63 protein-coding genes, 3 pseudogenes and 1 riboswitch (1 of these 67 cut by a window edge) are annotated in these 54,370 nt (G+C 54.0%); of the genes and pseudogenes, 48 read left to right on the top strand and 18 right to left on the bottom strand.

What is annotated here, in order from left to right:
- The 6 genes from E0L35_RS15600 to hemB all read left to right on the top strand — a co-directional run.
- A protein-coding gene (locus E0L35_RS15600; protein WP_138800801.1) for a TonB-dependent receptor crosses the window boundary here: on the top strand, positions 1-56 show its 3' portion. 1,765 nt of this gene lie to the left of the window's left edge; only the last 56 of its 1,821 coding nucleotides appear in the window; its start codon lies off the left edge, out of view; the stop codon is at positions 54-56.
- The gene (locus tag E0L35_RS15595) at positions 37-960 is read left to right on the top strand and encodes a cobalamin-binding protein (RefSeq protein ID WP_138800800.1); all 924 of its coding nucleotides are present in this window, start codon (positions 37-39) and stop codon (positions 958-960) included. The genes E0L35_RS15600 and E0L35_RS15595 overlap by 20 nt, the downstream gene beginning before the upstream one ends.
- Positions 960-1,946: an iron ABC transporter permease gene (locus E0L35_RS15590; RefSeq protein ID WP_138800799.1), complete on the top strand. Its 987-nt coding sequence runs from the start codon at positions 960-962 to the stop codon at positions 1,944-1,946. The genes E0L35_RS15595 and E0L35_RS15590 overlap by 1 nt, the downstream gene beginning before the upstream one ends.
- A complete protein-coding gene (locus E0L35_RS15585) occupies positions 1,946-2,716 on the top strand; it encodes an ABC transporter ATP-binding protein (protein ID WP_022523058.1) in 771 nt (256 codons plus the stop codon). The genes E0L35_RS15590 and E0L35_RS15585 overlap by 1 nt, the downstream gene beginning before the upstream one ends.
- A gap of 319 nt (positions 2,717-3,035) precedes the next feature.
- Complete coding sequence (locus tag E0L35_RS26475) at positions 3,036-3,197, top strand: hypothetical protein (RefSeq protein ID WP_174788148.1); 162 nt, start codon at positions 3,036-3,038, stop codon at positions 3,195-3,197.
- Positions 3,194-4,189: a porphobilinogen synthase gene (hemB, locus tag E0L35_RS15575; RefSeq protein WP_041158601.1), complete on the top strand. Its 996-nt coding sequence runs from the start codon at positions 3,194-3,196 to the stop codon at positions 4,187-4,189. The genes E0L35_RS26475 and hemB overlap by 4 nt, the downstream gene beginning before the upstream one ends.
- Before the next feature lie 93 nt (positions 4,190-4,282).
- Here the strand turns inward: hemB and E0L35_RS15570 are convergent, their stop codons facing one another.
- The 3 genes from E0L35_RS15570 to E0L35_RS15560 form a co-directional block, all read right to left on the bottom strand.
- On the bottom strand, positions 4,283-5,107 hold the full coding sequence (locus E0L35_RS15570) for a helix-turn-helix transcriptional regulator (protein WP_138800798.1): 825 nt from the start codon (positions 5,105-5,107) through the stop codon (positions 4,283-4,285).
- 154 nt (positions 5,108-5,261) lie between these two features.
- Positions 5,262-6,152 (bottom strand): NAD(P)-dependent oxidoreductase, encoded by an 891-nt coding sequence (locus E0L35_RS15565; RefSeq protein ID WP_138800797.1) that lies wholly within the window; start codon positions 6,150-6,152, stop codon positions 5,262-5,264.
- 153 nt (positions 6,153-6,305) lie between these two features.
- Complete coding sequence (locus E0L35_RS15560; RefSeq protein ID WP_171051169.1) at positions 6,306-6,956, bottom strand: TetR/AcrR family transcriptional regulator; 651 nt, start codon at positions 6,954-6,956, stop codon at positions 6,306-6,308.
- Positions 6,957-7,080: 124 nt separating this feature from the next.
- Between E0L35_RS15560 and E0L35_RS15555 the strand changes: the two genes are divergently transcribed.
- Positions 7,081-7,986: a DMT family transporter gene (locus tag E0L35_RS15555; RefSeq protein ID WP_171051168.1), complete on the top strand. Its 906-nt coding sequence runs from the start codon at positions 7,081-7,083 to the stop codon at positions 7,984-7,986.
- A gap of 99 nt (positions 7,987-8,085) precedes the next feature.
- Positions 8,086-8,697 (top strand): Yip1 family protein, encoded by a 612-nt coding sequence (locus E0L35_RS15550; protein WP_022523063.1) that lies wholly within the window; start codon positions 8,086-8,088, stop codon positions 8,695-8,697.
- Positions 8,698-8,781: 84 nt separating this feature from the next.
- Here the strand turns inward: E0L35_RS15550 and E0L35_RS15545 are convergent, their stop codons facing one another.
- Genes E0L35_RS15545 through E0L35_RS15535 form a run of 3 tightly spaced genes read right to left on the bottom strand, consistent with a single transcriptional unit; the run spans position 8,782 to position 11,623 of the window.
- A complete protein-coding gene (locus tag E0L35_RS15545) occupies positions 8,782-9,546 on the bottom strand; it encodes an ABC transporter ATP-binding protein (RefSeq protein ID WP_138800794.1) in 765 nt (254 codons plus the stop codon).
- Positions 9,546-10,610, bottom strand: coding sequence for an iron chelate uptake ABC transporter family permease subunit (locus E0L35_RS15540; RefSeq protein ID WP_138800793.1), 1,065 nt, complete (start codon positions 10,608-10,610; stop codon positions 9,546-9,548). Before E0L35_RS15540 ends, E0L35_RS15545 begins: the two co-directional genes overlap by 1 nt.
- Positions 10,607-11,623: an ABC transporter substrate-binding protein gene (locus tag E0L35_RS15535; RefSeq protein WP_138800792.1), complete on the bottom strand. Its 1,017-nt coding sequence runs from the start codon at positions 11,621-11,623 to the stop codon at positions 10,607-10,609. Before E0L35_RS15535 ends, E0L35_RS15540 begins: the two co-directional genes overlap by 4 nt.
- A gap of 63 nt (positions 11,624-11,686) precedes the next feature.
- Positions 11,687-11,879, bottom strand: a riboswitch (cobalamin riboswitch).
- Between the two features lie 334 nt (positions 11,880-12,213).
- Between E0L35_RS15535 and E0L35_RS15530 the strand changes: the two genes are divergently transcribed.
- The 9 genes from E0L35_RS15530 to cobJ all read left to right on the top strand — a co-directional run bounded on the left by E0L35_RS15530 (position 12,214) and on the right by cobJ (position 24,333).
- On the top strand, positions 12,214-13,971 hold the full coding sequence (locus E0L35_RS15530; protein ID WP_138800791.1) for an AAA family ATPase: 1,758 nt from the start codon (positions 12,214-12,216) through the stop codon (positions 13,969-13,971).
- Entirely contained in the window at positions 13,968-14,561 is a 594-nt protein-coding gene (cobO, locus tag E0L35_RS15525) for a cob(I)yrinic acid a,c-diamide adenosyltransferase (RefSeq protein ID WP_138800790.1), read from the top strand. The genes E0L35_RS15530 and cobO overlap by 4 nt, the downstream gene beginning before the upstream one ends.
- Positions 14,561-15,931, top strand: coding sequence for a cobyrinate a,c-diamide synthase (locus E0L35_RS15520; RefSeq protein ID WP_138800789.1), 1,371 nt, complete (start codon positions 14,561-14,563; stop codon positions 15,929-15,931). The genes cobO and E0L35_RS15520 overlap by 1 nt, the downstream gene beginning before the upstream one ends.
- Positions 15,918-17,054 carry a cobalamin biosynthesis protein CobW gene (gene cobW, locus E0L35_RS15515; protein WP_138800788.1) on the top strand — a complete coding sequence of 379 codons (1,137 nt, stop codon included), beginning with the start codon at positions 15,918-15,920 and terminating at the stop codon, positions 17,052-17,054. The genes E0L35_RS15520 and cobW overlap by 14 nt, the downstream gene beginning before the upstream one ends.
- Positions 17,054-20,911, top strand: coding sequence for a cobaltochelatase subunit CobN (cobN, locus tag E0L35_RS15510; RefSeq protein ID WP_138800787.1), 3,858 nt, complete (start codon positions 17,054-17,056; stop codon positions 20,909-20,911). The genes cobW and cobN overlap by 1 nt, the downstream gene beginning before the upstream one ends.
- Complete coding sequence (locus E0L35_RS15505; protein ID WP_138800786.1) at positions 20,889-22,040, top strand: cobalamin biosynthesis protein CobG; 1,152 nt, start codon at positions 20,889-20,891, stop codon at positions 22,038-22,040. Before cobN ends, E0L35_RS15505 begins: the two co-directional genes overlap by 23 nt.
- A 195-nt stretch (positions 22,041-22,235) precedes the next feature.
- Positions 22,236-22,865 (top strand): precorrin-8X methylmutase, encoded by a 630-nt coding sequence (locus E0L35_RS15500; RefSeq protein WP_138800785.1) that lies wholly within the window; start codon positions 22,236-22,238, stop codon positions 22,863-22,865.
- Positions 22,862-23,587 carry a precorrin-2 C(20)-methyltransferase gene (gene cobI, locus E0L35_RS15495; protein WP_138800784.1) on the top strand — a complete coding sequence of 242 codons (726 nt, stop codon included), beginning with the start codon at positions 22,862-22,864 and terminating at the stop codon, positions 23,585-23,587. The genes E0L35_RS15500 and cobI overlap by 4 nt, the downstream gene beginning before the upstream one ends.
- Positions 23,584-24,333, top strand: a complete 750-nt coding sequence (gene cobJ, locus E0L35_RS15490) for a precorrin-3B C(17)-methyltransferase (RefSeq protein ID WP_138800783.1) — start codon at positions 23,584-23,586, stop codon at positions 24,331-24,333. Before cobI ends, cobJ begins: the two co-directional genes overlap by 4 nt.
- Here the strand turns inward: cobJ and E0L35_RS15485 are convergent.
- Positions 24,330-25,067 (bottom strand): cobalt-precorrin-6A reductase, encoded by a 738-nt coding sequence (locus tag E0L35_RS15485; protein WP_138800782.1) that lies wholly within the window; start codon positions 25,065-25,067, stop codon positions 24,330-24,332. The two genes, cobJ and E0L35_RS15485, sit on opposite strands and share 4 nt — an antisense overlap.
- Between E0L35_RS15485 and cbiE the strand changes: the two genes are divergently transcribed.
- The 11 genes from cbiE to rho all read left to right on the top strand — a co-directional run bounded on the left by cbiE (position 25,066) and on the right by rho (position 33,376).
- On the top strand, positions 25,066-26,289 hold the full coding sequence (gene cbiE, locus E0L35_RS15480; RefSeq protein WP_138800781.1) for a precorrin-6y C5,15-methyltransferase (decarboxylating) subunit CbiE: 1,224 nt from the start codon (positions 25,066-25,068) through the stop codon (positions 26,287-26,289). The genes E0L35_RS15485 and cbiE overlap by 2 nt on opposite strands.
- Positions 26,286-26,681, top strand: a complete 396-nt coding sequence (locus E0L35_RS15475; RefSeq protein WP_138800780.1) for a cobalamin biosynthesis protein — start codon at positions 26,286-26,288, stop codon at positions 26,679-26,681. Before cbiE ends, E0L35_RS15475 begins: the two co-directional genes overlap by 4 nt.
- Positions 26,678-27,481, top strand: a complete 804-nt coding sequence (gene cobM, locus E0L35_RS15470) for a precorrin-4 C(11)-methyltransferase (protein ID WP_138800779.1) — start codon at positions 26,678-26,680, stop codon at positions 27,479-27,481. Before E0L35_RS15475 ends, cobM begins: the two co-directional genes overlap by 4 nt.
- Positions 27,478-28,242, top strand: coding sequence for a precorrin-6A synthase (deacetylating) (cobF, locus tag E0L35_RS15465; RefSeq protein ID WP_138800778.1), 765 nt, complete (start codon positions 27,478-27,480; stop codon positions 28,240-28,242). Before cobM ends, cobF begins: the two co-directional genes overlap by 4 nt.
- A gap of 88 nt (positions 28,243-28,330) precedes the next feature.
- Positions 28,331-28,837 (top strand): hypothetical protein, encoded by a 507-nt coding sequence (locus E0L35_RS15460; protein WP_249362152.1) that lies wholly within the window; start codon positions 28,331-28,333, stop codon positions 28,835-28,837.
- A 99-nt stretch (positions 28,838-28,936) separates the two neighbouring features.
- Positions 28,937-29,377, top strand: a complete 441-nt coding sequence (locus E0L35_RS15455; RefSeq protein WP_138800776.1) for a YtoQ family protein — start codon at positions 28,937-28,939, stop codon at positions 29,375-29,377.
- 557 nt (positions 29,378-29,934) lie between these two features.
- Positions 29,935-30,198, top strand: coding sequence for a hypothetical protein (locus E0L35_RS15450; protein WP_138800775.1), 264 nt, complete (start codon positions 29,935-29,937; stop codon positions 30,196-30,198).
- A complete protein-coding gene (locus E0L35_RS15445; protein ID WP_138800774.1) occupies positions 30,198-30,434 on the top strand; it encodes a hypothetical protein in 237 nt (78 codons plus the stop codon). Before E0L35_RS15450 ends, E0L35_RS15445 begins: the two co-directional genes overlap by 1 nt.
- Positions 30,431-30,835: a hypothetical protein gene (locus E0L35_RS15440; protein WP_138800773.1), complete on the top strand. Its 405-nt coding sequence runs from the start codon at positions 30,431-30,433 to the stop codon at positions 30,833-30,835. Before E0L35_RS15445 ends, E0L35_RS15440 begins: the two co-directional genes overlap by 4 nt.
- Positions 30,836-30,933: 98 nt before the next feature.
- Complete coding sequence (locus E0L35_RS15435) at positions 30,934-31,776, top strand: DUF5677 domain-containing protein (protein WP_138800772.1); 843 nt, start codon at positions 30,934-30,936, stop codon at positions 31,774-31,776.
- Between the two features lie 643 nt (positions 31,777-32,419).
- Positions 32,420-33,376 (top strand): transcription termination factor Rho, encoded by a 957-nt coding sequence (gene rho, locus E0L35_RS15425; protein WP_138800851.1) that lies wholly within the window; start codon positions 32,420-32,422, stop codon positions 33,374-33,376.
- A 67-nt stretch (positions 33,377-33,443) separates the two neighbouring features.
- Here the strand turns inward: rho and E0L35_RS15420 are convergent, their stop codons facing one another.
- Entirely contained in the window at positions 33,444-34,628 is a 1,185-nt protein-coding gene (locus tag E0L35_RS15420; protein ID WP_138800771.1) for a DEAD/DEAH box helicase, read from the bottom strand.
- Between the two features lie 315 nt (positions 34,629-34,943).
- Here E0L35_RS15420 and E0L35_RS15415 point away from each other — a divergent pair, with 315 nt between their 5' ends.
- Positions 34,944-35,351: a hypothetical protein gene (locus tag E0L35_RS15415; RefSeq protein WP_041158578.1), complete on the top strand. Its 408-nt coding sequence runs from the start codon at positions 34,944-34,946 to the stop codon at positions 35,349-35,351.
- Between the two features lie 23 nt (positions 35,352-35,374).
- Here E0L35_RS15415 and soxR read toward each other — a convergent pair whose 3' ends face one another.
- A complete protein-coding gene (gene soxR, locus E0L35_RS15410; RefSeq protein WP_138800770.1) occupies positions 35,375-35,857 on the bottom strand; it encodes a redox-sensitive transcriptional activator SoxR in 483 nt (160 codons plus the stop codon).
- Positions 35,858-35,961: 104 nt separating this feature from the next.
- Between soxR and E0L35_RS15405 the strand changes: the two are divergent.
- Together E0L35_RS15405 and E0L35_RS15400 are read left to right on the top strand one after the other, a co-directional pair.
- A pseudogene (locus E0L35_RS15405) lies at positions 35,962-36,328 on the top strand (VOC family protein).
- A 116-nt stretch (positions 36,329-36,444) separates the two neighbouring features.
- The gene (locus E0L35_RS15400) at positions 36,445-36,867 is read left to right on the top strand and encodes a VOC family protein (protein WP_138800769.1); all 423 of its coding nucleotides are present in this window, start codon (positions 36,445-36,447) and stop codon (positions 36,865-36,867) included.
- 159 nt (positions 36,868-37,026) lie between these two features.
- On the opposite strand, the pseudogene E0L35_RS15395 reads toward E0L35_RS15400, so the two are convergent.
- Positions 37,027-37,188 (bottom strand): annotated as a pseudogene (locus E0L35_RS15395) (transposase); the annotation flags it as partial.
- Positions 37,189-37,633: 445 nt separating this feature from the next.
- Between E0L35_RS15395 and E0L35_RS15390 the strand changes: the two are divergent.
- The 16 genes from E0L35_RS15390 to E0L35_RS15310 all read left to right on the top strand — a co-directional run bounded on the left by E0L35_RS15390 (position 37,634) and on the right by E0L35_RS15310 (position 49,216).
- Positions 37,634-39,466 carry a LodA/GoxA family CTQ-dependent oxidase gene (locus tag E0L35_RS15390; protein ID WP_138800768.1) on the top strand — a complete coding sequence of 611 codons (1,833 nt, stop codon included), beginning with the start codon at positions 37,634-37,636 and terminating at the stop codon, positions 39,464-39,466.
- Positions 39,466-40,548: an NAD(P)/FAD-dependent oxidoreductase gene (locus tag E0L35_RS15385; protein WP_138800767.1), complete on the top strand. Its 1,083-nt coding sequence runs from the start codon at positions 39,466-39,468 to the stop codon at positions 40,546-40,548. The genes E0L35_RS15390 and E0L35_RS15385 overlap by 1 nt, the downstream gene beginning before the upstream one ends.
- A gap of 437 nt (positions 40,549-40,985) precedes the next feature.
- The gene (locus E0L35_RS15375) at positions 40,986-41,411 is read left to right on the top strand and encodes an N-acetyltransferase (protein ID WP_138800766.1); all 426 of its coding nucleotides are present in this window, start codon (positions 40,986-40,988) and stop codon (positions 41,409-41,411) included.
- Positions 41,412-41,471: 60 nt separating this feature from the next.
- On the top strand, positions 41,472-41,906 hold the full coding sequence (locus E0L35_RS15370; protein WP_084625343.1) for a GFA family protein: 435 nt from the start codon (positions 41,472-41,474) through the stop codon (positions 41,904-41,906).
- A gap of 264 nt (positions 41,907-42,170) precedes the next feature.
- Positions 42,171-42,593 carry a tetratricopeptide repeat protein gene (locus E0L35_RS15365; protein WP_138800765.1) on the top strand — a complete coding sequence of 141 codons (423 nt, stop codon included), beginning with the start codon at positions 42,171-42,173 and terminating at the stop codon, positions 42,591-42,593.
- Positions 42,594-42,676: 83 nt separating this feature from the next.
- Positions 42,677-43,162: a DUF1456 family protein gene (locus E0L35_RS15360; protein WP_027957590.1), complete on the top strand. Its 486-nt coding sequence runs from the start codon at positions 42,677-42,679 to the stop codon at positions 43,160-43,162.
- A gap of 130 nt (positions 43,163-43,292) precedes the next feature.
- On the top strand, positions 43,293-43,736 hold the full coding sequence (locus tag E0L35_RS15355; RefSeq protein WP_138800764.1) for a hypothetical protein: 444 nt from the start codon (positions 43,293-43,295) through the stop codon (positions 43,734-43,736).
- Between the two features lie 65 nt (positions 43,737-43,801).
- A complete protein-coding gene (locus E0L35_RS15350; protein ID WP_138800850.1) occupies positions 43,802-44,362 on the top strand; it encodes a hypothetical protein in 561 nt (186 codons plus the stop codon).
- A 333-nt stretch (positions 44,363-44,695) separates the two neighbouring features.
- Positions 44,696-45,115 carry a MarR family transcriptional regulator gene (locus E0L35_RS15345; protein ID WP_022523102.1) on the top strand — a complete coding sequence of 140 codons (420 nt, stop codon included), beginning with the start codon at positions 44,696-44,698 and terminating at the stop codon, positions 45,113-45,115.
- A 229-nt stretch (positions 45,116-45,344) separates the two neighbouring features.
- Positions 45,345-45,722 (top strand): DUF4440 domain-containing protein, encoded by a 378-nt coding sequence (locus tag E0L35_RS15340; RefSeq protein ID WP_138800763.1) that lies wholly within the window; start codon positions 45,345-45,347, stop codon positions 45,720-45,722.
- Positions 45,723-45,773: 51 nt separating this feature from the next.
- Positions 45,774-46,400 carry a LysE family translocator gene (locus E0L35_RS15335; RefSeq protein WP_138800762.1) on the top strand — a complete coding sequence of 209 codons (627 nt, stop codon included), beginning with the start codon at positions 45,774-45,776 and terminating at the stop codon, positions 46,398-46,400.
- Positions 46,401-46,497: 97 nt separating this feature from the next.
- Positions 46,498-46,830, top strand: coding sequence for a GFA family protein (locus tag E0L35_RS15330; RefSeq protein ID WP_171051167.1), 333 nt, complete (start codon positions 46,498-46,500; stop codon positions 46,828-46,830).
- A 94-nt stretch (positions 46,831-46,924) separates the two neighbouring features.
- A complete protein-coding gene (locus E0L35_RS15325) occupies positions 46,925-47,473 on the top strand; it encodes a nucleotidyltransferase family protein (protein WP_138800760.1) in 549 nt (182 codons plus the stop codon).
- Positions 47,474-47,566: 93 nt separating this feature from the next.
- On the top strand, positions 47,567-48,013 hold the full coding sequence (locus tag E0L35_RS15320; protein ID WP_027957582.1) for a hypothetical protein: 447 nt from the start codon (positions 47,567-47,569) through the stop codon (positions 48,011-48,013).
- 60 nt (positions 48,014-48,073) lie between these two features.
- Positions 48,074-48,565 (top strand): RidA family protein, encoded by a 492-nt coding sequence (locus E0L35_RS15315; protein ID WP_022523105.1) that lies wholly within the window; start codon positions 48,074-48,076, stop codon positions 48,563-48,565.
- Between the two features lie 141 nt (positions 48,566-48,706).
- Positions 48,707-49,216 carry a GNAT family N-acetyltransferase gene (locus tag E0L35_RS15310; protein ID WP_138800759.1) on the top strand — a complete coding sequence of 170 codons (510 nt, stop codon included), beginning with the start codon at positions 48,707-48,709 and terminating at the stop codon, positions 49,214-49,216.
- A gap of 279 nt (positions 49,217-49,495) precedes the next feature.
- Here the strand turns inward: E0L35_RS15310 and E0L35_RS15305 are convergent, their stop codons facing one another.
- Positions 49,496-49,732 carry an addiction module protein gene (locus E0L35_RS15305; protein ID WP_138800758.1) on the bottom strand — a complete coding sequence of 79 codons (237 nt, stop codon included), beginning with the start codon at positions 49,730-49,732 and terminating at the stop codon, positions 49,496-49,498.
- 142 nt (positions 49,733-49,874) lie between these two features.
- Here E0L35_RS15305 and E0L35_RS15300 point away from each other — a divergent pair, with 142 nt between their 5' ends.
- On the top strand, positions 49,875-50,156 hold the full coding sequence (locus E0L35_RS15300; protein WP_138800757.1) for an antibiotic biosynthesis monooxygenase: 282 nt from the start codon (positions 49,875-49,877) through the stop codon (positions 50,154-50,156).
- A 50-nt stretch (positions 50,157-50,206) separates the two neighbouring features.
- On the opposite strand, the gene E0L35_RS15295 is transcribed toward E0L35_RS15300, so the two are convergent.
- From E0L35_RS15295 to E0L35_RS26680, 7 genes and pseudogenes are all read right to left on the bottom strand, one after another.
- Positions 50,207-50,413 (bottom strand): YrhK family protein, encoded by a 207-nt coding sequence (locus tag E0L35_RS15295; protein ID WP_022523108.1) that lies wholly within the window; start codon positions 50,411-50,413, stop codon positions 50,207-50,209.
- Positions 50,414-50,458: 45 nt separating this feature from the next.
- Positions 50,459-50,914, bottom strand: coding sequence for a carboxymuconolactone decarboxylase family protein (locus tag E0L35_RS15290; protein ID WP_009287032.1), 456 nt, complete (start codon positions 50,912-50,914; stop codon positions 50,459-50,461).
- A gap of 52 nt (positions 50,915-50,966) precedes the next feature.
- Positions 50,967-51,770, bottom strand: coding sequence for a helix-turn-helix transcriptional regulator (locus tag E0L35_RS15285; protein ID WP_022523109.1), 804 nt, complete (start codon positions 51,768-51,770; stop codon positions 50,967-50,969).
- A 45-nt stretch (positions 51,771-51,815) separates the two neighbouring features.
- A complete protein-coding gene (locus E0L35_RS15280; protein ID WP_138800756.1) occupies positions 51,816-52,823 on the bottom strand; it encodes a helix-turn-helix domain-containing protein in 1,008 nt (335 codons plus the stop codon).
- On the bottom strand, positions 52,816-53,382 hold the full coding sequence (locus E0L35_RS15275) for an isochorismatase family protein (protein WP_138800755.1): 567 nt from the start codon (positions 53,380-53,382) through the stop codon (positions 52,816-52,818). The genes E0L35_RS15280 and E0L35_RS15275 overlap by 8 nt, the downstream gene beginning before the upstream one ends.
- A gap of 200 nt (positions 53,383-53,582) precedes the next feature.
- Positions 53,583-54,179: a GNAT family N-acetyltransferase gene (locus tag E0L35_RS15270; RefSeq protein ID WP_022523113.1), complete on the bottom strand. Its 597-nt coding sequence runs from the start codon at positions 54,177-54,179 to the stop codon at positions 53,583-53,585.
- Positions 54,180-54,251: 72 nt separating this feature from the next.
- Positions 54,252-54,370, bottom strand: a pseudogene (locus tag E0L35_RS26680) (IS30 family transposase); the annotation flags it as partial.

Below are 54,370 nucleotides of genomic sequence, written 5' to 3'. Positions count from 1 at the left end.
GTGATTACATCAACGCTGGCCGAGCAGGGTTCTTGAGTGTTCACTTTGGCCAATAGAAAAAGTGGTTTTGCGCGCGGTGCCCTGGGCCTCGCACTACTGCTGATGGCGTCCGCTGTCCCGGCACACGAGCACTCGCGCTGCGCAGTAGATGATCGTGACCGTGAGGTCTGTCTTCACAATGCTGCTCAGCGTATTGCCACGCTCTCGCCTGGCGCAACCGAGCTGACTTATGCGGCTGGCGCAGGGGATCAAGTGGTCGCCGTCGTCTCGTATAGCGACTATCCCCCGGAAGCTAAACAAGTGGCGTCAGTGGGCAGCCATACCCGAATTGATTTAGAAAAGCTGGTGGGGCTTGCACCCGATTTGGTGATTGGTTGGGTGACGGGTAACCCCGCCGAACAGCTTGAAACCCTTGAAGCCCTGGGCATGCCAGTGTTCTATATCGAGCCCCGCGATGTAGAAGGCGTGGCCAGCGCCATTGAGCGCTTGGCAAGGTTGGCAGGCACAGAAACAGTGGGGCAAGCAGTGGCCGACAATTTCCGCAATACCATGAACGCCCTTGAAGAGCGCTATCGAGACCGGGAGCCGGTACCCACGTTTTACCAAGTGTGGGATGAGCCGCTAATGAGCGTTAACGACCAGCACCTGATCGGCCAAGTGGTTGAGATTTGTGGCGGTGAGAATGTGTTTGGCGAACAGGCACGCCTAGTACCGCGTATCGATGACGAAGCCGTGCTGGCAGCGAATCCTGAAGCGATTGTTGCCGGTGGCATGGGGGAAGAGAATCGCCACTGGCTGACGCACTGGGAGCAGTATCCCAACTTGACGGCGGTTGCGGAAGATAACCTCTTTTTTGTGCCGCCTTCACTGATTCAACGGCCCACACCGCGACTGATGGAGGGCACCCAGATCCTCTGTGAGAAGCTCGACATCGCCCGCCAAAAACGTGAGCGCAGTTAATGCTCGCACGCCTGGGCTTCCCGCTTAGTCTGCTATTACTAGCGGCCTTGGCTTCGCTGGTCATCGCCATGGGTGTCGGCAGTGCGCAAATCTCTCCTGCGCAAATTTGGCAGGTGTTGATGGGTGACAGTGTGCAAGGCCAGGGCGATGCCTTGGCGCGTACCATGGTGATCGAGCTGCGCTTGCCCAGAGCGCTCTCGGCTTTTGCCGTGGGCGGTTTGTTGGCGGTAGCGGGGGCGTTGATGCAGGTGTTGCTGCGTAACCCCCTGGCAGACCCTTACGTGCTTGGTCTTTCCGGTGGCGCCTCGGTTGGCGCACTGGCGGCCATGCTAGGAGGACTTGGCGGACTGGCGATTTCAGGCTCGGCATTTGGCGGCGCACTGCTCTCGACGTTTTTAGTCTTTGGTTTGGCCCATGGCAGCGGCGGCTGGACGCCTTCGCGGCTGCTGCTCACCGGCGTGGTGGTCGCAGCGGGGTGGGGCGCAGTAATTACACTAATGCTGGCGTTGAGCCCCGCCGAACGCCTGCCGGGTATGCTTTACTGGCTCATGGGTGATCTCTCCTATGCGCGTACGCCTTGGCCGCCGCTACTGCTGTTACTGGCTACCTGCGTGGTGCTGATTCCGCTCGGGCGGAGCCTGAATGTGCTGGCCCGTGGCCCGCAGCAAGCCGCCGCGCTGGGCGTTGCGGTCAGACCGCTTGAGTGGTGTATCTATATTGCCGCCAGTCTGCTGACTGCTGCTGCCGTTACTACCGCAGGCAGCATTGGTTTTGTCGGTCTAGTGGTACCTCATATGCTGCGTTTACTGCTAGGCAATGATCAACGGCTGATACTGCCCGCCTGCGCACTGGCGGGTGGCACGCTGTTGGTGCTGGCCGATACCCTGGCGCGCACCATGATCGCCCCGGAACAGTTGCCCGTAGGAGTAATCACCGCGCTATTAGGTGTGCCTACCTTCCTGTTTCTGCTCTACCGGAGCCGCTGATGAGCGTACTGGCTACCCGTAATCTCATCATCGATGTGCCTGGCCGCGAAGGCGGTACGCAGCTTAATATAACCATCGAACCAGGGCAGGTGTGGGGTGTGTTAGGGCCTAACGGTGCGGGAAAAACGACGCTATTACACACCTTAGCTGGCCTGCAAGCGCCACGTTCAGGCAGTGTTCAGCTCAACGATTCAGCGCTTGGCCAACTGCGCCGCCGCCATGTTGCTCAGTGCTTGGGGTTAGTGTTTCAAGATCGCCAGGATGGGTTTCCAGCAACCGTGTTGGAAACCGCGCTGATTGGCCGTCACCCTTATCTATCGCCTTGGCAGATGGAGGGGGCTGAAGACTACGCCCGCGCGGAAGCCGCCCTTGAGCGCCTGGATGTTGCGCACCTGCGTGACCGTCTGGTAAGCACTCTTTCCGGTGGCGAGCGCCAGCGGGTGGCGATTGCCACGGTGCTGACGCAAGCGCCCAATGTGTGGCTAGCGGATGAACCCACCAACCATCTGGATCTTCATCACCAGAGTGCCGTGATGGCGCTAATGGCAGAACAGGCCATTCAGGGGCAGGCGGTCATCATGTGTTTACACGACCTAAACCTTGCTGCCCGCTGGTGCGACCATGTGCTGTTGCTTTATCCCAATGGTGAGGCGTGCTGGGGCCCGCGGGATAACATGCTGGAGCCCAGTGCGCTGGAAGACCTCTACCGCCAAAAGCTAGCGGTAGTAGAGGTGGATGGTGCACCGGTGTTTGTGCCGATAAAGGGGTGATACAAGCTTAATCTAGCCGTAATCTCGATTAGGGTCCGTCATTCAAGTTTATTCTTAGATACATAGAAATCAAGCGTCATATTAGCCGGAATAATGGTAATGATTTCATCACTTTCTCGGTCATGCTGCATCACTGTAAGGCTTTTTACTTATTGCGTGGAGTGAAAAAGTTGAAAAGAATCATTAATTATTAGCTAATTTATTTACACATATTTTTCCTTTTCTAAACAATTTATGTCTCAAATGGAAAAGTCATTCGTCGAACCTGCGGAGGATAATGTGAACTATGTTATCAACCTGTATAAAGAAGGCGTCACGAATGGAAAAAATCATCATCACCGCTGCAGTAAATAGTGGAACAACTTTACGTCGAAAAAATCCAAACATTTCTTATACACCTGAAGAAGTTGTGCTTGATGTTTCAAACCTCGATGAAGCCAGGAAGGCCATGGGTCTTGATTTTGAGAGGGCGGTTGTATGAGTGTAGTTCATCGTCCCCGTCGGTTGCGTCAAAATAATGAATTTCGTCAACTCGTTAAAGAAAACGTTTTAACTTTGAGTGATTTGGTACAACCTATATTTATCGAGGAGGGTATAATTGAGCGTGCTCCAATAAAGGAACTGCCAGGTATTTATCGAATACCTGAAGCATTACTTTTTGAAGAGATAGAGTCACTCTATGGGGTAGGTATTCGTTGCGTCATGCCATTTGGTATATCTCATAATAAAGATAGTCTTGGCAGTGATACCCTTTCCGATAATGGATTGCTGGCACGCATGATCCGTATCATTAAAGAATGTAGATCCGATATGCTGGTTATTCCAGATATTTGTTTCTGTGAATACACCACACATGGTCATTGTGGAGTAGTTGTAGAAGGAAAAGTTGACAACGACAAAACTGTTGAAAATTTAGTTAAGCAGTCCCTTGTTGCTGCTCAAGCAGGTGCTGACATGTTAGCGCCATCATCTATGATGGATGGACAGGTGGGGGCAATACGGCATGCACTGGATAAATCTGGTTATTCTGAGGTTGCCATACTGTCCCATGCAGTAAAGTTTTCATCCGCTTTTTATGGCCCTTTTCGCTCCGCAGTTGACTGTAAGCTTGAAGGTGATCGTCTAGGTTATCAAGCGGATAATGCAAATGGCCGTCAGGCTATGATTGAAGCCCGTCTAGATGAGGAACAAGGGGCTGACATTCTGATGGTGAAACCTGGTATGCCATATTTAGACGTTGTTAGCCAACTTCGAAATCGCACTGACCTTCCTTTAGCTATTTACCAAGTAGCAGGTGAATATGCCGCTATCAAATTTGGTTCGCTAGCTGGTGCTTTAGATGAAAAAGAAACCGTCATGGAGGTCATGACAGGTTTCAAACGTGCAGGTGCTGACATCATAGTTAGTTACTATGCACACCAAATAGCTCAGTGGCTAAGTGAAAGAAACGTGGACGCGATTATCAGAAAGTAATAGTGTTCAGTCAGCGGTTTTAACGAAAGCTTCATATATTCCTCTACCTGTTATTTCAATAAGTAGAGGAACAATATCAATCTCATTCGAACTTTATTCTTCCATACACGACAATTTTATTTGAGAACGGGACAGGTCGTTCAAATACTCTCGTGGGGATTTTCCCGTTACACGCTTGAACATAACAGTAAAAGCACCTTGAGAAGCATATCCTAGCTCTTCAGCAACTTGACTAACACGTTCTCCAGTGCTTAAACCCGAAATTGCACTGACGATGCGTACCTGCTCCCTCCATTGAATGAAAGAAATACCTGTCTCGCTGCGAAATAGCCGGGTTAACGTCCGAGTGGTTGCTCCGACTTCATTGGCCCAATCTGCCAATGAACGTACATCCCCAGGATTTTCCATTAACGTATCGCATATTTTTTTTAAACGCTTATCTCTACCCATAGGAAGCTTTAATCCACACTCGAATGCATGCTTCGTTTCTTCCAATGCTAGTCTCAGTAAACGTTCTTCAAAACTGTCAGGATGGTAAGTTATCGGGAAATAAGAGGCTCTGATCAGCAGTTCCCGCAAAAGGGGAGTGATACCAATACCTACTGGGTGATTAGGTAAGCTTAAGGTGAATGATTCGACATTTACATATAATGTCCGTAAAGAAACCGATGTGCTGGCAGTCATTTCATGCTCTACGTAAGGGGGCATCCATACGCCACGAAAGGGAGGTAACAACCAATACTCATCGCAAGTTCTCAGTCTCATAGTACCTGCGCTGGCATATATCAACTGTCCGCGCTGATGTTGGTGCGGAAGAATATGATGGCCCGCAGGGTATTCTTTGGACATCGATACCACTGGATTTTTTGCATTTTCCCATTGTTCAAGGTGCGCATTTGGTGAGTGGTCAGTATTCATTCGGGGCTCAACATTTGAAAAGAAACAGATTGTAATGCCTCTGTGATCGTACCAACTTCAATTAGTTTTCATGTAGAGCCTGTTGATGTTTCCGCGTGAACCACGATGAAGTGTTCACAGAACCTGGCATAACCACTTATTTCTCAGGTTGGCTTCACTGCTCCAGCTCTTCCCGCCAGGAGTGGCGTGGTTCAAAGCCGACCAGACGACGGGCCTTTTCGATGCAGTAGAAGGTTTCGAATTCATCCATTTCTCGCTTGATGGGTACGCCGGAGTAGAAGCGCTCTATTACCTGGGCGTTGGTCAGGCCTACTGATAGCTCGTTATTGGCGACGTTAAACACCTGGTAGCCGAGGCCATCCGTTTTCAGGCAGCAATCGACCATCTGGCCCAGGTCGCGGGCGTCGATATAGGCGAAGATATTGCGGCGGCGCAGGGCGGGATCGTCCATGTAGGCTGGGAAATTCTGGCGGTATTCGTGGGGCTCGATAACGTTGTTGATGCGCAGGCCGTAGATGTCGATGCCCGAGCGCGCCTGGAAGGAGCGTGCCGTTACTTCGTTTACCACCTTGCTCATGGCGTAGCTATCTTGAGGCACGGTGGGGTGCTCTTCATCGACGGGCAAGTAGTCGGGCTTTTGCTCGCCATCAGCGAAGCAGACACCGTAGGTGGTCTCGCTAGAGGCGAAGATGACCTTGGGAATGCCTAGCTTGGTGGCGGCATCAAGAATGTTGTAGGTACTTAGCGCATTGATGCGGTAGGTCTCGTTGTCCGGCCTATGCAGAATGGCTGGTATGGCCGCGAAGTGGACTATCGCATCGTAACGCGGCACGCCGGTGCCGGGTTCCAGCTCATCGAACCCAGCGTAGGCTTGGCAAGCATTAAACACTTGCCCAGCATCGGTCAGATCGGTTTTCAGGGTAGTAATACCGGGCACATCAGACGCCACCCAGTCCAAATTGGTGACGCGGTGGCCTTGATCGCGCAGGTAGGCAGTTGCATGACGGCCCGCTTTGCCACTGCCGCCGGTGAACAAAAGACGCATAGGTGATTCTCCGTTGGTTGTAAATTACAGCACCTTAGCAAAGAAAAGACCTGGCAGTCTTTAGCCCCTGGGTAGTTGCCCTTTGCATCTTGAATTTAACCAATAAGTGCAGCTCCCTTTATTTTTTATAGGAGGTACATATTTGGAGCTATTTTAATTAACAGCTGAAGGTTCTGGTTTCAGTCCTATCAACTGCCTCACATAAGCCAAGTTTCGCTCAAGAAAAGAGTCGTCTTGGTAGACCCGAGACAGAATATAGCCACCCTGTATTTGGCTTACAATTGTCTGGGCCAACACCTTCGCTTCTATTTGCCTGTCTATCCGTTCTTGCTGAATGGCTTCGGAAAGGTTTTCTTCGAGAAATTTTAACAACGCAGAAAAGTAAGACTTGATCGGCTCGGCCATCTCTGACTTTTGGACAGACGCTTCGTAAACAAACCGCCCGAACTTGCACCCCTTCGTGCCCACCCTGGTAATTTTCAGGTATAAATCGAGGCGATTCATAGGGTTGGATGATTTTTCATTGATTTCATGAAGGCGGTTGGTCTCGCTTGCCACCAGTTGCAACAGCACCACATGCATGAGTGCGTCTTTACTAGGGAAGTGGTGGTAAAAACTGCCTTGACCAACGCCACTTTCCGCATAAATGGCTTGAGGGCTGGTTGCGTCGTAACCATTCTCCAGAAAAAGCTTTGTGGCTGCGGATAGCAACCTTTCACGCCCTTCACCCCTGGGAATTCTCATCGATTCTCCACCTATCAATATTTTGTCTGAAACAGATTGCTTCCAGTTAAATTGTACCATAAAGTACGCTAATGTTGTGTACCTTGTAGTACAGAGGGGTAAGTTGCTGTTCTGACTACCGGTAAAAGGTACCCAGCAGGCGCTTGCCAACCTGGGCATGCGCCATAACGCCGAGGAGACACTTATGGATAACGTTGTTGCCAATAAACCCGCTAAAAACGAACTACTTCAATCACTAATTTTTCCCTTCTTTTTTGTGGTGATATACGGGAGTGGTTTTGTGGGTGCCAAATATGGCCTTCCTTACTCAACGCCGTTGAGCTTTTTATCTCTTCGTTTCCTCATCGCTGCGGCAATTCTTTTCTTGGTTGCCAGTATGCTTAAAGTTGCTATACCCGCCCGGAGAGATATGTTGCATATCGCCGTGGCAGGAACGCTTACGGTGGCAATGTTTTCCATTAGCGTATTTGCATCGATTGACATGGGATTATCGCCTGCTTTGTCGGCGTTGATCATTGCTCTGCAACCCATTTTAGTGGGCTTTCTTGCACGCTATATGGTGGGTGAGAAACTCATCTTGAGGCAGTGGGGCGGTCTGGTTGCCGGTTTGGTTGGTGTAGCAATGGTGGTTGGCCACAAGGCCAATCTTAATATGGCGCCCTTGATACCCATTGCGATGTCGGTTCTGGGCCTTCTGGGGTTAACGTTCGGTAATCTTTATCAGAAAAAGTTTTGCGCCAACATGAATGTGATTTCTGGAGGGTGTATCCAATCGTTGGCATCCGCCGTTATTTGCCTTTTGCTTCTACCTTTTTTCGGTCAGTACAAGGCTGAGTGGAGCATAGAGTTTATAGGCGCCTTGGCGTATATGTCCGTGGGAGTGTCGATTGGTGCGCTTACGATGCTTTATTTGATGATAAGGAGAGGGGAGGTAAGCAAAGTTGCAAGCGTATTTTATTTGGTGCCGGTGTCCGCTGCTGTTGCGTCTTATCTAATATATGGCGAGACGTTCGATAACGCTCTTTGGCGCTGCGGTGGTTGCTCTGGGCGTATTTCTTACCAACAAGGCATAAAGCCTCTCCTAAAATAATTTTTGTGTTCTACACTAAAAATGATTCGGAACCTTGTTGATCCGATCGATCATCGTCTGATCCTAATAAAAGCGTGTCCACAAAAACGGGAGGTCGTTATGGTCAATCATGTTTGGGGGCTTCTCCATCATCCTGAACGGGAGTGGTATAAGATCAGTGAGGAGCATGAGTCTGTCAGTCATCTCTATGCTCACCATGTCCTGTTACTCGCTGCCGTTCCTGTTGTCTGTGCCCTGATAGGCACCACCCAGGTAGGCTGGACTTATGGTGGTTCGGCAACCTATAAAGTCTCCCTTGCCAACGGTATTGCCTTAGGCGTGGCTTTTTATGCGCTGATGCTAATGGCAGTGGGGGTGGTGGGAAGTGTGATCCATTGGATGGCCCGCCGTATTGAGAATCGACCTAGCCGCCGCGACTGTATTATCTTCGCAGGTTATATTGCGACCCCGATGTTCCTCAGCGGCGTTTTTGCGCTATATCCGGTTTTCTGGTTGTGTGTGCTAGGGATGGTGATCGGCCTGCTCTATAGCACCTATCTGCTCTACAAGGGAACGCCCAGCTTTCTGGGAATCAGTCATAAGCAGGGGTTTATTCTGTCGACCACGACGCTGGGTATCGGTGTTTTGGTGCTGGAGGCGCTGCTTGTCGTCGTTGTACTTCTGTGGAGTATGGGCACGGACCACAGCGTGGTTTGGCATTTTTTCCGGTGAATGGGCACTGTAGCGCCGGGGGGGGGGGCACGAAAGTTTGCGCTGTCGGTAACCGGGCATTTTTCCTAGCAGACTAGGAGCTAGCTAAATCGCACTGTGAAAACGCATGACTTGCTTGCCATCGACAGGATCATCGATCACATGGGCATATACCCCAAAGGTCTGTTGTAGCCTGTTAGGCGTGAGTATGTCTTGGGGGAGGCCGCTATCGATCAGGCGGCCGCCATCCATGACGCCGATGCGGTCACACTCCATGGCTTGGTTAAGATCATGCAGTGAGATAACCACCGTGATCGGTAGTTGCCTGACCAATTCAAGAATCGAAAGCTGGTGGCGAATATCCAGATGATTGGTGGGTTCATCCAATAGCAGAATTTTAGGGTGTTGTGCCAGCGCTCGGGCAATATGCACTCGCTGGCGCTCACCGCCAGAGAGGGTATGCCAAAGGCGATCGGCCATGTGCACCATATCCACATCTGCCAGCGCCTGCGCCACGATGGCATCATCTTCCGTTGACCAGGGACGCAACGCGGAAAGGAAAGGTGTACGACCCAGTGATACCACTTGGTGCACGGTAATGCGGTCGGTAGTGTCCGCCTGCTGTTCCACCAAGGCAACGGATTGTGCGATAGCCCGTTGTTTGAGCGTGTGCAGGGGCTGGCTATCCATCAACACCCGTCCTGCCTTGGGTTTGTTCAATCCCGCCAACAGACGCAGCAGGGAGGTTTTCCCCGAGCCGTTCGGCCCCACCAGTCCAAAGGTCTGGCCGGGCTCGACGGTAAGATTGACGTCAGCAAGCAGTGGCGTGCCGTGTACTGACCACGCAAGCTGTTCAGCCGTTAATCGCATTAAGACCTCTTGCCGCGAACCAGAATCAGCGCAAAAGCGGGCGCGCCGATCAGTGAGGTAATCACCCCGATGGGGAGTACTTGGCCGGATATCAGCACCCGGGAAAGAATATCCGAGCCGATCAAGAACACGGCGCCTGCCAGAGCGGTTGCTGGTACCAGTCGGGTATGGCGGCTCCCCACGATAAAACGCATCGCGTGAGGGATCACCAGGCCAACAAAACCAATCGCCCCCACGATAGACACCATCACGGCCGTGACCAGTGCCATGGCGATAATCAGCATTCCACGCACTGGGCGCACCGCGATGCCCATGGAGGCGGCGCTGTCGGCGCCGAAGGTAAATGCATCCAGGGAGCGCCGGTGCCACAGGCAAACCAGCAGCCCGAATAGCGCAGCAGGCACCGCCAAGGATACATCGGCCCAGCGTACCCCGGATAGATTGCCCATCAGCCAAAACATGATGCCCCGGGCCTGCTCGGCGCTCGCTGACTTGGTAATGATAAACGCGGTCAGCGCATTGAACAGCTGTGATCCTGCAATGCCTGCCAGAATAATCGCTCCCGCTGCCTGAACGCCGCGGCCACCACCTACACCGCTATTAGCCGAATGGGCTAGCATCACCACGATGCCAAAGGCGAGGAGGGCGCCCACAAAGGCACCCAGGGAGAGCGAAAGCGCCCCCGCGCCAATACCAGCGACGGCCACGGCCACTGCACCGGTAGACGCCCCAGCGGAAATGCCCATCAGGTAGGGGTCGGCTAAAGGATTTCGCAGCAGCGCCTGAAGCACGACTCCCGCCAGCGCCAAGCTGGTACCACAGCAGGCGGCCACGACGGCCCGGCTAAGCCGGTAGTTCCAGATAATGCCTGCATCGATCCGGTCAACCGCATAATCCGCGCCCAGTAGCTGATTGGCGAGTACTTTGAGAATGGTATCAACGGGAATCGGTGTCTCGCCGATGGCGGTGCCCGCGATCAGCGCCGCCACGAGCACCAACGGCGTGATCCATAGCCAGCGCAGTCCAAAATCCGCCGTAGATAGCCGCGTTATCGCTAGGCTCATTCGTCAAATGCCATCGTCGCTAGCGCCTCGGCCAGTGTTTCAAGGCCGTAAATAGTGCGCATGGTAGCGCTCATGGCATGGGCATCCATCTCTACGATGCGGTTGTTTTTAACCGCCGTCATTTCACGGGTGACCGGATCACTGCGCAGAAACTCACGCTTGGCTTCAATGTCGTCGGCAGGAAAGCGACGACGATCCATGTTGGCGATAACAAGCACATCGGGATCAGCCCTGGCGATGCTCTCCCAGCCCACCGTGGGCCACTCCTCATCGGACTCGATCACATTGCGAATGCCGAGCTTGTCCATCATATAGCCCGGTGCGCCGAGTTGACCCGCAACGAAGGGGCTAACCCCCAGGTCTGTCGATGAGAACCAGAATGCCGCTGATAAATCGTCCGGTAAGTCCAGGCTGTTCGCCAGTGCTATTGCCCGCTCTTCGCGGTCGGTTAAGTCGGCTACAAGCGCCTCGCCAGCGTCTTGCACATCATATATCTGTGCTAGTTCGGTGATGCCTTTATAGATCGAATCCGTGGAGAAAGCGGCCGTGCGGGTGCCATCGCCGCCGGTAGAGTTATCCTTGGTGTCGCAGTCGGCGGGCATAATATAGGTGTTAATACCCAGCTCATGAAACTGCTCACGGGTGGCGACACTGCCGGTGGGGCCCACGTGCCACTCATACTGCACCGCCACCAGATCAGGCCGTTTATTGACCACGGCCTCGAAGCTCGGGTCGTCGTTGGCGATCCGCTCGATCGCTTCATTGGCATCAGCAAACTGGGGAAGAACCGGATTAAACCAAACCGAGGTGCCATTCACTCGATCAGCGAGCCCCAGCGAATAGAGAATCTCCGTGGCTGACTGGCCAACCGTCACCGTTCGCTCCGGGGGGGACGTCACACTGAAGTCAACGCCGCAATTGGTTAGCGTAAGGGGGTAGTCGGTGGAGGCGTAAGCCGCCTGTGCAAGGCCAACAGCGCTCGCGGCGATGGCCATGGTCAATCTCAACATCATGTACACTCCCGTGCATGATGAGCTCCGCATTCGGGCAGAAAATACTGACCGAGCCACTTCGCTCGATGTAAGTAATATATCGGCAGTTCTCCTGACTGACGGGTCATGGCTAGCTCGCCTTCCCAGACTCTGTGTCCAGTGGCATTAAAGAGCATCGCTCGCCGCCTACAGTTGCGGGGGCAGTTCCGGTTCGCGGCAAGCCGCGGCGGATTCTCTATTAAGTTCCGTTGGGAACACCGACACTGGCCATTCTAGGTTGCAGATGGATAGCGAACAACAGAAAGCCTAAGGATCTTATGAGTTCTTGTTTAAAATGATATGTTATAACATTGTATTATGTAGGAGCGTAAAAATCCAACTGTATCCTTAGCGTAAGTGATATATGCCCTCGCAAAGTTAATAGCTTGCAACAAATTGGCCTCGCCGCCACCCCTTCCTCTATACTGAACACCTTTTCTGTTCCCACTTCTTTATGAATGATTTTATTAACATTTGGCTAGATGCCATGAATCATATTCAAGTTCCATGCTCCCCAGATCAGTTGGCTAGTAGTGATCGGTTAGCGGGCTTGGCCAGCACGGGAGGTGCCGGTGAGTGAGTTCCCCTTTGCGGCGGTGGTCGGCCAGGAGTCGCTGAAGACCGCGCTGCTCCTTAACGCCATTAACCCGCGCATCGGCGGGGTATTGATTAGTGGGCCAAGGGGCAGCGCTAAATCCACCTTAGCTCGGGCGCTGGCCGCCATTCTGCCCAGCGATAGCGAAGGAAAACATGCCCCTTTTGTCACTCTGCCGCTGGGTGCCAGCGAAGACCGGCTGGTTGGCAGTCTGGATCTGCAAAAGGTACTGGCCAATGGCGAAGCTACCTTTCATGCCGGGCTGCTGGCTAAAGCCGACGGCGGGGTGCTCTATGTGGATGAAGTCAATCTGCTACCGGATACCCTGGTTGATTTGCTGCTAGACGTGGCCGCCAGCGGTACCAATATTGTTGAGCGCGATGGCATTAGCCACTCCCACCCGGCGCGCTTTAGCCTGATCGGCACCATGAACCCGGACGAAGGCGAGCTGCGCCCTCAGTTGCTTGACCGCTTTGGCCTCTGCCTTGAACAGGCTGGAACCATAAGCATCGACGAGCGCATTGCCATTGTGCAGCAACGGGAAGCCTTTGACCGCGACCCCACTGGCACGCTCGAACGCGTTGAGGATGCCCAGGCCGCTCTGGCCGGGCGCATTGCTAAAGCGCAGTGCTTGCTCAAAGAGATCACCACCGACACCTGGGTGTATCGAACGATTGCCAACTGCTGTGAAGCCGCGGGCGTTGAAGGCCTGCGGGCAGACGTTACCTGGCACCGCGCCGCCCAGGCCCATGCTGCCTGGCGTGGTGTGGCTAGCGTGGAGCAGCAGGATATCGACACCGTTGAACCCTGGGTGTTGGCTCATCGGCGTACCCAGCCGCCAGAGCAAAGTCCGCCGTCATCCCCGCCTAATCAAACGCCTTCAAATGGCGAAGGCGGTTCGTCGTCAGCGAATAACGCGTCCAGCGGCGGTTCATCCCATCATGGTGGTGATCAGGGCCAGTGGGGGGCCATGCCTCCCATGACTCAAGAGGCGATTAGTCAACCAGCGGTGAAACTGCCCGAAAACGATGATTTTGCTCAGCGGGCTAATCGCTCGGAGACCGCGGCTAGCGCGGGTAAAGGGGAAGTAGCAGGCCGTGGCCGCTCCCAGGTAGAGACCTCGCGGCTGGACGGGTTCGCGACGCTGATCGCCAATCGCGGTCAGTGGCCCTGGCAGCAGCTAAAGATGCGCAAGACCCGCTCTGGGCAGGCGACAGCGCACCTGGTGCTGCTGGACACCTCCGGTTCCACCCTGGGTCAGCGCCTGCTGGGCCAGGCAAAGGGGTTGGTCGAATCGCTGGTTAGCCAAGCCTACGCGGCGCGGGAGCAGGTTGCGGTGCTGGGGTTTGGCAATGGCGGCGTGGTGCCGATACTCTCCCGTCGCCGAGCGCCCAAAAACGCGCGGAGCACTCTGGATAGTGCCAAAGGCGGTGGCGGCACCCCGCTGCGGGAAGCAATTATTGAAGCCAAGCGGCTGATCCGCCAGTGGCAGCGCCGCGAGCCTGGCCTGAGGGTGCGTACCTACCTGATTACCGATGGCCGCACCCGGGAAACCGTTGACGATCTCGCCCCGCTGGAGGACTGTTTGCTGATCGATACCGAACAGTCCAAAGTCAAACGCGGGCAGGGCGCGCGAATCGCCCAGCAGTTGGGCGCGCGTTACTGGCCTGCCTCGTTTGGCAAACCCTCTATGGCGCATACTGTTTCTGCACATCAACCTGGGAACTTCTCATGAGCGACGCAAGCCATTTAGATCGCATGCAGCGCAAAAAAGACGTGGTCGACGAGCGCATCAGCCGCGCCACTGAAGAGCGCGGCGTGCTGATTCTGCTCAAAGGCAACGGCAAGGGCAAAAGCAGCTCCGCCTTCGGCACCATGGCGCGCTCACTGGGGCACGGCCAGCAGTGTGCGGTGATCCAGTTCATCAAAGGCCGCCGCGAAACCGGCGAGTACCTGTTCTTTCGCGATCACCCCAAGCTCGACTGGCACATCATGGGCCACGGCTTTACCTGGGAAACCCAGAACCGCGAGCGGGATATCGAAGCCGCCGAGGCCGCTTGGGCCGTCGCCAAAGGGCTGCTGGAGAACCCCGCCTATCATATGATCGTGCTGGACGAGATGAGCTATATGTTCAAGTACGGCTATCTCGACCCCGAGCCGGTAGTGGAAGCGCTTAAGCGCCGCCCGGCGCACCAGAACGTCATCATTACCGGGCGCACCATGGCCACGCCGCTGCAGGAAATCGCCGATACCATCAGCATCGTTCAGGATGAGCGCCACGCCTTTCGCGGCGGCGTCAAAGCCCAGGCAGGAATCGAATACTGATGACGACGCCAACCGCTCGCTGCCCCGCGCTGTTTATCGCTGCCCCGGCCTCAGGCCAGGGCAAAACCACCGTCACGGCGGGCCTGGCGCGCCTGCTGCGCAACCAGGGCAAGGTGGTGCGGGTGTTCAAGACCGGCCCGGACTACCTGGATCCGCAGATACTCGCCCAGGCCTCCGGTCAGCCGGTGGATCAACTGGATCTATGGATGGCAGGCGAAGCCTACTGCCGCCAGCGCTTTTATGACGCCGCCTGTGAAGCGGACTTGATCCTGGTGGAAGGCGCCATGGGGCTGTTCGACGGCGAGCCCTCCAGCGCTGATTTAGCGGCCTTGTTTGATATTCCCATGGTGATCGTCATGGATGTAAAAGGCATGGCCCAGACCGCCGCCGCGCTGGTCTCTGGATTGGTCGGCTTTCGCGACGACATCCATATCGCCGGGCTTATCGCCAATGCCTGCGGCTCGGCCCGCCACCGCGAGCTGATCGAAGGGGCGCTGCCAGCGACGATCCCTCTGCTGGCCGCCATGCCGCGTGACCCCGCGCTGTCACTCCCCGAGCGCCACCTGGGCCTCGTGCAGGCGGCGGAGATTCGCGAGGATCTGGAAGCCCGCTTCGAGGCGGGTGCCAAAGCGCTGGAAGCCGCCGGGCTGCTGGACGCGCTCGCCGCGCTTTCGCCGGTAACCTTTACCGCCCCCCAGCAACAACTTGAGGCCGTTAAGCCGTTGCTCAAAGGCCACACCATTGGCGTGGCCCGGGACGCCGCTTTCAGCTTTATCTATCAGGCCAACCTCGACCTGCTGGAGCATATGGGCGCCACGCTGCGCTTCTTTTCGCCGCTGACGGATAGCCACCTGCCCGAGTGCGACGCCCTGTGGCTGCCAGGGGGCTACCCGGAGCTTCACGCTCCAACGCTGGCGGATAACGGCGCCATGCGTTCGGCTATTGAGGCTTTCTATAGCGCCGACAAGCCCATTCTGGCTGAGTGTGGCGGGCTGCTGTACTGCCTGGAAAGCCTGACCGACTACGACGATATTACCCATACCATGCTGGGCCTGCTGCCCGGGCAGGGGGCCATGCGCGGGCGACGTGGCTGCCAGGGGATGCAAACCGCCGAGCTGCCGGAAGGCCCGGTTCGCGGCCATGCGCACCACCGCTCCATGGCGGAAGGTACCTCCGAACCGATTGGCCACGGCCGCCGCCAGCGGCACCCCGCACCGGGGGAGGCGATTTACCGTCAAAAGCGCTTAACGGCCACCTATTTACATCTGTTTTTCCCTAATAATCCTGACGCTGTGGCAAGGCTCTTTTCTGTCAGCCCGGCGTACTGCGAACCGCAACACAGCGAGGCATTTACCCATGCAGCCCAATAACGTACAGCTGAATAAGATTCCTGCCACGGTCGTGACCGGTTTTCTCGGCAGCGGCAAAACCACGCTGCTGGCCAACATTCTGCGTCAGGTGACCGGCAAGCGGATCGCCGTGATCGTCAATGAGTTCGGCGAACAGGATATTGACTCCAGCCTGCTGCGCAGCTGCGCGCTGGGCTGTGAAGAGGGTAGCGAAGGCGGGCAGCTAGACGGGGAAGACGGCAGCATCTATGAGCTGGCCAACGGCTGTATCTGCTGCACGGTGGAAGAAGAGTTTCTGCCGGTCATGAAAAAGCTGGTCGCCCGCCGCGACGATATCGACCACATCCTGATCGAAACCAGCGGCCTGGCGCTGCCCAAGCCGCTGGTGCAGGCGTTCAACTGGCCCGATGTCCGCCAGCACTGCACCGTGGATGCGATTATTACCGTGATCGACGGCCCCGCTGTGGCGGCCGGGCGCTATGCCAGCGACGTGGATAAGGTGGCCGCACAGCGCCTCGCCGACGAGAGCCTGGATCACGACCCCAGCCTGCGCGAGCTGCTCGATGATCAGCTCAGCGCGGCGGATCTGGTGCTGGTCAGCAAGGCCGACCTGCTCAGCCCGGAAGAGCGCACGCAGGTGGAAGCGGTGATTCAGGCGCGGGTCACGGCGTCGGTGAAAACGCTGTTTATCGTTCAGACCCTGACCACCGACACTACCCAGTTGGAAGCGCTGATGGGCATCGGCGCGGCCAGCGAAGCAAGTATCGACCTGATCACCAATCACCACGACAAGCACCACGCCGAAGGCGCTCACCACGACCATGCCCACGATAACTTTGACTCCTGCGTGATCACCCTGGGCGAAGTCGATGGCGATGTTCTGGCCGACAAGCTTCAGCAACTGCTGAAAAGCCACGAGATCTACCGCGCCAAAGGCTTTGCAGCGATTCCCGGCAAGCCCATGCGCCGTGTCATTCAGGCGGTAGGTGAGCGCTTGGAAGGCTACTTCGACCGGCTGTGGACTCAAGACGAGACGCGCCAGACCCAACTGGTGATCATCGGCAAATCGCTGGATAGCCAACTGCTGCAGGACGAACTTGCCGCGGCTGAAATGAACCCTGAACAGGCGCATACGGCCAGCTAATGCACTTATTTGCCGCCAAGCCCGGAGGCTTTGTCGATGATGAAGGCATCATCGACCTGCAACAGAGCCCCGCCGAGGTCGTGATACTCTCTGCCGCCGATAGCAATCTGTCGGCGCTGGCCCAGGCGGTCGACCGTCTGGGCGAGGCGTACCCCTCGGTGCGGCTGGCCAACTGGATGAACCTGGTAAAACCGGCGGCCTACGATCTCTACGAAGATCGGGTGCTTGAAAAGGCTCAGTTGGTCATCGTCTCGCTGCTGGGCGGCAAGGCTTACTGGCAGTACGGCCACGAACGCCTGCTGGCCTGGGCGGCGGCGAAACCCGAGCGCCAGCTGATAATGGTGCCGGGCTGCGATGCCCCGGATGACGCCCTGCTGGAAGATTCCACCATCGCCTTCGATGACGCGTACCGCGTGTGGCGCTATCTGCGAGAGGGCGGCGCTGATAACGCCGAGCAGCTGCTGCGCTTTGTCGCCAGCGAGTGTATGGACAGCCAGTTTATAGATAGCCAACTGGGCGACTGGCAGGAGCCCAAAGTCATTCCGCCAGCGGTGATTTATGCGCCGCAGGAGCAGCAGGCGTCCAGCCTCAGCGAGTGGCGCGATCGCCAGGTGCCGGGGCGACCGGTGTGCCTGCTGCTGTTTTATCGCAGCCATTTGCAGGGGGCGAATACCGCCGTACCCGACGGCTTGCTGGCGGCGCTTAAAGACCAGGGGCTTGAGCCGTTAGCGGTGGCCGTGGCGTCCCTGAAAGAAGGGCCGTGCATTGATTTTATCAATCACCTGATTGAGCAGACCGGCACGATGCTGGTGATCAACACCACCAGCTTTGCGGTCAACCGCAACGCCGACGGGCTGAATGCCCAGGGGGAAGAACTTCCTGACAACCTGTTTGTAGGCCGACCCGTGGTGCTCCAGGCGATACTTGCCAGCAGCACTGCGGAAGACTGGCAGGGCATGGCCGCCGGGCTGCATAGCCGCGATGTGGCGATGCAGGTGGTACTCCCCGAGATGGACGGGCGCATCATCACCCGGGCGGTGGGCTTTAAAGCCGAAGCCCACTACAACCCGCGCTGCCAGTTGGCGGTGACCCACCACGTGATCCACCCGGAACGAGCCGCCTTTGTGGCCGAGCTGGCGAGGCGCATTTGTTCGCTGCGGCTGACCCCCAACGGGCAGAAGCGTGTTGCGCTGATCATGGCCAACTACCCCAATCGCGATGGCCGGATCGGTAACGGGGTCGGGCTGGATACCCCCGCGTCGACGCTGCAGATTCTCATCGCCCTGAAAGAGGCGGGCTACCCGCTCAGCGAGCTGCCGGAAAATGGCGATGCGTTGATCCGCCAGCTTCAGGGCGCGGTGACCAACGATCACGGCAGCCTCGACCAGCGCGCCTGCTGGCAGAGCATCAGCGTTGACGATTATCTGGCCTGGTTTCAAACCCTGCCCACCGCGCTGCAAGAAACCGTATGGACGCGCTGGGGCGCACCTCACGCAGACCCCAAGTGCCGCCAGGGGCGGTTGATGATCGCGGGTATTCGTCTGGGGGAGACCTTCGTGGGTATCCAGCCAGAACGCGACTTTATCGACGATCTCACCCAGTCCTATCACGATATGGAGCTGGCGCCGCCCCACAGCTACCTGGCGTTTTATTTTTGGCTGCGCGCGCACTACCAGGTTGATGCGGTCATCCACGTGGGTAAGCACGGCAACCTGGAGTGGCTGCCGGGTAAAAGCATCGCCTTGAGTGCCGACTGCTGGCCGGATATTGCCCTGGGGCCGCTGCCGCACTTTTATCCGTTCATCGTCAACGACCCTGGCGAGGGCGCCCAGGCCAAGCGGCGCAGTCAGGCGGTGATTATCGATCATTTGGTGCCGCCGCTGGCGAGGGCCGAACTCTACGGCCCTATGGCAGAGCTTGAAGCGCTCACTGACGAGTATTACCAAGCGCTGGATATGGATCCCCGCCGGGAAGCGCTGATTCGTAGCCAAATTCTCGCCCACCTGCGTGATACCGGCATCGACCAGGAACTGGCGCACGCCGTCGACGGTTTTGAAAACAGTGCTGATGACGCCGAGATTCTCAACGAGCTGGATACCTTCCTGTGCGATATCAAAGAATCCCAGATCCGCCACGGCCTGCACATACTTGGCACGCTGCCGCCGGATGAGAAGAGGGCGGGTACCTTGGTGGCGCTGTTGCGGCTGCCCAGAGGCGAAGCGGTGGCAAGCCGCGGCCTGCTGCACAACCTGGCCAGCGATTTAGGCTTGGATTTTGACCCGTTAGCCGCGGGCAACGAGCCCTGGCAGGGGCCCGAACCGGCTATTTTAAGCCAGCAGCTCGATACCCCTTGGCGCACCGGCGCCGATGCCCGTGAGCGCCTGGAATTGCTGGCCGAGCGCTGGGTAGCCGACTACGTCTTGGCCAACGGCAGCCTGGATGACCTGACCCAGGATTATCCCGATACGGCAGCGCAGCTGCGCTACGCCCGCGACCAGCTATGGGTCACCATGCAGCGCGGCGTGAAGATGGAGATTCAATCGCTGCTCGACGGCCTTGAAGGCATCTTCGTGCCCGCCGGGCCCAGCGGCGCCCCCAGCCGAGGGCGGCTGGATACGCTGCCCACCGGGCGCAACTTTTTCAGCGTCGATAACCGCTCGATCCCATCGCCCGCCGCCTGGACGCTGGGCGAAAAATCCGCCCAGGCGTTTGTCGAACGCTATCTGCAGGATCACGGCGACTATCCGCGGCGGTTGGGGCTATCCATCTGGGGCACCGCCACCATGCGCACCGGCGGTGATGACATCGCCCAGGCCTTCGCGCTGATGGGCGTGCGTCCCATCTGGTCGCTGGGCTCCCAGCGGGTAAGTGACTTTGAAGTCATTCCCTCGATGCTGCTTAATCGCCCACGGGTCGATGTCACGCTGCGAGTCTCCGGGTTCTTCCGCGACGCCTTCCCCAACGTGATTCGCCTGTTTGACGCTGCCGTGCAGGCGGTGGCGCGCTATGAAGAGCCGGGCAACAGCAACACCATCCGCGAGGCGGTGCTTTCCCGCCAGCAAGCACTGGAAGAGCAGGGGCTAAGCCCCGAGATGGCCGCCCAGGAGGCGAGCTACCGTATCTTTGGCAGCAAGCCCGGCGAATACGGCGCGGGCCTCAACCGGCTGGTTGAAAACCGCTCTTGGGACAGCGCCGACGATTTAGCCGAAGCCTATCTTGGAGCAGGGGCTTACGCCTACGGCCAGTTTAAGGCCTCCGGCACCGCCGCGCGGGCGGCGTTCGAGCAGCAGCTCCAGGGCCTGGATGCGGTGATGCAAAACCAGGATAACCGTGAGCACGATATTCTCGATTCCAACAGCTACTACGCCTTTCAGGGCGGCATGGCCAACGCCACTCGCTCGCTGAGTGGCAAGGCACCGGAGATTTACCACGCCGACCACGCCAACCCGGCAATGCCCAAGATCCGCACTCTGAAAGAAGAATTGGCCAAGGTGATTCGCTCCCGCGTGCTGAACCCCAAATGGATCAACGCCATGCGCGAGCACGGCTACAAAGGCGCCTTTGAGATGGCCGCCACGGTGGACTACCTGTTTGCTTATGACGCCACCACTGATCTGATTGCCGACTACCAGTACGCCCAGGTGAGCGATGCCCTGGTGCTCGACGCCGCCAATCAGCAGTTCCTGCGCGAGCACAACCCGGCCGCCCTGGAAGAGATGGCCGAGCGCTTACTCGAAGCGGCCCAGCGGGGCATGTGGCAAGCCCCCGGCGAGCACGGCCAGGCGCTTCAGGATCTGCTGCTGGAAATGGACGAAGCCAAAGAGACCCATGGTCATGTCGCCCAGCCCGCGCATTAAAGGCTGGTGCCCCGGCGCGTGGCGACCCATGGCCACCGGCGATGGCCTGCTGGTGCGCGTGCGCCCGCCGCTGGGCCAGCTTTCGCGGGAACAGGTAGTGGCACTGTGCGACGCCGCCGAGACCTTCGGCAGCGGTTTAATCGAGCTGACCAGCCGGGCCAACCTGCAGCTGCGTGGTGTGACCGACGCAAGCTGGCCACCGCTGATGGCGTTTCTGGTCGAACATCAGTTGGTGAGCGACGACCCGGAAGCAGAACGTCAGCCGCAGCTGATGCTGGCGCCCGCCTGGCAAAAGGGCGATGACACCCCTACCATTGCCCGCCTGTTGCAGACGCGGGGTAGCGAATTAGCCACCATGCCCGGCAAGGTCGGCATCGCCATCGATGCGGGAAACGCTCCGGTGCTTGTCGACAGCGCCGCCGATTTTCGTATCGAGCGCTCAACAGAAGGCGACCTGCTGGTACGCGCCGATGGCTACGCGCTAGGCACGGCGGTGAGCGATACCGATGCCGCCGTCGAGCAGCTGATACGCCTGACCCACTGGTTCGTGGCTACCGGCGGCTGGGATGCCGGGCGTATGCGTCGTCACACAGCACCGCTGCCCGATTGGGCGCCGGCTGATACCGCCCCTGCATCCCTCGGAGAGAAGCTGGCGCTGGGCGAACATCGCGAGGGCATAGTGGTTGGTCTGCCTTTTGGCCGGGTGGCGGCTGAAACGCTTCGCGAGGCTGTCTCCCAAACAAGCGCCCGCGTCGTGCAGGTCACCCCCTGGCGGCGCCTGTTGTTGAAGGATTGCGATACACTACCCGCGGTTGATGGCTTGATCCGTCATAATAGCGACCCGCGGCTAGCGATGGACGCCTGCCCCGGCGCGCCCTACTGCGAACAGGCGAGTGTCGCCACCCAGCCGCTTGCCGAGAAGCTAAGCGGTTTGGTGGAAGGAACCGTGCATATATCCGGCTGCGCCAAAGGCTGTGCCCGCCGTTCAGCGGCCGATGTATGCCTGGTCGGCGAGGCAGGCCGATTTAATCTTATTGTTAACGGCAGTGCCGATAGCACGCCGGTTAAGACAGGCCTCACCGAGAGTGAGGCGTTGGATGTTATAAGAAAGCTCAGCGAAAGCCCTTAGGTTTATCGATATTAAAAAAATAGTGGCTTATATGCTGGATAGCTGAGTGCCAGGGCAGGTTGTAGTGAGGGTCTTTTTCCAGGGATGGAAAAAGTAGCGCCCAAGGACGGGTTCACAGCGCCCTCGCGGAAACCTGTCCTGGCACGGAGGCCTTGCAGACCAGCAACTGCGAATTAGTTTATTTGGAGAGTTTGGGTGCCCTATAAGTACGAAACCAGTGGCCCGGCGATTTACCGGGAGTCGTTTGCGATTATTCGCAGTGAAGCCGAGCTTGGCAGCTTTTCAGAGGAAGAAGAGACCGTGGCGGTGCGCATGATTCACGCCGCCGGGCTGGTGGAATTGGCCGCGCATATTCATTTTCAAAATGACGTGGTCAATAAGGCCCGCGCCGCGTTGGAGCAGGGCGCACCGATTCTCTGCGATGCCCGCATGGTCTCGGAAGGCATCACCCGCAAGCGGCTGCCCGCTGACAACGAGATCATCTGCACCCTCAACGATGAGCGCACGCCCGGCCTTGCCCAGGAAATGGCCAACACCCGCTCGGCGGCGGCGCTGGAACTGTGGCGGCCGCACCTGGAAGGCGCCGTGGTCGCCATTGGCAACGCGCCCACCGCACTGTTTCATCTGCTCAATATGCTCGAAGACCCGGCGTGCCCGCGACCGGCAGCGATTATCGGCTGCCCGGTAGGTTTTGTCGGCGCGGCGGAATCCAAGGAAGCGCTGTTGGCTAACCCGGCACTGCCCAGCTGTATCGTCCGCGGGCGTTTGGGTGGCAGCGCCGTCACGGTAGCGGCCATCAACGCCATGGCGGATCGCATCGAATGACCCAGGGAACGGTATACGGTGTTGGGCTAGGCCCCGGCAGCCAGGACTTAATGAGCGTGCGCGCCGACCGCCTGATACGCGGGGCGACCCACGTGGCCTATTTCCGTAAAAAGGGCCGCTGCGGCCATGCGCGCACCATCGTGGAGGGCATGATCCCGCCCGGCGCGATCGAGCTGCCCATGGAGTACCCGGTCACCACGGAAATTCCCTTTGACGACCCGCGCTACAATGAGCTACTGGCGGCTTTCTATGAACGCAGCGTGGCCCAGCTCATCGAGATGGCGGAAGCCGGGTGCGATGTGGTGGTGCTGTGTGAAGGCGACCCGTTTTTCTACGGCTCCTTTATGCACCTCTACACGCGGCTGCTAAACCGCGTGCCCGTCTCGGTGGTGCCTGGGATTACCGGCATGTCTGCGGCGTGGACGGCTACCGACCAGCCGATTACCTGGGGCGATGACATCCTGACCGTGCTGATGGCCACGCTACCGGAAGAGGCATTGGCCGAGCGCATCGCCCAGACAGATGCGCTGGTGGTGATGAAGATTGGCCGCAACCTGGCCAAGCTACGCCGGGCCCTGGTTCACGCTGGCCGCGAAGGCGAAGCCTGGCTGATCGAGTACGCCGCCATGACGCAACAACGCGTATTGCCGCTGGCGGACGTGGGCGAGAGCGTGCCGTACTTCTCGATTGTGCTGATCCATGGCCACGGGAGGCGGCCATGAGCGGCTGGCTGAAAATCGTCGGCCTGGGGCCGGGCTCTGAAGCCATGATTACCCCCGAGGTAACGGCCGCACTGCAGGAAGCGACCGATGTAGTGGGCTATGTGCCCTACGTTAACCGAGTGGCGCCACGTGATGGATTGGTTCGCCACGGCTCGGATAACCGCGAAGAGATTCGCCGGGCCGAGCAGGCGCTACAGCTGGCGCTTGAAGGCCATAAGGTAGTGGTGGTGTCTTCCGGCGACCCCGGCGTATTCGCCATGGCCGCTGCCGTGTTCGAGGCCCTGGAAGTAGGCGATGCCCAGTGGCGCGCGCTGGATATTCAGGTGCTGCCAGGCATTTCCGCCATGCTGGCCGCCAGCGCAAGCGTCGGCGCGCCGCTGGGTCACGACTTCTGCTGCATTAATCTTTCCGACAATCTCAAGCCCTGGGCGCTGATTGAAAAGCGCCTGCGCCTGGCCGCCGAGGCCGACTTCGCCATGGCGTTTTACAACCCACGCTCCAAGGCGCGCCCGGCGGGCTTTGAGCGCACCTTGGACGTACTGCGGGAAGCCTGCGGGCTGGATAGGCTGATCATCTTTGCCCGGGCGGTTTCCACGCCGGAAGAGTCGGTTCGCGTCACCACCCTAGGCGAGGCGACGCCGGACATGGCCGATATGCGCACTCTGGTCATCGTCGGTTCCCAGCAGACGCGCTCAATCGAGCGAGCAGGGGCGCCGCTGGTTTATACGCCGCGCTCCGCTGATTAAGCGTGGTCGCTGAGCCAGCTAAATACGTCATCAATGCGATGAACTTCGTGGCGGGCTGGCAGTGCTGGCCGTTCGATCATCACAATGGGCAGGCCGAGCATGCGAGCAGCGGTCAGTTTGGACGCCGCTCCTTCGCCGCCGGAATTTTTACACACGATGCGCTGGATTCCCTGGGTTTCAAGTAGGGCGAGATCGCCTTCCAGCGTAAACGGGCCTCTATCAATCACGGTGCTAACATCGGCCAGCGGCAACGGGCTGGTAGGCGGGTCAACCAAACGCAGCACGTAATGGTGTTGTGGCTGGGCGGCAAAAGCAGCAAGGTGCATGCGGCCAATGGCGAGCAGCACGCGCTGGGGCGGGGCAGCCAAGGCGCTGACGGCTTCATCGATACTTGCCACGCTTTGCCACTGGTCTTCGTCAACGGGGCGCCAGGCAGGCCGGGTGAGAGCAATGGCCTTTATGCCGCACTGTGCCGCGGCGGCTAACACGTTCGCGCTCATTTGCGCGGCAAAGGGGTGGGTGGCATCGACGATATGGGTGATGCGCTCCTGGGCCACAAAGGCGGCAAGGCCGCTAACGCCGCCAAAACCGCCAATACGGGTCGGCAACGGCTGAGATTTAGGCGTGGCAACGCGACCCGCATAGCTGAAAATGGCGGGAAACCCGCGCTTGGCAACCGCACTGGCCAGAGCGCTGGCCTCCGAGGTTCCCCCGAGAATTAGGATCTTGATCATGGTTGAAATTTCTCACGCTCCAGTGGGTCAGGCTTCCTGGCTGACCCTTTTAGGCTGGGGGGAGAGTGGCACACAGGCGCTAACGGCGGCAAGCCGCGCCGCACTGGAAAGTGCCGAGGTAGTGTTCGGCGCACGCCGCCATCTGCGCCTTTTGCCGCCACTAAATGCCGAGGTGATTGAGTGGCCGGTGCCCTTTGCTGATGGCATTCCAGAGCTGCTTAATCAGCGCGGCCGTCGGGTGGTCATGCTGGTCTCGAACGACCCGTTCTGGTTTGGGGCGGGCAGCACCCTGGCGCAGCATCTCAGCGCTGACGAGTGGCTGGCATTGCCAGCGCCTTCCACCTTTAGCCTGGCGGCTTCCCGCCTGGGTTGGCCGCTGGAGCGCTGCACCTGCCTGGGCCTGCACGCCAAACCGCTGACGCGCATTCGACCTTACCTGCATGCCGGTAGGCGTTTGCTGGTGCTGGTAAGAGACGGCGAAGCGGTGGCTGAACTTGCCTCCCTGGTTAGCCGATTCGGCTTTGGGGATTCCCAGCTAACGATACAGGAAGCCCTGGGCGGCGATAACGAGCGCATTCGCCATTGTCGTGTCGACGCCAGCTTGCCCCAGGATATCGCCCACCCGGTCGCGTTAGCGTTGGAAGTAGCTGGTAACGGCCCCGCCTTGCCGCTGACGCCCGGCCTGCCGGATCACTTTTTTGACCACGACGGCCAGATCACCAAACAGACCATTCGCGCCATCACCCTGGCGGCGCTGGCCCCCATGCCCGGCGAGCGGCTATGGGATATCGGCACCGGTTCAGGCTCTATCGCTATTGAGTGGCTGCTCGCTCACCCGGGTAATCAGGCGGTGGGCTTTGAGCAAAACGCGGAACGGGCAGCGCGGGCGCGCAGCAATTCAGAGAACCTGGGCGTTGACTGGCTTGAGGTCAAACAGGGCAGAGCGCCGGAGGTGCTGAACGATACACCTCTGCCGGATGCGGTATTTATCGGCGGCGGGCTATCCCAAGTGTTGTTGGAAGACTTATGGCAGCGCTTGCCCGAAGGCGTGCGCGTCGTCGCCAATGCCGTCACCCTGGAATCCGAAGCGCTGCTGGCGCACTGGCAGCACAAGGCAGGTGGCGAACTGCTGCGCCTGGAGCTTGCCAACGCCGCCCCCATCGGCACCCGGCGAGGCTGGAAGGCCAGCTACCCGATCGTTCAGTGGCGGGGCGTTCGATGACAGCACAGGGATTAAGGATAGCGGGATTTGGTTTTCGCAGTGAAGCCACGCTTGAATCCCTCGCCCAGGCACAGGATCAACTGATCGACCAGTACGGAGCTATCGATAAGCTGGCGGCGGCTCGCTCCATGTTGCCACTAGTCGAAGAGCTAGCACGACTGCGAGACATTGAGGTTATCGCCGTGGCGGACGCCGAGTTATCAACGGTGACAACGCTAACTCATTCAGAACAAAGTTTGCATGCGCGTGGCACGGGCAGCGTGGCCGAGGCTGTGGCGCTGTTAGCGGCAGGCCCAGGGGCAACGCTGTTAGGGCCACGGATAATTTCAGCGGATCGCAAGGCCACCGCCGCCCTGGCGTTGTCAGAAGTACCAGAAGGAACCACAGAATGACCGTACACTTCATCGGCGCCGGCCCCGGCGCGCCGGATCTGCTTACCCTGCGCGGGCGCGACCTGATCGCCGCCTGCCCGGTGTGCCTGTATGCGGGCTCATTAGTGCCGGAGGAAATCCTCGAGCACTGCCCGGCTGGGGCGCGGGTGATTAACACCGCGCCGCTCTCGCTGGATGACATCATGCAGGAGATCAGCCGCGCCCACGCCGAAGGGCAGGATGTCGCCCGGCTGCATTCGGGGGATCTATCGGTGTGGTCGGCCATGGGTGAGCAGCTGCGCCGCCTGCGTGAGCTGGATATTCCCTACAGCATTACCCCCGGTGTGCCAGCCTTCGCGGCAGCCTCGGCAACCTTGGGTCAGGAGCTAACGCTACCCGGTGTCGCCCAGTCGGTAGTGCTCACCCGCACGCCGGGCCGGGCCAGCGCCATGCCCAGCGACGAGACGCTTGCCAATTTCGCCCGCACCGGCGCCACGCTGGCCATTCATCTCTCCATCCATAATCTTTCCCAGGTGGTCGAAAGCCTGACGCCTTACTATGGCGAGCAGTGCCCGGTGGCGATCGTGTGGCGGGCAAGCTGGCCCGATGAGCGAGTAGTGCGTGGGCGGCTAGCCACTATAGAAGCGTTGATCGATGACACCATGCAGCGCACCGCGCTCATTCTGGTGGGGCCGGTGCTCGAAAGCGACGACTTCCAGGAGAGCAGCCTCTACGCCGTTGGCTACGACCGCCGCTTCCGCCCCCAATCGGCGGGTTCGCCTTTCGCCACGGCAAGCCAAGACCAAGAGCGCGAATCATGATCACGCTGTCGCTCATAGGCATCGGCACTGGCAACCTTGACCACGTCACCCTGGCCGCAGTGCGTGCCCTCAATAACGCCGATCTAATCCTTCTGCCCCGCAAGGGCGAGGCCAAGTCGGATCTTATCGATCTACGCCGCTTGCTCTGCGAACAGCTGCTGGAAGCGCCGGTGACCACCAAGATCGTCGAGTTCGACCTCCCCAGCCGGGATGGACGCAATGACTACCTTGGCGCGGTAGACGACTGGCACGCTGCCATCGCCAGCGTATGGGCGCAGCTAATCGATGAACACCTACCGAATGGCGGGCGGGTAGGGATGCTGGTGTGGGGCGATCCCTCGCTTTACGACAGCAGCCTGCGCATTACACAGCGCCTAAGCGCTGCGGGTAAGCAGGTTGATGTAGAGGTGGTGCCGGGCATAACCAGCCTGCAGGTGCTCACCGCTGAACATAAAATCCCCCTCAATGCCCTCGCCGAGGCGGTACACATCACCACCGGGCGCCGCCTGCGTGAGCGCGGCTGGCCAAGCAATGCCGCCACCATCGCCGTGATGCTGGATAGCGGTGGGGCCTTTGCCTCGCTCCCGCAAGAGGACACCTACATCTGGTGGGGCGCCTATTTAGGCATGGATAAGCAGTGCCTGATCAAAGGCTGGCTAAGCGAGGTCAGTGAAGAGATTATCGAGCGGCGCACCGAATTACGCGAAAGTTATGGCTGGATAATGGACTGTTATTTGATGGCGCGCGAGCCGCTCTTATAAGCCTGAGTAGAGGGCGGCTTCTCGTACAGTAATTATAAATAATCTGGAGAGCTGATAGGCTTTATGCGTGCTTAAAGGAATTATGCCGATGCAACAAGATGCGCGTATTATCTCTCGTTCAGCCGTTTTTAGCCGCAGGGTTTTTCCTGCCATATGGTTAATCTTTACCAGCTTGATGACTTTGTCATTTTTGTACCATGCAGGTGGCTTTACAATAGCCGTATTTATCCCCCTTGGCATGATTGTTTTTATGGCTCATTCGTTTAAAAAGGCTTATGCAGGTGTAGCCAACTGTGTGTATGACAATGGTGACAGCTTGACGTTTGTGTATGGAAAAGAGCGAGAGATAGTGTATTTAAAGGATGTGATGAACGTTAACTATCAGTCCATGGTGTCACCCGATAAAGTGACACTGACGCTACGAAGATCCGGCGCTGAGAACACCTCTACCCGCGAGGTTGCTTTCCTTCCGACCAGAACCAATTGGAATACAGGCGATATATCGTTCAAAACTTTCAGACGTGAGAATCGGCTTTTCGAGGAATTGGTTGAACGAGTCGACACGGCAAGGCGCCATGACGATAAAACTGGGTAACGCAGCAGTTACTAAATTATCCTAGGCGGAGAACTATTGGACTCAAAACTGTCTAGGAAGCAGATAATTTTTCATTCGCTTACACTCCAGGAGCACCCCATGAGCTTTTACGTTTATCTATCCGGCGAGATTCACACCGACTGGCGCGAAGAAATCCAGCGCGGCGCTGACGCAGCAGGCCTGGATATCGTATTTACCGCCCCCGTCACCGACCACGACGCTTCTGACGCGGCAGGTGATCACCTGGGTAAACCGGAAAACGGCTTCTGGCGCGACCACCAGTCATCCAAGGTCAACGCCATCCGCACCCGCACGATGATCGAGCAGGCAGATCTGGTCGTTGTACGCTTCGGCGACAAATACAAACAGTGGAACGCCGCCTTCGACGCAGGCTACTGCGCCGCACTCGCCAAGCCCTACATCACCCTGCACAGCGAAGACATTATCCACCCACTCAAAGAAGTCGACGCCGGTGCCCAAGCTTGGTGTACCACTACCGATCAGGTGGTAGAAACCCTGCGTTACGTCCTCAAAGCTTAAGCCCGCAGCGCCTCCTGCAACCTAGTCATTGCACTGGTATTGTGGGAGGCCGCTTCGCACCTTGTATTTTGGCGAGCCACAATTGCGGGTGCGCTTCGCTTACCGCGCACTACAAAACTCTTAAAATCAAACGACTGCACACGTGTAGCGCGGCGTAACGCTTGGCGAGGAACGAGCCAAAAGGCACCCGCGAAGGCAGCGCAGCTGCCCAAAGCTTGCTTCAGCACAATTTTTCGGCAAAGACGCGTGACCTAAGCCAATTTTATGAATAGAGTGTGGTTAGTTCAGCATAACGAGAAAGTACGCGAATTTTGGATATACAGCTTTAAGGTTAATCTATTTTAAATCATCATTTGCTTAGAGTACTGATACTAAGCTGTATTTGTCGGATAACCATATGAGTACGTTCATTACATTGTGTGGCGGTCGACGTCGCCCCGAACTGGTACATACTTTGACCTAATAATCGATGGCATGGTGACGGCTTTCCCGTTGCAGCTATACCTTCACTACAAAGCTGCACGTCCTGCGGGATTTAAATACATGGAGATTTAACTATGAAGATTAATGTTCCTGAACCAGAAGACTCAGGTTCGGATGGACGACAAGAAAAGTCCGATTCTAAGAGTGAAATAGTTGATCTTCAGCCTGTTGGAAGGCCAATGGAGCAGGCAATTACAGGCCTTGCGGCTAACAATAGCCGAGCTTTTGGAGGAGAGGTTGCCTCAACTTTGATCGCTGGTGCTACCTCTCAGATGGCAGTTGAGTTAGATCAGATCAGGAAAGAGCTTCATGAGCAGCGCGAAAAAATGAACGTGTAATGACTGATTTATCTGAAGAAAAAATCAAAAGCGCCGTTCTTTCTGAACGGGTTAATTCATTTAGGTCTTCAATGCATTTAAAAAACATTGGCATTGCGGTTGGCACTCTTTCGCTTAGCGCTGGAATCCAACTTATTGACAATGATTTGTCGGCCTATGGGATAGCGGCTTTGGTTATTGGCTCGGTTCTAGTATTGGTTAGTTGGGTGACCGCACCAAAAGGGGACGACAAATGATTTTCTCAGGCCTTTCTCAATTAGTGCTTTATCCTGTTGTGAATCGTGGGATTCCTAATGCCGAGAGAATCCCAATTTATGTTCAAGAGCCAACCAATATTGGTCAGTTTGGTGTAATGGCAGGCCCCTCGGAGCAGGATGGATTTGCAAAGCCATTCAAAGATAATTTGTATTGGTTTAGTGATGGTTGGGTAAAGTCTGGCGATTGGATTTTTTTATATACTGGTAGCGGTGCGCCAAAAACCGAAGATATTATTGGTTCAAAAGAAAGTAAAATTTATACGGTTCATTGGGGGAAAACTCAAACAATGTTCGCCAACAGCACAATAGTACCTATTGTTTTTAGAATTGATGCGGTACAAGTGGGCCAAAAACCAGGAGATCTACCTCAACTTTTTTAAAAATACTTAACAAGACTACCAATCGGATGGTGGGGCCTGTGCTTAGTGTTGGCTTTGTCATTGATGATTGCCGTTAGACATAAAGTCTAGGAAATAGCATGCCACGATTTGAGCCGGAAACTCACGAGCCTGTAGAAGCATACACTGAGGCCATGGAAGCCATTCATGTAGCGGTGGGGATCGCGCTGTTCGAATTCGCACGTAACTCTTCTGCACAACAGGACACTGTAATTCGAAATTTTCTCGCTCGGGCGGATACAACTGCTCGCGCGGTATTCAAGCTTTGGGATATCCACGACTATCAAGACTGTTGGGTTTTACACCGCTGCTTGCTGGATAGGCTGTTCCATCTTCGCTACCTTGCACGGACTGATTCCTTTTCAGAGTTTGAGGAATGGTCTTTCTACGAACAGTATAAGGGGGTTAATCGCGTTCGAAGTGATCAATCTGTCAAAGGAGTACGCGAACATCCTCTATTCAACCTTACAGTAGAGCAAAAGCGTAGGGCGCAAAATATTTCCGAAGCTGCAAGCAAGTGGAGGCGGCCAAAAGCGGAAGACATTGCAAAGGAAATGGGCCTAACGTTTCTATACTCTTATGGCTATGATTATGCGTCCACGCACGTGCATCCAATGGCCCATGACGGAGATCAAGATTTTTATACGATTACCGGGCTAGAGTCGCAGCAAGAATTCCCTGATCAACGCACGGTTCTAGCCAACACACTTCTTGTTCTAACCATTCTTGTTCAAGAAGCGATGAACTCAAGCACTTTTCAGTGGCGACAAATTATGTACAGGGTAATCGAAGATGTTAGAAAATTTGTTGGTAACGGTGATTATAGCTATAGACAATCATTTGTTATCTTTGTTAACGCAGTTCAAGAAGGAATGAGTATGTCTGAAGTTAATGATATCGCTCAAGAAGCGTCGAAAATCTAAAAAAGATTCGGCCCTGACCAACGATTTCTTCTGACGTTTCGCGACGGTCAGTTATGCTGGAGTTAATAGGCAACAAAATGAACCCTGTCATTCAAGAATAGATACCTGGCTGCGGTATCGCAGCATTCACGGTGCTTGCTGGCATTACCTATGATCAGGCGAAAGAGGCAGCAAACGCCTAGGGTATCTATGCCGAAGACACAGTGCTTTGGTCAGAACACCGGGTATGTCTGTAAGCTTTTACGTTCGCCGGGTATAACGGTTGTACCCACAGCGACGTCATTCGACACTTGGGAAAGTCTGCCAGATAAGGCACTGTTGGCGATCAAATGTCGCATGGAACAGGGCAGGCCTTTCTGGCATTGGGTAGTGTTCGTCAGAAATGAGCGGGATGCGATGGTGCTGGATTCCAAAAAAGCTCTAAAACAAACACCTATCGCGACTTCGGGCGGATCAAGCCCAAGTGGTTCATTCGTGTAGATTAAGGCTTAGTGGCTATTATGGTCTACGTGCTTGCGTTTGATTGTCTTCTGTTCTTCCTGATCCAGGAGCACCAAGCCGCTACTTGCAAGGCCAATATGGTTTTTCAAAGCGCTGCAGCCATTCTATAAATCCAGGTTATTCAAGGCGATCCATCAATATTATGACGAGAAAAATACTAAGTTTAAAAACGAAGAAACAGATAGATGCCAAGCCCGCCGAGGAAGTAGAAGATCAATTCCCTAATGATCCCGAAAAACGTTTTTTAAATGGCGTCGCTATTCATCCTTCCCCACGCATTTATTTAGAGCCTGGCTCTCAAGAGCGTACTGTGCGAGCGATGGATTTGATTACGCCCATTGGGATGGGGCAACGAGGGTTGATTGTTGCGCCGCCAGGCTCTGGCAAAACGACGATGTTAAAACATATCTGTCAGGCCGTGGCCGAGGCTCATCCGGAAATAAAGCTGTATGCCTTACTGATTGATGAGCGCCCTGAAGAAGTGACCGATTTTAAGCGCAGTGTGTCGGCAGAAGTACATGCATCGTCTTCAGACGAAAGCTACACACACCATGTGCGTATGGCCGATAAGCTCCTTGAGACGGCACGTAGGCAAGCAGGCGAAGGTCATAATGTGATGATTGTGATCGATTCTCTTACCAGACTCTCGCGTGTTCATAATGCCGAGCAGCGGGGTAATGGTCGCACTATGTCGGGGGGGCTGGATTCCCGAGCGATGGAGATACCGCGAAAACTGTTTGGCGCCGCGAGAAAGATCGAAAACGGCGGATCGCTCACCATTCTGGCCACCGTACTGGTGGATACGGGAAGCCGTATGGATCAGGTAATTTTCGAGGAGTTTAAGGGTACGGGCAATATGGAACTCGTGCTGTCCCGGGATGTGGCCAATCAACGGATTTTTCCGGCGATAGATATTGCTAAAAGCAGTACCCGTCGAGAGGAGCTTTTGATTGATGCAAAAGATATTGAAAAGGTAAGGACATTACGTAGAGGTTTGACAGCGCTTAAGCCAGTAGAAGGCGCGCAGAGGCTGCTTGCGTTATTGGATAAATATCCCACTAATGCCGAACTGTTAGATGCATTTTTACCGGATTCGTGAAATATCGATAATAAAGAAGCCCACCCTTTTAAAAGGTGAGCTTCTTGGGTAAGTTTTAACGATTACTTTATTTTCTGTAATTCAAGTTTGATTCAGGTACTGCTTTTCGAACCGGGAACCCTGCAATCTCTTTGCGCTCAATAATGCTTTTTAAGCGTCTTTCAATGGCACAAAGATTTTTAAAGTCACTCATGTCGACTAAAGAGATGGCTTCACCTGAGGCCCCCGCGCGGCCGGTTCGACCAATGCGGTGTATGTATTCTTCTGGCTGAAAAGGTAAATCGTAATTCACCACACGACTCAGTTCATCAATATCCAAACCACGCGCGGCAACCCCTGTGGCGACCAAGTACTTTAGCTCACCAGATTTGAACTGGGCCAAAATCTTTTCGCGCATGGCTTGGCTTCTATCGCCATGAATGGAGTCCGCTGTGATGCCGCGTTTTTCCAGTTGAGCAACAAGCTTGGCCGCATTGTGTTTTTTCTCGGTAAAAATGAGTGCCTGATCCCACTGTTGCTCGTTGATCAAGTGGCTCAACAAGGCGGACTTAGTGTCTTTGTCGACAGTGATGAGCCATTGTTTGACATTAGCGGCGGCGCGGATGTTGGGAGAAATGGATATTTCAGCCGCAAGATCGGTCATCTTGCTATCTGAAAAATCGTAGGCGAGGGCGCGAACGTCGTCTGTCATGGTGGCCGAAAACAGTAGGTTCTGACGGTCTTCAGGCAGGCGATCAATGATTTTTTTGATATCGTCGCCAAAACCCATGTCGACCATTCTGTCCGCTTCGTCCAGTACCATGACTTTAAGTTCATCAAAGTGCAGCGCACGCTGATGCGCCAAATCAAGCAATCTGCCCGGCGTGGCGACTAGAATATCCACTCCTTTGATTAGGCGCTCTTTTTGCGCTTCGGTATCCACACCGCCATACATCGCCATAGAGGTTAGGTGCGTGTGTTTAGCGTATTGAGCCACATTGGCTTCGACCTGAACCGCTAGCTCACGGGTCGGCACGAGAATCAGCGCACGGATGCGTTTGCCGCGTAACGTTCCCGCGTTGCTGAATCGCTCTAGCAGAGGCAGCACAAAGGCAGCGGTTTTGCCTGTGCCTGTTTGTGCGGTGGCGATTAAGTCGTTACCCGAAAGAATGGCAGGAATTGCTTGTTCCTGAATGGGCGTTGGCGTGTTGTAACCTAGTTCGGTAATCGCTTGAACAAGAGGCGTGGATAATCCTAGTTTTGCAAATGGCATTAGGAGCTCTGACCGATGGTCTTAAGGTGTGTCGAAAATGAAAAATGATACAGTATAGCGTAAAAGCAACCGCTCGTTGCTCGAATAGTCGTTTTGCTTTTCAGGGTCTGATGTTTTAATTTTGAGTGCTATTATGTCGTTGAATTTTGATTCAGTTTACTAATTAGATTGTTATAGAAAAAAATAATGCTATTCAGCTATGACAAAGAATCCAAGCGTGCTGAAATCGGTTTTATCAAGAGGGCTTGTCAAGGTGGCTGGCCTTAAGTGGGTGAAGGCTGTTAGGGAATCATCATGGAGAGCATTGGTAACTAAATGAACCCCGTCATTCAAGAAGAAATATCCGGCTGTGGCATCGCATCATGCGCTGCTCTTGCGGGCATTAGCTATGCGCAGGCCAAAGAAAAAGCAAACGCTTTGGGTATCTATGCCGAAGACACAGCGCTTTGGTCAGACACCGAGTACGTCCGTAAGCTCTTGCGTGCTTTGGGTATCACGGCTGCTCCTACGGAGACGCCATTCGATACCTGGGAGCGCCTTCCAGATAAAGCACTGTTGGCGATCAAATGGCGCATGGAGCAGGGCAGACCTTTCTGGCATTGGGTGGTGTTTGCTAGAAGCGAGCGGGAAACCGTGGTGCTGGATTCCAAAAAATCCCTGAAAACAAACACCCGCCGTGACTTCGGACGCATCAAACCCAAGTGGTTCATTCGTGTAGATTAATGCTTGAGGGCTGCTAATAAGCGCTATGAGCTAGCGCTTGGTTCTTGCTGGGCTCTCGCTTTCTGTTCTGCTTGATCCAGAAGCACCGGGCCGCTACCTGATTCCGCCAGCTTGTCGTCCGGGTTATAGAGCGGGCAACTGGTCATGCTCAGACAGCCGCAGCCTATACAGCCTGCCAGGTTACTACGTAGCTTTTGCAGATAAGCAATCCGGCCATCAAGCATCTGCTGCCAGTTTTTTGAAAGCTGTTGCCAGTCTTCAACCGTCGGTGTGCGGTTATTGGGCAGTGATTCAAAAGCTCGCTTGATCTCATCCAGGCTGACGCCGACTTTCTGCGCGGCTTTAATCACCGAAATCCGCCTTAGCACTTCCGGTTTATAGCGGCGCTGATTGCCTGCATTACGCCAGCTATGGATCAGGCCTTGCTGCTCGTAAAAGTGCAAGGTGCTGACTTTAATGCCGCAGCGCTTTGCCACCTTGCCAACACTCCAAATTGCCTCTGCCATCACGCACTCCTGAATCTTTTTTGCCATTTTTTTCCAAAAACAGCTTTACCTCAAGTGAAGTTGAGGTTTTATCCTGCCATTTCACTTAATGCAAGGAGACACTTATGTACTTGGAACACGTGAATTTGGTCGTTGATGATATGGATGCCATGCTGGATTTTTACCGCGCCGTATTCCCGCATTGGCGGGTACGCGATGAAGGCCATGGCGAGTGGTATGGCAAACCGCGATCTGAAAGGTCACAGTGTTGGGCTGGCCCATTTTGCCTATGTGACCGATAACCTGGATGCCGTTGTGGCCAGGTTGAATAACGCGGGTTATGCCATTGCCAAACCAGGAGCTGTAGAGCCGTTTCGCAAGAATGTCTATTTTGTCGATCCGGCCGGTTTTGAGGTGGAGTTTGTCGAATACCTGAGCGATATCCCGGCCGAGCGGAATTTAAACCGCGATGCTCAGCAAGCAGCAACATAGGAGAGATAGACAATTAGCGGTGTTTGGTAGTCAAGCATGCTCTTGATAAGCAGGGGTATGTAAGCAATAACGAACCAGAAAGTCTCTTTTTTAAAACTAGAAATTTTGGATTGATAATGAAAATAGATGTCGGCTTTACGCACATTGCGTTATCAGCAAGTAACTTAGATCAAAGTATTGATTTTTATCAGCGCTATGCCCACATGTCTGTCATTCATGAGCGAACAGATAAGGAAATTGAAAAGCGAGTCGTTTGGTTGTCAGATAAATCACGCCCATTTGTATTAGTGTTAGTACAAAGCAGTAATCCGGTTCCTATATTAGGGCCTTTTGCCCACCTGGGTGTTGGTTGTAAAAGCAAGAGTGAAGTAGATGATTTATGTGACCAAGCTAGGCGCGAAGGAATATTGTCCCGGGAGGTGACTGATAGCGGCTATCCGGTAGGCTATTGGGCATTCATAAATGATCCTGATGGACATGTTTTAGAAATTTCGTATGGACAGGAAATCGGCTTAACGGTTGAAAGATCGGAAACTTAGGGAACAGCAATACCGCCTCTGTTGACGAGTGCTTGTTGTTGAGCGCTCCGTTGAGCATCTTTCAAAACTATCGAGTGAGCTGTTTAAAGCCAATCAGTAAGCAGCCCGCCCAGCAAAGTGAACGCATGGCGGAGATCAGTACGCCGCTCTTATCGTGTTGCAAGTGACGCCGGAACCCCATCCCATTTCTTGAGGTAACACTTCCCACGGGATGCCTGACTTAAGAACAAACAGGATGTCGGTCAAGGCGGCACGGTTGGAAACACGTGGCCCACCACCATCAGTCTTGGGTGGATCCAGTGGCAAGAGCGGCTCAATAATTTCCTAAAGTTCATCAGGACATTTTTCTTAGCCATAATAGCTAAGCTAGGCACGTGGTGAGCTATTTCAAGGGTTTTGCGAGGAGCTCTTATCAAATTCAGGCTAGATAGCTGCCTTCATGTGTTTAGAGATTAGCTATAAGTTTACACCGACTAATTTTGGGAATCGTAGGGGATAATGGTTGGGTTGTGTTTAATAAACCCTTAAGCGGGGAAGGCCAGTTACCTTGTAAAAGGTAGCAGCGCAATTTGAATAGATGAGACCCAAATTAAATTTCACCTTTTGCAGTGAATAAGTGGCTGTCTTGTTCTATCTTGGTGAGCAGCAGTGTACCGCTGATCCTGCTTTACTATTTCTTCAGTTACAGTTCAGAGATTCATGAGCCTATGCGGCGCCAGAACCCCTTCGCTTCATGGTGTCGTCCCATACAAAAAGGGAGTGACAGATGTCTGAGATCGCTTACGCCAAAATTCACCCGGCCATTGGTATCGCCAGGGTGGGCAATTCCAAGCAAACTGACGGTTTTTACATCGGCCCCCAGGTCACCGAGCCCCTGCCCAGGGAACCGGGGGCCTATCGGGACGCCACTGGTGCCTTGAAACGCGAGGTGGCCGAGTTCCGCATCTACGCTTACGACGGCAACGGTAGGGTAGTGCGGGAACTGACCATGGATCCTACCACCGAGATTACCTGGACAGTGGAGGTAGCTAACCATAAAGCGGCTTGGTACAACTTCGAGCTCGCGTTGGATATCCCCGAAGCTGAGACGGCAGCGCCTTCCACGCGTCGTAACGCCGAGGTGGCTCTGCGGGATAGGCACAATCTGTCCATCACCCCTGGAGCGCGTAGCATCAATACCTGTTCCGGCGTGGCTCAGTTTCAGGGCGGCACGTTCATGGGAATAGAGGTGCCACTGGGGGAGTTACGCACCGACACTGTTGGTCGCCTGCAGGTGTTCGGTGGCCATGGGCGCTCCGCTTCCTATCAGGAAAAGCCACCCACTACCTTCGCCAATAATGACGGCTGGTATGATGACACCAGTGACGGCCCCGTGACGGCCACAGTATTGGTGGATGGCCGTCCGATTACCGTGACGCCAGCCTGGGTGGTGGTGGCTCCGCCCAATTACGGCCCACAGCAGAAAGCGGTGCGTACCATGTACGCGCTGATGACGGATGTGGCTATCCAGGCTGGCCAGTTACCGGCACCCACCAGACCTTCCTTTACCGACGACATACTGCCCATCCTCAAAGCCATGTGCGATCTACAATGGATGAATGCGGGCTTTGCCGCTGGCTTCGGCTATGGCATGCCCCAGTACTTCCTGGAGCACCGCTACCTGTCGCAACTGGCCGAGCCGGGTGAAACCTACGCCGAACTTAGGCGCACCGTGGCCAATAGCTTCCGCAATCCCCAGGACGGCGATATCTCCATGAAGCCTTGGCCCTGGATCTATGGCGATGCCATGAATGTTCCCATGCCAAATGTGCCCGACGCTATGAACACCCTGACCACCACCCAACTGGCACTTCTGGACAAGTGGGCAGAAGGGGATTTTGAAGCGGACTACGATCCACATCGGCAATCACCTGAGAGTATCGACAAGGTTCCGTTGGAGCAGCAGCCCGCTATGCTGGACAGAGCAGCGATGGAGTTCTGCATCGCCGACGCTTTCCATCCGGGGTGTGAGATGACCTGGCCGGTACGCCATAGCACCATGTATATGGAACCCTACCGCTGGCGCCACCGCAGCCCCGAAGATCCGGAGCCGGACTATGGCACAACGCTGACGCCAGCCATGGCGAAGTCCTATAACGGCCCCCTATACGGCCAATACCCCGGCTCTATTACCCGTTGGATGGCTATCCCCTGGCAAACTGACACTGCCAGTTGCCGCTCCGGCTACGACACCGAATACGATCCCTATCTACCAACCTTCTGGCCTGCTCGGGTACCTAATCAGGTACTGAGCAAGGAGAACTATGACACGGTGATGAACGACTCGCTGCCGAGAGAAGAGCGCTTGGCTGCCTACCATCAGCGTGCCGATTGGGATCGCACCCTGGGCGCTGGCCACAATAAACAGTTGGCGAGAATGGTGACTGATTTTGATCAGATGGGAATCGTAGAGGTGCAGCCAGGGCTCAACGGAGATCCCGACTTCCCGCCGCAGATGCAGGTCGAAGATAGAGGCGGCCGTGACTTGACGCCTGAGGAGCGGCACGACACAGACAAAGGCATGCGGAAGCTGTTGATCGAACAACGACGCGGCCGCTAATGGCCGACTATCGCCCCTTCGACGTAGTGATTGTCGGTGCCGGACCTGCTGGGCTGGCGCTCGGCACTCTGCTGCGGCCGGAGCAGCGGGTGCTGGTGCTGGAACGCCGGGCTTCCCTGGCTAGGGCGCCCCCCATTGGTGAGTCCCTGCCGGGAGCAGCAGCTGTGCTGCTGCAGCGCCTTAACTTGATGGCGGCTTTTCGGGACGCGGGACACCGGGAGCGGGGCGCTGCAGTATCGGTGTGGGACGATGATAAGCCGGTCTGGCGGGATGCCATCCAGGATCCGGCCGGATCTGGGTGGTATCTAGATCGGCGAGAATTTGAGCAGATGCTGCGTCTTCGAGCCCAGGATGTCGGGGTGACGCTGGGGGAGGGCTGCAAGCAAGTGGATATCCGCCACCGTCAGGGCCAGTGGTACTTGGACACGACACTGGGATCGTTTAGGGCGCCTGTGATGATTGATGCCACGGGCCGTAGTGGGTATCTGGGGCGTCAATTGGGATTACGGCGCGATGCTGATGATCCTTTGCTGTGCCTCTACAGTTTCCTGGACCAAGCGGCCGAGAGCCAGGACGCTACTATGCGCATTCAGGCGGATGCCCGTGGCTGGTGGTATACGGTGCCCCTGCCTCAAGGGCAACGGGTGTTGGCCTACCATATGGACGTCGATGATCCGCTATGCCGTCAGTTGTTGCGTCACCCCGATGCCTTTCTGGCCCGAGCCAGGGAGCATGCCCTATTGGCAGAGGTACTGGAGAGGGTGGCCCCCGCCCGTGTACGCGGTCGACCGGCGGGTACTTCCCTGTTGGAAGTAGGGCAGTTGCCGAAGGCGGGGCCGGGATTTCTGGCTATCGGCGATGCCCTGCTGGCCTTCGACCCATTGGCTTCACAAGGGCTCTTTCATTCTCTGGCCTCGGCAACCAGTGCTGCCAAGGCCATCGAGTCTGGCTTGCACCAATCACTCGGTGCTTACCAGCAGGAGATGCAAGCAGTCAGCCAGCGTTATCTCTGGCATCTCAAGGCCAGCTACCAGGGGCCAAGGCGGTTCAGTCAGGAGGCCTTCTGGCAGCGGAGGCAGTGAATTGAAGGCCATGGCGAGTGGTATGGTAAATCGCGTAAATGGGTGCACTTTTGGTGACGACGAACATTACTTGGCGCTAAGCGATATCCCGGCCGAGCGGAATTTAAATCAAGATGCCACTTAATAAGCAAGCAGTTCAGCACCTTCCGGGGTGCTGAACCGTAATAGATTTAGCTTTGATGCACCATGAAATATCTTTAGAATAACCTGTTAAAATTCCTGGATCTTTCAGTGGGACTTGGAAGCAAAAAGGCTTTCAGGAAGTGATGAGAGCTAATTACTCCTATGTAAGGAACGGATTGACTCTAAGGAAGACAAAGCATACCGGCCTAAATTTATGAAGCTGCCTAGCGCTGGTTCAGGTGCAACCTTATCCAGGGCTAGGCAGCTTTTCAGTACCGCCTTTGGCGCCATTGACCATCGTTAGGAACATTTAGATGATTCGTAAATACCGTGAGGCGGATATTGAACAAATTTTGGATATCTGGCTTTCAGCTTCGATTAAAGCCCACTCCTTTGTTGGTTCTGAATTTTGGCAGTCAAAAGTTAGCGATATGCGGGATATATACATCCCTGCATCAGAGACCTTTGTATTTGAGGCTGATGAGCAGATTACAGGGTTTTATTGCCTCTATGGAAATACGTTAGCAGCAGTTTTTGTGCTACCAAGCCTGCAGGGACATGGTATAGGGTCAGCGTTGATTGAAGATGCTAAGAGCAGAAGGGCGTGTTTACAGCTAAGTGTCTATAGGCAGAACGCTTCCAGCATCAGTTTTTATCAAAAACATGGCTTCATTGCATTAAGTGAGCAGATTGACGAACAAACTGGCTATCCTGAGTTCATCATGGAACACTACTGTTAACAACGTGTAGCGATTAGCAGCGGTTTGTGATCGAGGGTGTAAAGCATTAAGGAATATTCAATGAAAGGTGAATGTCTGTGTGGGGAGATTAAGTTCGAAATCGAAGGGGAACTGCCGAACTTCTATCAATGTCACTGCTCTCTGTGTCGCAAAGCGACAGGGTCTGCGTCAAATACGGCCACTTTTGTAAAAGCGGATAGCTTCCGTTGGCTTTCCGGCCAATCCAAAATCAGTACCTTTCAGAAGCCAACCGGCTATCGGAATGATTTTTGTTCGGTCTGCGGTAGTCTGGTACCCAACCAACTGAGAGACACGGAGTTGGTATGGGTTCCCGCTGGTTTGCTGAATGATGAGACTGCGTCGCAAATATCTATTCATCTTCACCTTTCTTCATCGGCTTCTTGGGCGTCAGAATCAGATGGTTGTGTTCGTTTGGATGGTGGCCCTGATAGTTTGGAGTCACTTAACCAGGCATTGCAGAAGCCAAGTCGTTGAATGCAGGTCGAATCTTTGCCATTGGTAGCTGAAATGTCCTCCAATGCCTCTAAGGAGTGGTCTGATGACGCGAGCAGCTAGGACGACCACTCAAGCAAAACATACCAACACCCCAGCACAAAAACCGTAAAATGATCGCCCGTAGAGCCATCCCCAAAGGGTATAATGCCACCGGTGACGGTGGGGTGGCTTCCTTACATACGTTGATTTTCAGCAGGTTTGCTTACTTGTTACTATTTTTAAATAGAGAAAAGGCAGTCGTTCATGATTAACACCAAAATATACAAGGCGGTTTACGAACTCGCTGAAAAGCTCATGAAGGCTGCCGATAAAGAGGATAGAGAGGCTTTTGATGCGCTCTATGCGCAGTTGGAAGCTATTTGCACCGAGAATGAGAGCACCGATAAAGATCATCCAGAGCAGTGGGAAACCTTGGCTGACTTCACGGAAGAGCTGGATGAGGCGCTGGCAGTCTACGAAAAAGCCTTTGAAAAGGCCGTCGCCATTAACTCGAAGGATCACATGTCATCTATCGCGTTCTCCATGGCGAAGTTGCAAGTCGAACTGGGCCAAACCGACGCGGCTATCAGTAATCTTAAAAATGCCCAAGTCACTGCCAATAAAATTGAAGATGGCGAGCTTAAAGACGAAATTGACGAGCTGCTTGGGAAACTGACCACAGGTTAGTTTCTTTGAGCTGCTGGTTTTAATCATGTAGATGCACATAAAGCCTGATTGTGCTGGGTTTGCCTAAGACTAGGGACACTATTTTGACCAATAACGATATTTTTCGCCGCATACGTTACACCTTTGATTTAAAAGACAGCACCATCGTGGATATCTTCGCCTTGGCAGAGGTCAGCGTGGCTCAAGAGCAGGTAACGGCCTGGCTGAAAAAGGATGACGACGACGCCTTTGTCACCATGAAGAACAAAGAGCTAGCGGCGTTTTTGAACGGCTTCATTAGCTTTAAGCGTGGTAAGCGCGAAGGGCCACAGCCCGTGCCAGAATCGCAGTTGAACAACAATATGGTGTTCCAGAAGCTGCGCATTGCGCTGAATTTAAAGGCTGAAGATATTTTGGCTGCTTTTGAACTGGCTGGCTTCAACCTAAGTAACCATGAATTAAGTGCGTTTTTCCGCAAGCCCAGCCATAAGAATTATCGAGAGTGTAAAGATCAGGTGCTGCGAAATTTCTTACTCGGCATCCAGCTTCAGTTGCGGCCAAATCAGGACGCTTCAAGCTCTGAGTCCTGAGCTTAATCGCCTGAATTCATATAATACTGCAGCACTTTGTATCATACGGTATAGGCCAGCTGCGGCTTCGATGTGACGTTTTAACAGCTGTCGAATCGAGCGGTTATTGGCGGTCTAACAGGAGAGTGTAATGTCTATAGATCCAATGGCGGTATGGGCGAATATGACATTGAAAATCTGGCCTGAGCGCTACTGGATGCTCGATCTTAGCGATACATCCGCTCAAAATGTGGCTAACGTGTTCGTGGCAAGCGATGCTCGGTACAGCTGTTTAATTCGCGATCAGGCAGGTGTATCCGCGATAGTCGACGAGGCGGCTCTTGAACGCTTAAAAACTGAGGTCTCGATAAGAGATAGCTTCGGCCCGTTTCGAGTTGTATCAACGGATGGCGAGCTTCCTTTCGATCTGATTGGTTTTCTCGGCCCTGTTCTGCGAGTGCTAAATGAACACGGCATTAAAGCTGGCCCGCAGTGTGGTGCCGTATTCGATCACTTGTTTATTTACGAGCGGGATATCGAGCGAGCGAATGCTCTTTTAGAGGATTTCATTAGCCAAGCTAGGGCGTGTCAATAAGTTGCTTTGATATGTCGCTCAACGGGGCGTTTGATGGCTATTGGCTTGGCCGAAGGCATGAAACAGTGATCAGGCTACCCGATTTCGCTACCCACTATTATTTGCGAGAGACAGGCCCGTTTCGGAGTCTCTCAGAGCTTCCTGCTGGCTCGGAAGATCCTGTATTTCAAGATATCCTAACTCGTCATCAGCGTGATCCCGGTTACCGGCGGCGCTACGGTAGGAATTACATAGGAGTCCGACGTGAGGTGGAGGCTCGGCTGCGTGAGCTCTTCGTTGCGCGTGGAGGTAAACCGCGCCGCGATCATCCCTTCTATCTAGTGCTTGGAGAATCCCCTTGGTTTCGTGACCTGAGCGCAAACCAAGGTGAGCTTAGAATCCCTCTCTCTGAGCTCGATCCCGAAGTAACGTCTTTAACTTACCCGGATAGCTTTATTGCGCTAACCCGAGACGACAAGCCTTACTACAATCAAGTGTTTCTGCTTAATGAGGTGAGTAGGCTCGTTACACGCTTCGGAATCCCTGCCAATGATCACGTGATTCCTTACGAGCGCTATTGGGAAACAGATTTTGAGCTCTATATCGAGGTGCAGCTTTGGGACACTCCACCCAACTTCAAAGCCTAGAAAACAATTAATTCAATTTTTTGGGAATGAAGGCAGCAAAATTGCGCTATATAAGCATCGGTGAAGGTAGGCTTTAGCGTTAGTGCCTTTCTCGAAATGGGAAGCAGTGGTGCCTTCGTGTCGCATTTTATCCTGAAGATGATGGACAGATTCTAATTCTCTTTGTCATGAATTAGGAGAGTCAGCCTCGTGCATACATGCATGAGAGCAGCTAACCTGGCATTTCACTCGGTCATCAATAACCGCTAACGACCATTTGCTTGCAATATGTTTGACTGCGCAAGCATTTGAGTATATATTTGTGGAATCAACCATCGCGCAAGAGTAATGACTATGTCGGAAAATATAGAGGCAGGATTGGTGTTAAGTGTCATCAACCTGCAAAGTAAAATCCAAAAACGGATTGGCAGTGCGCTTTCCGCGCATGGTATTGGCCTGTCCGATTATCTGGTTCTCAATCAGCTATACACCGCACCCAATCAAAAAGTACGCCGTAGCGATCTTGCTGAACAGGTTGGGTTGAGCCCATCAGGGGTTACTCGCCTTTTAAATCCTATGGAGAAAATAGGGCTGGTTAAGAAGCAGGAAAACCCTCGTGATGCCAGAGTCAGCCTGGTGGCACTTACCACAGCTGGGACAAAAATTTATGAAGATGCGCAAGTTTCGTTTAAACACGCTTCTGCCGCATTGCTCGAACCACTTGATAAGAAAGAGTTGGATGAGTTTTATAAACTGTTAAAGGCAGTGTTGTAGTTTTGCTTGCCCACTGGGCATTGACTCTTGATAGACCAGCCAGAAGATTTCAAGGGTTTGCAGCGAACAAGCCACTGAAAATTGGATCAGCTCGGTATCGAGTCATCCCAGTTCATTGAAGGCGCTTATGTCGACTTGCTCGAGGAACAGGGGAGCTAACCATTGATTCTATAGGCTCTAACCAAGGAGCCACGAAGGTTGTCGAGTTCATACGTTAGGGTAATCAGCTATGGAAATCGAAGCGGATCTGATAGAAAAGGAGAGAGCCTTGCTTAGCTTCGAGGTGCGCAGGTCACCGGCGAAGCTGTGGTCTTTACTATCCTCGGATTTCCTGGAGATCGGCGCATCAGGCGATTTTGTCGGGTTAGATAGTGTCCTTGATTGTTTGCCGCAGGAATCCGCATGGTCGGCTATATCTCAGGACTTTGAACACCGGAGATTGAGCTCTGATCTTATTCAGCTCTTTTATAGGGTTGCTATCAGTCGTCAAAACGGCTTAGGTACAAGCTATTCTCGGCGAACGTCAATATGGCGGAATGAGGGAAGTGAATGGAAAATGGTTTACAACCAAGGTACGGTTATTTCTCCTTTTGAGGTTCAGTCTTAGATCGTTGATTCTGCGGGCGTTACACACTTCAGTTTTGAAAAGTGAGGGGCTATGGGAACGGAAATTTGGCTTCTGTATGTCAGCACCGTATTCATTTTGATGAGTACACCGGGCCCTAGCCAGCTTTTGATGCTTTCCAATAGCGTTAGCAATGGCTTCCAACGGTCGCTATTTACCGCTGCTGGCGATTTGTCAGCCAATTTTTTACAAATGATTGTCGCCTCGATAGGTTTGGTGAGCATTGTTCAGCAATCCAGTGATTTCTTTATCGCTGTGAAGTGGGCGGGGGTGGCATATTTATCGTACTTAGGCCTAAGGTTGATCTTCTCAAAGAGTGGGGGCCATGTAGGTGCGGCGAATCAGGGGCGGTCGAAAAAAAGCTTGTTTTGGCAAGGTTTTATCACTTCAGCCGCAAACCCTAAAGCCGTTATTTTTTTCGCTGCTCTTTTTCCACAGTTCATTAATCCATCTGAGCCCCTTCTGCATCAGTTTGCGATACTGAGTGCCACGTATCTCATCATGGATGCGGTTTTCTTGTTTTCCTACGGTAAATCAGCTGAATGGATCAGTACGAAACTCAAGTCATCAGCGCGCCAGTACTTAGGTAAGGTATCTGGATCATTTTTGATTGGCGCAGCGGTGCTTCTAGGACTGAAGGAGGTTGATGCTAACTTATAAAACGCCTCGCCAGCGATAGATACGGGGGAAAGCTGTGGTCAAGCAAGTGGGCGGAGTTAACATTCAACCTAGGCACAGGGCTGCATGCCACTGCGGCATGGTGGAGCTCGAACTCGATCTGCCTGATGGTCTTGTTGACCCGAAAAGGTGTAACTGCTCTATTTGTAGGCGCAAAGGTGCTGTTATGGCCTATGTACCATTGAGTGGTCTTCACATTCTTCGCGGTGCTGAGCATCTAAAGCTATATCAATTCAATTCAGGTGTCGCAAAGCATTACTTCTGTTCAAACTGCGGCATCTACACCCACCACCAAACGCGCTCGAACCCCACTGTGTATGGATTCAATGTCGGGTGCCTGGAAGGCGTTAACCCCTGTGATTTGGATGGTGTACCGGTTAGCGACGGTATCAATCATGAGGTTGATCTGTAGCAGCAGGGATAGGGGAGCTATAACGTGTCCAGCGTTGGATGGTTCAGCACCACCCAGCAAGTCAAAATAGGCGCATTGGTAGTAAGGTATTGAGATGGAGCATGAAGCGCTGGTCAAAAAATGGCTGATGAGTGATCAGGCACGTATGGAGGCGCTGACAATAGCGGCTGCGCGGAAGCTGCCGGGGTGGTGTCTCGCTGCTGGATTCGTTAGAAACTTGGTGTGGGACAAGCTGCATAATTTTTCGAAGAATACGGCCCTTAACGACATCGATTTAATTTACTTCGATCCTGACGACATAAGCGATTCCCGCGATCATGAGATCGAGCAAGGATTAAGGAAAGTCTCAACGTTTCCCTGGTCGGTAAAGAACCAGGCAAGAATGCACGAGAGAAATAATGACTGTCCGTATACGTCCACTGAAGATGCCATGAGTTTCTGGGTAGAAGTAGAAACTGCTGTAGGCGCTGCTTTGGATGATGATGGAGACGTTATTCTTGTAGCTCCCTTTGGTGTTAAGCCTCTGTTTGACTATACCATTACCTTAAATCCCAAACGACCAAAGCGAACAGATTTTGATGCCCGAATATGCGCTAAGCGATGGCTACAAACCTGGCCAAGGTTGGTGGTAAAGGTCTTATAGATGATTGTTGTATCGGCAGGGCTTAGCACTGCACCGAGATCAACTATTTTCTTTACCGTGAAAATTGGTTGAAAATTAATAGGAAATGAAGCTATGGAACTTGCTAGAGTAAATGATGAAAATATCAACGATCTTTATGACTTGAATGTCAAGCTTGCTGAGTCTGAAAATCAAAAGCACCTGTTTACTGCTGATAGAACAAGTTACGCCGACGCTTTTTTGGCCTCTACGCCTGCTTGTTTTGGATTGTTGGCTTATCAAGACAACCAGCCCATTGGCTTCTATATATATAATTTTAAGTTTGCGAGTTACGTTGGATCCCGCGTTCTTTATATTGAGGATCTGTACTTGATCGATGGTTTTGATGGCGATGAAAATAAAAGTATTTTACTACAGCATGCTGTAAATGAGTCACAGTCTGAGAATTGCTGTAGAGCTGAGATGCGTGTTCTTAAAGAGTTCAATATTGGGTATGATCTTATAAGTAGCTTTGGTTTCAGTGAGATCAAGAAGTGGAATGTTTATCGTCTAGATCTTTAATAAACCATCACCAGTGCGCGTTGTCATTAAAACCTTAACAGCATATACGTGGAGCCTGTAATGAAATCAACCGTGGAAGAGCGTATCCGTTCGCTGGGCTTGGAACTGCCCGTCGTTACCACGCCAAGGGGCAGCTTTCGTTCCTATGCCATTTCGGACAACATGCTCTATCTGTCAGGTAAGGGTGCTCCGTTGCGAGAAGAGGGAGTTGTTGTCCCAAAAGTTGGGCAGGAAGTCACTGTTGAGCAGGCTCGGATGTACGCTCAAGAGGTTGGCCTGTATCTCCTTGCGCTCATTAAAGAAGCGCTGGGTGACTTTGATCGGGTTCAGCGTGTCGTGAAGGTGTTTGGTATGGTCAATGCTGATCCTAACTTTACTTCTCACACTGAAGTCATCAACGGTTGTTCCGACCTGTTTGTTACCGTTCTTGGTGAGCGCGGTGAGCATGCACGCTCTGCCATTGGGGTTGGCTCATTGCCGAAGGGGTTTGCTGTGGAAATTGAAGCCATCGTTGAGTTTTCAGACTCTTCGCCACACCATCGTCACGCTTAACCTATTCCTTGGGCTGTTCCGAGTTTTGGTAGCAGTTTTACCCAACGTCGGGGGCCTTAAGCCCAGTAAAGTCACACTTCTCCCGACAATCAATTGGGGTCGGAGCTAGCGCTTAACGAGAGCATCATCAACAAGGAGGAAATGGTGCAAATTTGTGAAACGGAGAGGCTGGTTATAAGAACGTTGTCCTTAGATGATGTTCCCGAGTTGACCAATATCCTCAGCGACCCTGAGGTGATGAAGTATTCGATTCGAGGCGTTTGCGATGAAACGGCGACTCGGCGGTTTATCGAGTGGTGTTTGGATAGCTATGCGTCTCACCGTATCGGGCCATGGGCTTTAGTTGAGAAGGGGGCCGGTAAGCTTGTTGGCTTTTGTGGTGTCAGCCCCGAAGAGGTCAATGGTGTTGAGGAGATGGGGCTAGGCTATCGGCTAGCCAAACAGTACTGGGGCCAGGGGCTGGCGTCTGAGGCAGTGCAAGCGGTACTTCATAAGGCATTTAATCAAAAGCAGCTATCGTCGGTGGTGGCTATTATTGAGCCTGAAAATGGTGCATCACTTAAGGTCGCAGAGAAAGCTGGGTTTTCTGCGTTCGACATCCTTGAGTTTCATGGCCGTCCAGTGAGGCAGTATCGGTTAACTCAGCAGTAGAGGGGCGTACTTCATACTAATGAAATGAAAGCGATAGGTGCGCGATGAGTGGCATTATGGGCTAACCCGATTATGCCAGTAGCCCGGCTTTCTCGAGTGATGGGCGAAAGCAACAATGGTAATTGTTTGGTTATTGGAAACAGTCACAAGGGAAAACGGGAATTGTTGAAGGATGAAGCGCTTTGTGCCACGTTTGCGTGCTTCGCCTATTACAGGAACCAGTGGTGGATTTGGTGCGCTTAGCTTTGTGGTAGCTTGTTCAAAGGTATCCTATCAAAATCAGTTCCTTAACCGAGCTCTGGCACGCTCAAGGACTTCACTGACATCTAAAGATTTGATTTTGCCAGATTCAATCTCATTGATTCTGCGACATATCTCCGCATCCCAAGCTTCCGATACACTGATTTCAGCCATACCATCCAGGCTTGCTACCAAATCAAGAGCGAGTTTAGCCCGCTCTTTCTCCGATAGGGTCATTGCTTCGTTCGTGATGGTTTCAAGTTGCGCTGTATTCATCTATTTACCCAGCCTTATGGAAACGGCAATGTCAAAATCATGCAGTAAATTACACTTGCTAACAAGGCCATCATGCCTGCCTATGGACTGTTGCGGAACCATATCATTAGCGCAGTTGGCAGATTCTGCGCCGAGGAAATCAATGTCAAAGGTCATACTGAAAGGATTTATCATCGTCCCCGAGCCGGATCTGAATGCTGTTAAAGCAGAGCTCATCAACCATAAGCGGTTAACCCTGGCTGAGCCCGGCTGCCTCGTTTTTGAGGTTGTTCAATGTACTATTAACCCCTATCGATTTGATGTGTATGAAGAGTTCATTGACCGAGACTCTTTTGAGCGACATCAAGCTAGAGTGAAATCCTCCGCCTGGGGTAAGGTTTCAGCCAATATTGAAAGGCATTACAGTCAGCAATCCGCTGGGTAGCTAACCCAGCGGCTATAACCGACGTTTCTTACTTTCGTATGTGTGCTCTATTAGCCGCGCTTCTTACCAGTATCTCTCATACTCATCACGTAAATAATGAACATGATCAGTGAGCCCATTACAAAACACCATACGCCTACGGTTGCGTAGCTCGCAAAAGCGGGAAGAAACAAAAGACTGCCAAAGAAGAAAAATAAGCTTGATAAGAGACCGAGTAGGTTGGGTAGCTGTTGATGCTGCGCTATCTCACTGTTCATTTTATTTCCTTATCTGAACTATTACTTTCAAGAGCCTCACAGTGCTTAAATACTGATGTCCGGTGCAAACTGAAAGCCCACCGATACCCGATTCCAACTGTTGATTTGGACAATAATGGCGGTGAGGTCAATTAGCCCCTGCTCACCAAACGCAGCTAGGGCGTTTTGATAGTCGTTGTCACTCACCGCTTGCTGGCTGACCAGTGTTAGTGCTTCGGCCCAGGCGAGTGCGGCGCGCTCTTGTGTGCTGAAGCAGGGGGCTTCACGCCAAGCAGGCAATACGTCTAAGCGAACCTGGTGTTCGCCATCGTCTCTGGCCTCTTGCGAATGCATGTGCTGACAAAAGCAGCAGTGATTAATTTGCGAAACACGTAGGTTGACCAAGTGGATTATCGAGCGATCAACCGTTGAGTCTGGGGCAACGTCGCCTAGTGCCGTCAGGTGCTTAGCTAGGCGGGGGCAAAGGCGATATACAGACTGTTGAGAGATACGAGTAGACATGTGGGTGACCTCGGTGAGTAAGTTGAGAGCTCAGCTTAACGTCGAGGTTTTTTTACGCCTTGTAAATTTGCGACAGTTTGCGCTTGCGATAGGCGGCGGGCGTTTCATAGGCGAGTGATTGGAAGGCATGGGTGAAGTGAGCTTGGTCATAGTAGCCGCATTGCAGGGCTATTTCCGTTAGGGGCAGCGTGGTTGCAAGCAGTCCATGGCGGGCTCGGTTCAGCCGGGCATAGGCCACTAATTGGCCTGGGGTAACGCCCACCTCGCGTTTTAATTTGCGCTCCAGGGTACGTCGAGTAAACCCTAACGTGGCGCCTAACTGTTGGGGCGGAAGCTGAAGTGCTCCAATGGCTTGAACAATCTTAGTGATACGGCTATTGGCGGGTGGCTGGCTTTCTAGTCGATGTAACAACCATGTTTCCAGCAGGCGTAAACCCTGTTGCGAGTCCGACTGGTAGAGGCGCTCTACCACAGGTATTAATCCTTGCAATCCTAATGGTTCAAGCTCGTTATCCAAGCGGTAGTGTGTATCTGTGAATGCTTCGGGTAGCAAACCCAGCAAGCAGTGGGTGCCGGCTGCCTTAAAACGAATGCCCAGACAGGGTGCGGTGGTGTCGAGTGTCTCTATCAACGTGGTTTTGTTGAAACAGAGCGTGATAATGGGGTGGGGGCTGGTGAGCTTGATGCTGAGGCTAGCACCGGCATCAGGGTAGAACTTTTCGGTTCTTGATTCAGTGAGATGCCCTGGGCGCCCCATTGACCAAAGGCACTGAACCCACGGGGCTAAGCGTTTATCAGGCAGGCGATGCCGAAAATTTAGATCGTTAGCGTTGCTTGGCAAGATGAACTCGGTCATGGCGTTAACCAATGGTATGTTTTTTTAATGATGGCTCACATTAACTCAATCACGCAGCATCTGGGAGCTGGCCCGGCGCCATACACTAGGCGGCGCTTTTTCCTGGCGAGCCCAGTTGCGCCTTAGCTGCCGCTCATCCCCGAATCCGGATGCTTCGGCGATACGCGCTAGCGTCCATGTCGTTTCGGTCATTAACGCTTTGGCTCGCTGCAGGCGCAACCCCATAATGTAGTCGCCCACCAGCATGCCGGTGAGGCTTTTGAATTGGCGCCGAAAATGACGCTCACTCATGGCTGCCTGAGCCGCCAATGTCTCGATACGCCAGGTTTGCGAAGGGGCGGCACATATTGCATCTTGAACGCGATGCAGCCGTTCATCCACATGATTGCGGCCCTCAAGCCATGCACCCAACTGAGGCTCCTGACCACTGCGACGAAGATACAGCACCATCTCTCGCGCTACCGCCAAGGCCAGTGAATGGCCACAAGCACGGGTAAGCCAGTACAGCATGGTATCAATGCCGGTCGAAATCCCCGCGCTGGTTAAATAGCGCCCGTCCTCGGTAAAGATACAATCACTTTGTACCTTTGCTTGTGGGGCTTTGGCTTGTAACTGCTCGATTAGCGCGTGGTGGGTGGTACAGCGTCTTCCCTTTAACAGGCCCGCGTCTGCCAGTAATAGCGTGCCCGAGCAAACGGTCATCAGCGTATCTGCATAGTGGGCATTCGCTTTGAGCCAAGCAACACACTCTTGCTGCGCTAATGGCTCAAGGCTATTGCGGTACTGCCCAGGAATAAGCAGTAAATCTTGAGTAGGGAGCTGTTCAGGCAAGGGATCGATACCGCTAAGGGTAAGCGGCCCTAGCCACTGCATGGCCGCTTTGGGGCCGAGATAGCGCACCTGAACGTCTATCGAAAGCCGGTCAGCACACTGTAAGACCTGAAGTGGTCCAACCAAATCAAGTGGCACCTGGCCGGGCATCATCAGTACCGCCACCCGCAAGGTGGTGGCTCTTGTGGATGGCGGTTGGCTATTGTGCTGCTCTTCACTCACGTGGGTTTTGCCATTCGTTGACCATGTCTTGTGTATTGATAATACGCGCAAAGCGGCCCTCAAGTACCAGTTCGGTGCGTGCCTTAATATCATCCGCTGACCAAGTGATACCTTGGCGCGTCATGGGGAACGTTAGGGTAGCATCGCTGATAAAGTCGACGCTAAACCCTAAATCCGACGCCACCCGTGCGGTGGTTTCGCAGCATTGCTCGGTACGAATACCGCTAATCGCCAGCCGTTCAATGCCTCGCTCCCGTAACCAGCTTTCTAGTGAGGTATCGCTGAACGCGTTATGCGCACGTTTATGAAAGGTTACCGCCACTTCATCGTTAAAGTCATCAAGCGGACGAATAAGGCCACCGTCAGGGTCGAAAGCCCCTTGGCTGCCAGGTGCCTCATGCAGAATGCGTACAACCAGTATATCGTTGGCCTGGGCTGCATTCAGTACCGCACGCTGCTTGGGGCGCCACGCCTGAGCCAGTGATTCTACCCAGTAATCGCGGGCAGGGAACGAGGCTTGAACATCAATTAATAGTAATGCGGTTTTAGGCTGGGTCATGGCTAATCTCATCGTGTTGAAGTGAGGTTACAGATTAGCTGTTACGCATTCTGCCAACGATGCGTTAAGCGGTCACAAAGGGGGCAATTTCGGCCATGTGTGGCCGAAGGGTAATATCTGACAATGGCGATTATGAATCATCTAGGCGCTAGGCTCTCACCTCTGAAGGGATATGCTTTCGAGAGGGCGAGAATTGTCTGCTAAGTTAAACTTGCTACCTTCAACACCATGGTTGTTGACCCAGAAAAGCCGATTAACCATTTCAAGTAGGGAAAATGCTCTTCGTTTACGGCGATAAATCCTTTGGACTCGTACAGCCTCCTTGCTCTCGGGTTGCTATCGATAACGTCTAAGCGGATCGTCTCGAAACCATTATCCACGGCATGTGCAATAATGCTATCCAAGAGTCTGGAACCTATGCCTCGCCCTCGGAATCGGCTATCGACAGCAATCCCATCCATCACCAATTCTTGAGATTTTGGCTTGCGCTCGAATAAGCTGAACACCAGACATGCCCAGAGCCCTTTCAATGTTCCAAGCTTGCCTATCAGCTGTTTCATCCCGATTCCGCTCGTTAGCGAACCATTGGGCTGCTGAAACCCTGCTAGCCCAATGACCTCATCTTCAAAGATGGCAGTAAAGGAAAATTCAGGGACAAAACAGTCGGAGAGTAATTGAATGCGCTTAGCCTTGTCAGGTATTGCGCTCGCGAATTTAGCGCCGAAAGCTTCTTCATATAGCTTAGCGACAGGCCCAGCCTTCTCAAGGTTAAAGCCTTTCTGAATCAGAACGTTCATATACTGGCTCCTAGATTCAAAGAGAAATGACTATTGGTCACAGACGCAGTGAATTAATTTTTATTCCTGAATTCAAACATTAAGCGCAGCACCCGCGGTTTTCAGCGCCCCTGAATACTCTCCCAGGAACACTTGTGCCGGTGTCCGATACCCCAAGCGTTTTCTGGGGCGATTGTTCAACTTGGCAACGA

Origin of the sequence: Halomonas sp. ATBC28, assembly GCF_005937175.1 — a bacterium.
Lineage (GTDB): Bacteria > Pseudomonadota > Gammaproteobacteria > Pseudomonadales > Halomonadaceae > Vreelandella > Vreelandella titanicae.
This window is presented reverse-complemented; position numbering and strand designations above follow the sequence as displayed.

What these genes read in the sequence shown, in the direction of transcription:
- E0L35_RS15570 (WP_138800798.1), bottom strand. Translation starts at nt 5,107, where the DNA reads ATGAATACTGACCACTCACCAAATGCGCACCTTGAACAATGGGAAAAT.
- E0L35_RS15550 (WP_022523063.1), top strand. Translation starts at nt 8,086, where the DNA reads ATGGTCAATCATGTTTGGGGGCTTCTCCATCATCCTGAACGGGAGTGG.
- E0L35_RS15305 (WP_138800758.1), bottom strand. Translation starts at nt 49,732, where the DNA reads ATGAATACAGCGCAACTTGAAACCATCACGAACGAAGCAATGACCCTA.
- cobI (WP_138800784.1), top strand. Translation starts at nt 22,862, where the DNA reads ATGACCCAGGGAACGGTATACGGTGTTGGGCTAGGCCCCGGCAGCCAG.
- E0L35_RS15330 (WP_171051167.1), top strand. Translation starts at nt 46,498, where the DNA reads ATGGTGGAGCTCGAACTCGATCTGCCTGATGGTCTTGTTGACCCGAAA.
- E0L35_RS15365 (WP_138800765.1), top strand. Translation starts at nt 42,171, where the DNA reads ATGATTAACACCAAAATATACAAGGCGGTTTACGAACTCGCTGAAAAG.
- E0L35_RS15505 (WP_138800786.1), top strand. Translation starts at nt 20,889, where the DNA reads ATGTCGCCCAGCCCGCGCATTAAAGGCTGGTGCCCCGGCGCGTGGCGA.
- cobN (WP_138800787.1), top strand. Translation starts at nt 17,054, where the DNA reads ATGCACTTATTTGCCGCCAAGCCCGGAGGCTTTGTCGATGATGAAGGC.
- E0L35_RS15460 (WP_249362152.1), top strand. Translation starts at nt 28,331, where the DNA reads ATGCAACAAGATGCGCGTATTATCTCTCGTTCAGCCGTTTTTAGCCGC.
- E0L35_RS15590 (WP_138800799.1), top strand. Translation starts at nt 960, where the DNA reads ATGCTCGCACGCCTGGGCTTCCCGCTTAGTCTGCTATTACTAGCGGCC.
- E0L35_RS15475 (WP_138800780.1), top strand. Translation starts at nt 26,286, where the DNA reads ATGACAGCACAGGGATTAAGGATAGCGGGATTTGGTTTTCGCAGTGAA.
- E0L35_RS15455 (WP_138800776.1), top strand. Translation starts at nt 28,937, where the DNA reads ATGAGCTTTTACGTTTATCTATCCGGCGAGATTCACACCGACTGGCGC.
- E0L35_RS15555 (WP_171051168.1), top strand. Translation starts at nt 7,081, where the DNA reads ATGGATAACGTTGTTGCCAATAAACCCGCTAAAAACGAACTACTTCAA.
- rho (WP_138800851.1), top strand. Translation starts at nt 32,420, where the DNA reads ATGACGAGAAAAATACTAAGTTTAAAAACGAAGAAACAGATAGATGCC.
- E0L35_RS15270 (WP_022523113.1), bottom strand. Translation starts at nt 54,179, where the DNA reads ATGAACGTTCTGATTCAGAAAGGCTTTAACCTTGAGAAGGCTGGGCCT.
- E0L35_RS15445 (WP_138800774.1), top strand. Translation starts at nt 30,198, where the DNA reads ATGACTGATTTATCTGAAGAAAAAATCAAAAGCGCCGTTCTTTCTGAA.
- E0L35_RS15335 (WP_138800762.1), top strand. Translation starts at nt 45,774, where the DNA reads ATGGGAACGGAAATTTGGCTTCTGTATGTCAGCACCGTATTCATTTTG.
- cobM (WP_138800779.1), top strand. Translation starts at nt 26,678, where the DNA reads ATGACCGTACACTTCATCGGCGCCGGCCCCGGCGCGCCGGATCTGCTT.
- soxR (WP_138800770.1), bottom strand. Translation starts at nt 35,857, where the DNA reads ATGGCAGAGGCAATTTGGAGTGTTGGCAAGGTGGCAAAGCGCTGCGGC.
- E0L35_RS15565 (WP_138800797.1), bottom strand. Translation starts at nt 6,152, where the DNA reads ATGCGTCTTTTGTTCACCGGCGGCAGTGGCAAAGCGGGCCGTCATGCA.
- E0L35_RS15340 (WP_138800763.1), top strand. Translation starts at nt 45,345, where the DNA reads ATGGAAATCGAAGCGGATCTGATAGAAAAGGAGAGAGCCTTGCTTAGC.
- E0L35_RS15345 (WP_022523102.1), top strand. Translation starts at nt 44,696, where the DNA reads ATGTCGGAAAATATAGAGGCAGGATTGGTGTTAAGTGTCATCAACCTG.
- E0L35_RS15320 (WP_027957582.1), top strand. Translation starts at nt 47,567, where the DNA reads ATGGAACTTGCTAGAGTAAATGATGAAAATATCAACGATCTTTATGAC.
- E0L35_RS15390 (WP_138800768.1), top strand. Translation starts at nt 37,634, where the DNA reads ATGTCTGAGATCGCTTACGCCAAAATTCACCCGGCCATTGGTATCGCC.
- E0L35_RS15545 (WP_138800794.1), bottom strand. Translation starts at nt 9,546, where the DNA reads ATGCGATTAACGGCTGAACAGCTTGCGTGGTCAGTACACGGCACGCCA.
- E0L35_RS15420 (WP_138800771.1), bottom strand. Translation starts at nt 34,628, where the DNA reads ATGCCATTTGCAAAACTAGGATTATCCACGCCTCTTGTTCAAGCGATT.
- hemB (WP_041158601.1), top strand. Translation starts at nt 3,194, where the DNA reads ATGAGTGTAGTTCATCGTCCCCGTCGGTTGCGTCAAAATAATGAATTT.
- E0L35_RS15300 (WP_138800757.1), top strand. Translation starts at nt 49,875, where the DNA reads ATGTCAAAGGTCATACTGAAAGGATTTATCATCGTCCCCGAGCCGGAT.
- E0L35_RS15535 (WP_138800792.1), bottom strand. Translation starts at nt 11,623, where the DNA reads ATGATGTTGAGATTGACCATGGCCATCGCCGCGAGCGCTGTTGGCCTT.
- E0L35_RS15585 (WP_022523058.1), top strand. Translation starts at nt 1,946, where the DNA reads ATGAGCGTACTGGCTACCCGTAATCTCATCATCGATGTGCCTGGCCGC.
- E0L35_RS15315 (WP_022523105.1), top strand. Translation starts at nt 48,074, where the DNA reads ATGAAATCAACCGTGGAAGAGCGTATCCGTTCGCTGGGCTTGGAACTG.
- E0L35_RS15370 (WP_084625343.1), top strand. Translation starts at nt 41,472, where the DNA reads ATGAAAGGTGAATGTCTGTGTGGGGAGATTAAGTTCGAAATCGAAGGG.
- cbiE (WP_138800781.1), top strand. Translation starts at nt 25,066, where the DNA reads ATGGTTGAAATTTCTCACGCTCCAGTGGGTCAGGCTTCCTGGCTGACC.
- E0L35_RS15400 (WP_138800769.1), top strand. Translation starts at nt 36,445, where the DNA reads ATGAAAATAGATGTCGGCTTTACGCACATTGCGTTATCAGCAAGTAAC.
- E0L35_RS15520 (WP_138800789.1), top strand. Translation starts at nt 14,561, where the DNA reads ATGACGACGCCAACCGCTCGCTGCCCCGCGCTGTTTATCGCTGCCCCG.
- E0L35_RS15415 (WP_041158578.1), top strand. Translation starts at nt 34,944, where the DNA reads ATGAACCCCGTCATTCAAGAAGAAATATCCGGCTGTGGCATCGCATCA.
- cobJ (WP_138800783.1), top strand. Translation starts at nt 23,584, where the DNA reads ATGAGCGGCTGGCTGAAAATCGTCGGCCTGGGGCCGGGCTCTGAAGCC.
- cobO (WP_138800790.1), top strand. Translation starts at nt 13,968, where the DNA reads ATGAGCGACGCAAGCCATTTAGATCGCATGCAGCGCAAAAAAGACGTG.
- E0L35_RS15560 (WP_171051169.1), bottom strand. Translation starts at nt 6,956, where the DNA reads ATGGTACAATTTAACTGGAAGCAATCTGTTTCAGACAAAATATTGATA.
- E0L35_RS15325 (WP_138800760.1), top strand. Translation starts at nt 46,925, where the DNA reads ATGGAGCATGAAGCGCTGGTCAAAAAATGGCTGATGAGTGATCAGGCA.
- E0L35_RS15375 (WP_138800766.1), top strand. Translation starts at nt 40,986, where the DNA reads ATGATTCGTAAATACCGTGAGGCGGATATTGAACAAATTTTGGATATC.
- E0L35_RS15285 (WP_022523109.1), bottom strand. Translation starts at nt 51,770, where the DNA reads ATGACCGAGTTCATCTTGCCAAGCAACGCTAACGATCTAAATTTTCGG.
- cobF (WP_138800778.1), top strand. Translation starts at nt 27,478, where the DNA reads ATGATCACGCTGTCGCTCATAGGCATCGGCACTGGCAACCTTGACCAC.
- E0L35_RS15295 (WP_022523108.1), bottom strand. Translation starts at nt 50,413, where the DNA reads ATGAACAGTGAGATAGCGCAGCATCAACAGCTACCCAACCTACTCGGT.
- E0L35_RS15440 (WP_138800773.1), top strand. Translation starts at nt 30,431, where the DNA reads ATGATTTTCTCAGGCCTTTCTCAATTAGTGCTTTATCCTGTTGTGAAT.
- E0L35_RS26475 (WP_174788148.1), top strand. Translation starts at nt 3,036, where the DNA reads ATGGAAAAAATCATCATCACCGCTGCAGTAAATAGTGGAACAACTTTA.
- E0L35_RS15540 (WP_138800793.1), bottom strand. Translation starts at nt 10,610, where the DNA reads ATGAGCCTAGCGATAACGCGGCTATCTACGGCGGATTTTGGACTGCGC.
- cobW (WP_138800788.1), top strand. Translation starts at nt 15,918, where the DNA reads ATGCAGCCCAATAACGTACAGCTGAATAAGATTCCTGCCACGGTCGTG.
- E0L35_RS15290 (WP_009287032.1), bottom strand. Translation starts at nt 50,914, where the DNA reads ATGTCTACTCGTATCTCTCAACAGTCTGTATATCGCCTTTGCCCCCGC.
- E0L35_RS15355 (WP_138800764.1), top strand. Translation starts at nt 43,293, where the DNA reads ATGTCTATAGATCCAATGGCGGTATGGGCGAATATGACATTGAAAATC.
- E0L35_RS15435 (WP_138800772.1), top strand. Translation starts at nt 30,934, where the DNA reads ATGCCACGATTTGAGCCGGAAACTCACGAGCCTGTAGAAGCATACACT.
- E0L35_RS15485 (WP_138800782.1), bottom strand. Translation starts at nt 25,067, where the DNA reads ATGATCAAGATCCTAATTCTCGGGGGAACCTCGGAGGCCAGCGCTCTG.
- E0L35_RS15450 (WP_138800775.1), top strand. Translation starts at nt 29,935, where the DNA reads ATGAAGATTAATGTTCCTGAACCAGAAGACTCAGGTTCGGATGGACGA.
- E0L35_RS15385 (WP_138800767.1), top strand. Translation starts at nt 39,466, where the DNA reads ATGGCCGACTATCGCCCCTTCGACGTAGTGATTGTCGGTGCCGGACCT.
- E0L35_RS15310 (WP_138800759.1), top strand. Translation starts at nt 48,707, where the DNA reads ATGGTGCAAATTTGTGAAACGGAGAGGCTGGTTATAAGAACGTTGTCC.
- E0L35_RS15275 (WP_138800755.1), bottom strand. Translation starts at nt 53,382, where the DNA reads ATGACCCAGCCTAAAACCGCATTACTATTAATTGATGTTCAAGCCTCG.